The sequence below is a fragment of the Corallococcus terminator genome (genome assembly GCF_049194865.1).
Lineage (GTDB): Bacteria > Myxococcota > Myxococcia > Myxococcales > Myxococcaceae > Myxococcus > Myxococcus terminator_A.
Map to the genome: position 1 here is coordinate 111824 of NZ_JBLZWL010000022.1, position 57671 is coordinate 169494.

Annotated in this window: 52 protein-coding genes; 27 read left to right on the plus strand and 25 right to left on the minus strand. The window is 68.4% G+C overall.

Features of this window, described 5'->3' with window-relative positions; translation table 11 throughout:
* The first annotated feature begins 39 nt into the window (after positions 1–39).
* The 5 genes from ACN469_RS10060 to ACN469_RS10080 all read left to right on the plus strand — a co-directional run bounded on the left by ACN469_RS10060 (position 40) and on the right by ACN469_RS10080 (position 7504).
* Entirely contained in the window at positions 40–771 is a 732-nt protein-coding gene (locus ACN469_RS10060; RefSeq protein WP_498766530.1) for a HEAT repeat domain-containing protein, read from the plus strand.
* A 104-nt stretch (positions 772–875) separates the two neighbouring features.
* Entirely contained in the window at positions 876–2567 is a 1692-nt protein-coding gene (locus ACN469_RS10065) for an ATP-binding response regulator (protein ID WP_498766532.1), read from the plus strand.
* A 76-nt stretch (positions 2568–2643) separates the two neighbouring features.
* On the plus strand, positions 2644–4365 hold the full coding sequence (gene argS, locus ACN469_RS10070) for an arginine--tRNA ligase (RefSeq protein ID WP_498766533.1): 1722 nt from the start codon (positions 2644–2646) through the stop codon (positions 4363–4365).
* Positions 4366–4380: 15 nt separating this feature from the next.
* On the plus strand, positions 4381–6933 hold the full coding sequence (locus tag ACN469_RS10075) for a 1-acyl-sn-glycerol-3-phosphate acyltransferase (protein ID WP_498766535.1): 2553 nt from the start codon (positions 4381–4383) through the stop codon (positions 6931–6933).
* A 67-nt stretch (positions 6934–7000) separates the two neighbouring features.
* Complete coding sequence (locus ACN469_RS10080; protein WP_498766537.1) at positions 7001–7504, plus strand: DUF6265 family protein; 504 nt, start codon at positions 7001–7003, stop codon at positions 7502–7504.
* A gap of 18 nt (positions 7505–7522) precedes the next feature.
* Here ACN469_RS10080 and ACN469_RS10085 read toward each other — a convergent pair whose 3' ends face one another.
* Genes ACN469_RS10085 through ACN469_RS10095 form a run of 3 tightly spaced genes read right to left on the minus strand, consistent with a single transcriptional unit; the run spans position 7523 to position 10620 of the window.
* Complete coding sequence (locus ACN469_RS10085) at positions 7523–7987, minus strand: Ig-like domain-containing domain (protein ID WP_498766539.1); 465 nt, start codon at positions 7985–7987, stop codon at positions 7523–7525.
* Positions 7987–9174: a cytochrome c3 family protein gene (locus ACN469_RS10090; RefSeq protein ID WP_498766541.1), complete on the minus strand. Its 1188-nt coding sequence runs from the start codon at positions 9172–9174 to the stop codon at positions 7987–7989. Before ACN469_RS10090 ends, ACN469_RS10085 begins: the two co-directional genes overlap by 1 nt.
* The gene (locus tag ACN469_RS10095; protein WP_498766543.1) at positions 9175–10620 is read right to left on the minus strand and encodes a hypothetical protein; all 1446 of its coding nucleotides are present in this window, start codon (positions 10618–10620) and stop codon (positions 9175–9177) included.
* Positions 10621–10686: 66 nt separating this feature from the next.
* On the opposite strand from ACN469_RS10095, the gene ACN469_RS10100 reads away from it, so the two are divergent.
* Positions 10687–11883, plus strand: a complete 1197-nt coding sequence (locus ACN469_RS10100) for a CPBP family intramembrane glutamic endopeptidase (protein ID WP_498766545.1) — start codon at positions 10687–10689, stop codon at positions 11881–11883.
* A 30-nt stretch (positions 11884–11913) separates the two neighbouring features.
* Here the strand turns inward: ACN469_RS10100 and ACN469_RS10105 are convergent, their stop codons facing one another.
* From ACN469_RS10105 to sglT, 3 genes are all read right to left on the minus strand, one after another.
* Entirely contained in the window at positions 11914–12129 is a 216-nt protein-coding gene (locus ACN469_RS10105; protein ID WP_498766547.1) for a DUF5818 domain-containing protein, read from the minus strand.
* On the minus strand, positions 12126–13934 hold the full coding sequence (locus ACN469_RS10110) for a S8 family serine peptidase (protein ID WP_498766549.1): 1809 nt from the start codon (positions 13932–13934) through the stop codon (positions 12126–12128). Before ACN469_RS10110 ends, ACN469_RS10105 begins: the two co-directional genes overlap by 4 nt.
* A 161-nt stretch (positions 13935–14095) precedes the next feature.
* Positions 14096–14728: a type IV pili motility protein SglT gene (gene sglT, locus ACN469_RS10115; RefSeq protein WP_498766551.1), complete on the minus strand. Its 633-nt coding sequence runs from the start codon at positions 14726–14728 to the stop codon at positions 14096–14098.
* A gap of 184 nt (positions 14729–14912) precedes the next feature.
* On the opposite strand from sglT, the gene ACN469_RS10120 reads away from it, so the two are divergent.
* The 5 genes from ACN469_RS10120 (at position 14913) to ACN469_RS10140 (ending at position 19042) form a co-directional block, all read left to right on the plus strand.
* Positions 14913–15851, plus strand: a complete 939-nt coding sequence (locus ACN469_RS10120; protein ID WP_498766553.1) for a hypothetical protein — start codon at positions 14913–14915, stop codon at positions 15849–15851.
* A gap of 33 nt (positions 15852–15884) precedes the next feature.
* Complete coding sequence (locus ACN469_RS10125; RefSeq protein ID WP_498766555.1) at positions 15885–16316, plus strand: hypothetical protein; 432 nt, start codon at positions 15885–15887, stop codon at positions 16314–16316.
* Positions 16317–16402: 86 nt separating this feature from the next.
* Positions 16403–16825, plus strand: coding sequence for a hypothetical protein (locus ACN469_RS10130; RefSeq protein ID WP_498766722.1), 423 nt, complete (start codon positions 16403–16405; stop codon positions 16823–16825).
* A gap of 294 nt (positions 16826–17119) precedes the next feature.
* On the plus strand, positions 17120–18325 hold the full coding sequence (locus ACN469_RS10135; RefSeq protein WP_498766557.1) for a GmrSD restriction endonuclease domain-containing protein: 1206 nt from the start codon (positions 17120–17122) through the stop codon (positions 18323–18325).
* A gap of 24 nt (positions 18326–18349) precedes the next feature.
* Positions 18350–19042: an MAE_28990/MAE_18760 family HEPN-like nuclease gene (locus tag ACN469_RS10140; protein ID WP_498766559.1), complete on the plus strand. Its 693-nt coding sequence runs from the start codon at positions 18350–18352 to the stop codon at positions 19040–19042.
* A gap of 55 nt (positions 19043–19097) precedes the next feature.
* Here the strand turns inward: ACN469_RS10140 and ACN469_RS10145 are convergent, their stop codons facing one another.
* From ACN469_RS10145 to ACN469_RS10155, 3 genes are read right to left on the minus strand one after another with little or no spacing between them, the layout of a single operon-like run.
* Complete coding sequence (locus ACN469_RS10145) at positions 19098–20294, minus strand: class I SAM-dependent rRNA methyltransferase (RefSeq protein ID WP_498766561.1); 1197 nt, start codon at positions 20292–20294, stop codon at positions 19098–19100.
* A gap of 4 nt (positions 20295–20298) precedes the next feature.
* Entirely contained in the window at positions 20299–21120 is an 822-nt protein-coding gene (locus ACN469_RS10150) for an HAD-IIB family hydrolase (protein WP_498766563.1), read from the minus strand.
* On the minus strand, positions 21120–22289 hold the full coding sequence (locus ACN469_RS10155) for a hypothetical protein (RefSeq protein ID WP_498766565.1): 1170 nt from the start codon (positions 22287–22289) through the stop codon (positions 21120–21122). The genes ACN469_RS10150 and ACN469_RS10155 overlap by 1 nt, the downstream gene beginning before the upstream one ends.
* Before the next feature lie 80 nt (positions 22290–22369).
* Here ACN469_RS10155 and corA point away from each other — a divergent pair, with 80 nt between their 5' ends.
* Positions 22370–23311 (plus strand): magnesium/cobalt transporter CorA, encoded by a 942-nt coding sequence (corA, locus tag ACN469_RS10160; RefSeq protein WP_498766567.1) that lies wholly within the window; start codon positions 22370–22372, stop codon positions 23309–23311.
* An 18-nt stretch (positions 23312–23329) separates the two neighbouring features.
* Positions 23330–24115 carry an alpha/beta fold hydrolase gene (locus ACN469_RS10165; RefSeq protein WP_498766569.1) on the plus strand — a complete coding sequence of 262 codons (786 nt, stop codon included), beginning with the start codon at positions 23330–23332 and terminating at the stop codon, positions 24113–24115.
* A gap of 3 nt (positions 24116–24118) precedes the next feature.
* Here ACN469_RS10165 and ACN469_RS10170 read toward each other — a convergent pair whose 3' ends face one another.
* The 9 genes from ACN469_RS10170 to ACN469_RS10210 form a co-directional block, all read right to left on the minus strand.
* Positions 24119–25297, minus strand: coding sequence for an ARPP-2 domain-containing protein (locus ACN469_RS10170; RefSeq protein WP_498766571.1), 1179 nt, complete (start codon positions 25295–25297; stop codon positions 24119–24121).
* Entirely contained in the window at positions 25294–26796 is a 1503-nt protein-coding gene (locus tag ACN469_RS10175) for a hypothetical protein (RefSeq protein ID WP_498766572.1), read from the minus strand. The genes ACN469_RS10170 and ACN469_RS10175 overlap by 4 nt, the downstream gene beginning before the upstream one ends.
* 174 nt (positions 26797–26970) lie before the next feature.
* Positions 26971–27354 carry a hypothetical protein gene (locus ACN469_RS10180; RefSeq protein ID WP_498766574.1) on the minus strand — a complete coding sequence of 128 codons (384 nt, stop codon included), beginning with the start codon at positions 27352–27354 and terminating at the stop codon, positions 26971–26973.
* A gap of 37 nt (positions 27355–27391) precedes the next feature.
* A complete protein-coding gene (locus ACN469_RS10185) occupies positions 27392–28396 on the minus strand; it encodes a dipeptidase (protein WP_498766576.1) in 1005 nt (334 codons plus the stop codon).
* A 75-nt stretch (positions 28397–28471) separates the two neighbouring features.
* On the minus strand, positions 28472–29605 hold the full coding sequence (locus ACN469_RS10190) for a serine/threonine-protein kinase (RefSeq protein WP_498766578.1): 1134 nt from the start codon (positions 29603–29605) through the stop codon (positions 28472–28474).
* Between the two features lie 207 nt (positions 29606–29812).
* Positions 29813–30406, minus strand: coding sequence for an ATP synthase subunit B family protein (locus ACN469_RS10195; RefSeq protein WP_498766580.1), 594 nt, complete (start codon positions 30404–30406; stop codon positions 29813–29815).
* 241 nt (positions 30407–30647) lie between these two features.
* Positions 30648–31238, minus strand: a complete 591-nt coding sequence (locus ACN469_RS10200) for a hypothetical protein (protein ID WP_498766582.1) — start codon at positions 31236–31238, stop codon at positions 30648–30650.
* A 57-nt stretch (positions 31239–31295) separates the two neighbouring features.
* Positions 31296–31826 (minus strand): hypothetical protein, encoded by a 531-nt coding sequence (locus ACN469_RS10205; RefSeq protein WP_498766584.1) that lies wholly within the window; start codon positions 31824–31826, stop codon positions 31296–31298.
* Positions 31827–31837: 11 nt separating this feature from the next.
* Positions 31838–32227 (minus strand): hypothetical protein, encoded by a 390-nt coding sequence (locus tag ACN469_RS10210; RefSeq protein ID WP_498766586.1) that lies wholly within the window; start codon positions 32225–32227, stop codon positions 31838–31840.
* A 121-nt stretch (positions 32228–32348) separates the two neighbouring features.
* Here ACN469_RS10210 and thiS point away from each other — a divergent pair, with 121 nt between their 5' ends.
* Genes thiS through ACN469_RS10240 form a run of 6 tightly spaced genes read left to right on the plus strand, consistent with a single transcriptional unit; the run spans position 32349 to position 37176 of the window.
* Entirely contained in the window at positions 32349–32549 is a 201-nt protein-coding gene (gene thiS, locus ACN469_RS10215) for a sulfur carrier protein ThiS (protein ID WP_163870546.1), read from the plus strand.
* A 13-nt stretch (positions 32550–32562) separates the two neighbouring features.
* Positions 32563–33345, plus strand: a complete 783-nt coding sequence (locus tag ACN469_RS10220; protein WP_498766588.1) for a thiazole synthase — start codon at positions 32563–32565, stop codon at positions 33343–33345.
* A 4-nt stretch (positions 33346–33349) separates the two neighbouring features.
* A complete protein-coding gene (locus tag ACN469_RS10225; protein WP_498766590.1) occupies positions 33350–33997 on the plus strand; it encodes a thiamine phosphate synthase in 648 nt (215 codons plus the stop codon).
* Positions 33994–35022 (plus strand): hypothetical protein, encoded by a 1029-nt coding sequence (locus tag ACN469_RS10230; RefSeq protein WP_498766592.1) that lies wholly within the window; start codon positions 33994–33996, stop codon positions 35020–35022. Before ACN469_RS10225 ends, ACN469_RS10230 begins: the two co-directional genes overlap by 4 nt.
* 14 nt (positions 35023–35036) lie before the next feature.
* Positions 35037–35933 (plus strand): DUF4129 domain-containing protein, encoded by an 897-nt coding sequence (locus tag ACN469_RS10235; RefSeq protein ID WP_498766594.1) that lies wholly within the window; start codon positions 35037–35039, stop codon positions 35931–35933.
* A gap of 58 nt (positions 35934–35991) precedes the next feature.
* A complete protein-coding gene (locus ACN469_RS10240) occupies positions 35992–37176 on the plus strand; it encodes a DUF4350 domain-containing protein (protein WP_498766596.1) in 1185 nt (394 codons plus the stop codon).
* 64 nt (positions 37177–37240) lie between these two features.
* On the opposite strand, the gene exoP is transcribed toward ACN469_RS10240, so the two are convergent.
* The 5 genes from exoP to exoL form a co-directional block, all read right to left on the minus strand.
* On the minus strand, positions 37241–38443 hold the full coding sequence (exoP, locus tag ACN469_RS10245; protein ID WP_498766597.1) for a spore coat polysaccharide biosynthesis glycosyltransferase ExoP: 1203 nt from the start codon (positions 38441–38443) through the stop codon (positions 37241–37243).
* Between the two features lie 63 nt (positions 38444–38506).
* On the minus strand, positions 38507–39568 hold the full coding sequence (locus ACN469_RS10250) for a glycosyltransferase family 4 protein (RefSeq protein WP_498766599.1): 1062 nt from the start codon (positions 39566–39568) through the stop codon (positions 38507–38509).
* An 8-nt stretch (positions 39569–39576) separates the two neighbouring features.
* A complete protein-coding gene (locus tag ACN469_RS10255) occupies positions 39577–40095 on the minus strand; it encodes a serine O-acetyltransferase (protein WP_498766601.1) in 519 nt (172 codons plus the stop codon).
* A gap of 93 nt (positions 40096–40188) precedes the next feature.
* A complete protein-coding gene (gene exoM / locus ACN469_RS10260; RefSeq protein WP_498766603.1) occupies positions 40189–41709 on the minus strand; it encodes a spore coat polysaccharide flippase ExoM in 1521 nt (506 codons plus the stop codon).
* Complete coding sequence (exoL, locus tag ACN469_RS10265; RefSeq protein WP_498766724.1) at positions 41706–42806, minus strand: spore coat polysaccharide deacetylase ExoL; 1101 nt, start codon at positions 42804–42806, stop codon at positions 41706–41708. The genes exoM and exoL overlap by 4 nt, the downstream gene beginning before the upstream one ends.
* Before the next feature lie 403 nt (positions 42807–43209).
* On the opposite strand from exoL, the gene ccmA reads away from it, so the two are divergent.
* The 8 genes from ccmA (at position 43210) to ACN469_RS10305 (ending at position 49975) form a co-directional block, all read left to right on the plus strand.
* The gene (gene ccmA, locus ACN469_RS10270) at positions 43210–43866 is read left to right on the plus strand and encodes a heme ABC exporter ATP-binding protein CcmA (RefSeq protein ID WP_498766605.1); all 657 of its coding nucleotides are present in this window, start codon (positions 43210–43212) and stop codon (positions 43864–43866) included.
* Positions 43863–44564, plus strand: coding sequence for a heme exporter protein CcmB (locus ACN469_RS10275; RefSeq protein ID WP_498766607.1), 702 nt, complete (start codon positions 43863–43865; stop codon positions 44562–44564). The genes ccmA and ACN469_RS10275 overlap by 4 nt, the downstream gene beginning before the upstream one ends.
* Positions 44565–44567: 3 nt before the next feature.
* Positions 44568–45287: a cytochrome c biogenesis protein CcsA gene (ccsA, locus tag ACN469_RS10280; RefSeq protein ID WP_498766609.1), complete on the plus strand. Its 720-nt coding sequence runs from the start codon at positions 44568–44570 to the stop codon at positions 45285–45287.
* Between the two features lie 2 nt (positions 45288–45289).
* A complete protein-coding gene (locus ACN469_RS10285; protein WP_498766611.1) occupies positions 45290–45463 on the plus strand; it encodes a hypothetical protein in 174 nt (57 codons plus the stop codon).
* 7 nt (positions 45464–45470) lie between these two features.
* Positions 45471–45968, plus strand: coding sequence for a cytochrome c maturation protein CcmE (locus ACN469_RS10290; RefSeq protein WP_498766613.1), 498 nt, complete (start codon positions 45471–45473; stop codon positions 45966–45968).
* Positions 45965–47983 (plus strand): heme lyase CcmF/NrfE family subunit, encoded by a 2019-nt coding sequence (locus ACN469_RS10295; protein WP_498766615.1) that lies wholly within the window; start codon positions 45965–45967, stop codon positions 47981–47983. Before ACN469_RS10290 ends, ACN469_RS10295 begins: the two co-directional genes overlap by 4 nt.
* Positions 47983–48543, plus strand: a complete 561-nt coding sequence (locus tag ACN469_RS10300; protein WP_498766726.1) for a TlpA family protein disulfide reductase — start codon at positions 47983–47985, stop codon at positions 48541–48543. Before ACN469_RS10295 ends, ACN469_RS10300 begins: the two co-directional genes overlap by 1 nt.
* Positions 48544–48649: 106 nt before the next feature.
* Positions 48650–49975, plus strand: coding sequence for a zinc ribbon domain-containing protein (locus ACN469_RS10305; protein ID WP_498766617.1), 1326 nt, complete (start codon positions 48650–48652; stop codon positions 49973–49975).
* 24 nt (positions 49976–49999) lie between these two features.
* On the opposite strand, the gene ACN469_RS10310 is transcribed toward ACN469_RS10305, so the two are convergent.
* Both ACN469_RS10310 and ACN469_RS10315 read right to left on the minus strand, forming a co-directional pair.
* Positions 50000–56533 carry a beta-ketoacyl synthase N-terminal-like domain-containing protein gene (locus ACN469_RS10310; protein WP_498766619.1) on the minus strand — a complete coding sequence of 2178 codons (6534 nt, stop codon included), beginning with the start codon at positions 56531–56533 and terminating at the stop codon, positions 50000–50002.
* 40 nt (positions 56534–56573) lie between these two features.
* Positions 56574–57428 carry a thioesterase II family protein gene (locus ACN469_RS10315; protein WP_498766728.1) on the minus strand — a complete coding sequence of 285 codons (855 nt, stop codon included), beginning with the start codon at positions 57426–57428 and terminating at the stop codon, positions 56574–56576.
* Positions 57429–57671 lie beyond the last annotated feature (243 nt).

Below are 57671 nucleotides of genomic sequence, written 5' to 3' on the forward strand. Positions count from 1 at the left end.
TCTTCACACGTCGCCGCAGGAAACGGAGCACACGCGCACATGGGCCTCTTCGACATCTTCACGGGCGGTTCGGGGCCCGAGAAAGCCCTCAAGCTCAAGCCCAAGGTCACCCAGAAGTACGGTGACCCGGCGACACGGCAGAAGGCCATCCAGCAGCTGGGAGAGATGAAGTCTCCCGAGGCCGTCTCCGTGCTGCTCGCACGCTTCACCATCACCGTGGACCCGCTCACCACGGACGCGGACGAGAAGGAGCACACCTTCGAGCTGGTGAAGTCCTTCGGCAAGGACGCAGCCGTCCAGCCCATCGTCGAGTTCCTCAGCAAGACGGAGCAGGCCACGTCCTGGGCCCTGCGACTGCTGAATGAGCTGGTCAGCGAAGAGGAAGCCACTGGCGCCTGCGTCAACGCGCTCCAGCACCTCTCCGCCACGTACACGAAGAACCCGGAGAAGAAGGTCGTCCTCCTCCACCACGTCACCGGCCGAGAGGACCCGCGCGTGCCGCCCGCCGTCCTCCCCTTCCTCGAGGACATGTCAGACGATGTGAAGATCGCCGCCCTCAAGGCGCTCGCCTCCTTCAAGTACGAGCCGGCGCGCGAGCCCATGCTCAAGCTGCTGACGGCCGACGAGACGGCCCGCCGGGTGCAGACCTCCGTGATTGCCGCCCTGGCGGACGCGGGCTTCAACGTGACGAGCCACCGGGCCCAGGTGGAGCCGCTGCTGGTGGAGCCGTTCGTCGTGGACAAGGACGGCCGCATCCAGCGCAAGGCGTGAGCCGGGCTGTCCTGTCGGGCAGCCGACACGGACACTGTCCTCCGGATGGCCCTGCACACCAGGGCCGTTCCCAGGCGCTCGGAACTTGAAGCAGGATTCTCACCGTGCGCTCGAAGAAAAAAGGGGCCCTGGCAGAGGTCGTGCCGCTGCGCCCCAACACCTCGAAGAAGTCCACCCGTCGCGCCGTGAAGCCGCCTCCCCTGGCGGACTCCGACGCCACAGCGCGCGCCCTCCTGGAGATGGCGCGGCACCTCACCGACAACGCCGGCCCCACCGAGGCGCTGCGGTCCCATCTCCAGACGCTCCACGCACTGCTCAAACCCAAGGTCTGTTACGTGGCCCGCTACTTCCCCTCCCGGGAACAGCTCCACGTCGAGCACGTGCGCGGACGCTACGACAGCCGCGTCGTCGCCGCCGTCCCGGGCGAGGGCGTGGTGGGACGCGCCTTCTCCGAGAAGAAGCTGCTGCACGAGGCGGACACGCTCGCCGTGCCGCTCGAGAGCCCGCACGGCGTCACCGGCGTCCTCGTCGTCCTGGGCGCTCGCCGCACCGTCTCGGACACGGTGCTCCAGTCGCTGGCCGCGCAGCTCGCCGCCGCGTACGAGGTGGCCCGCCTCCGCGACGACAGCGCTCGCAGGAACAAGGACCTCCAGACGGCCATCGCCGGCCTCAAGAGCCTGGAGCAGAACCGCGAGGAGCTGCTCGGCAACGTCTCGCATGACCTGAAGAACCCGCTCACCACCATCAAGTCGTACCTGGCGATGATGGGGCGCGAGAAGCTGGGGTCCCTCACGGACTCCCAGCGCCGCGCGGTGCAGATCTGCGACCGGAACTCCGACCGCATGCTGCGCATGGTGAATGACCTGCTGCTCATGTCCCGCCTGCAGTCAGGGAAGATGCAGCTCAACCAGCGCCCCTTCGGACTCAAGGCCGTGGCGGAGGAAGTGGTCCGCTCGCTGGGCGTCCTCGCCGAGCACGGCAAGGTCAGCGTCACCATTCCCCCCTGCCCCGAGGTCTTCGTCCGCGGAGACCGCGAGCGCATCGCCGAGGCCATCCACAACCTCGTCGAGAACGGCATCCACCACAGCGAGGCCGACGACTCCGTCGAGGTCAGCGTCTCCACCGCGGATGGACTCGCCACACTCACCGTGAAGGACAGCGGCCCGGGCATGTCCTCCGAGGCCCTGGAGCACGTCTTCGATGCCTTCTACCGGGCACAGCCGGGCGTCCCTCGGCCTCCGGGCGCTGGGCTCGGCATCCCCCTGGTGGGGAAGATTGTCGCGCTGCACGGCGGCCGGGTGGAGGCCAAGAGCGTGCTGGGCGAGGGAAGCACCTTCGAGATGGTGCTGCCCATGTTCGCTGGAGCGGTGAACTCGCCTGACCTGAACCAGGCGGCCCCCAAGGCGGGCGGCATCCTGCTCGTGGAGGACGACGCGGACTGCCGCGAGGTGCTGCAGCAGGTGCTGGAGCAGGAGGGCTACCGGGTGATGGCCACCTCGGGAGCCTCCGAGGCGCGCTCCATCCTCTCTCACATCCGACCGGCCATGGTGCTGCTCGACCTGCGGCTGAGCGAAGAGGACGGCCAGTCGGTGCTCCGCTTCATCCGAGGCAACGAGTCGCTGGCGGACATCGTCGTGTACATCATCTCAGGTGCCAGCGAGGTGGCCTCCCTCACGTCGGGACAGGGTCTGGAGCGAATCGACGGCTTCTTCGAGAAGCCGCTCCAGTTGCCCAAGCTCCTGGACACGGTGGCGGCGGTGGTGCGGCCCAGCCGCCGGGCTCCGGCTGTCCCCTAGCGGGAAGGAATGGACCGCGGAACGAACAAGAGGTGGCCGTAAGCCACCTCTGCTTGGCTAGTATCCGCGCCGTCCCATGAGCTCTTCCGTCTACTCCCGCCACCGCGCCGCATTCGCCCAGGCCCTCGCCAGCGCCCTGGGCATGCCGGCTGCCGACATCGAACCCCAGGTCAAGCCCGCGGAAGCCGCGCACGGCGACCTGAGCTTCGCCACCTTCCCTCTCGCCAAGGCCCAGAAGAAGGCGCCTCCCGCCATCGCCGCCGGACTGGCCCAGACACTCAGCGTGCCGGGGCTCGAAATCAAGGCGGTGGGCCCCTATGTGAATGCCCGCTTCGCCCTCATGCCCTTCACCGCGGAGGTCCTCGACAGCGCGCGCTCGGCGGGCCTGAAGTACGGCGGCGACGCGGACGTGGGACGCGGCAAGACGGTGACCATCGACTACTCGTCGCCGAACATCGCCAAGCCCATCGCGTTCCACCACATCCGCACCACGTTCCTGGGCCACTGCATCGCCAACATCTACCGGGCGCTCGGCTGGCGGGTGGAGGGCATCAACTACCTGGGCGACTGGGGCAAGCAGTTCGGCCTCGTGGCCGTGGGCTTCCAGGAGTACGGAGACCCGGCTCGCATCGACGACATGGGCCACCTGGTGGAGGTCTACGTCAAGTCGAACACGCGCGCCGAAAAAGAGCCCGAGTTCGACGCGAAGGCTCGCGACTTCTTCCGCCGCATGGAGGCCGGTGACGCCGAGGCCCTCAAGCTGTGGAACCAGTTCCGCGAGACCAGCATCCGCGGCTTCAAGGCCGTCTACGCGCGGATGGGCATCGAGTTCGAGCACATCGAAGGCGAGAGCCGCTACCAGGGGAAGATGGACGCGGTCATCGAGCAGATCGCCAAGAAGCCCGGCGTGAAGGAGTCGCAGGGCGCGCTCATCGTCGACCTGCCCTACGCGGAGAACGAGCCGCCCATCCTCCTCAAGAAGAACGATGGCAGCACGCTCTACGCCACGCGAGACCTGGCCGCCGCCGAGGACCGCTACGAGCGGTTCCACTTCGACAAGTCGCTCTACGTCGTCGCGCAGGACCAGGCGCTGCACTTCCGCCAGGTGTTCCGCACGCTGACCGAGATGGGCCAGCCGTGGGCCGACCGCTGCGTGCACGTGGCCTTCGGCCGCATCCACGGCATGAGCACACGCAAGGGCCTGGTGGTGCAGCTCAACAACGTACTGGACGAGGCCAAGGAGCGCGCCTCCGTCAAGGTGAAGGAGAACCAGGAGGCCGGCCGGCTCCAGTCGAATGACCCGGACCAGCTCGCCGAGCAGATCGGCCTGGGCGCCATCGCCTTCGGAGACCTCAAGCACAAGCGCGCCAGCGACTACACCTTCGACTGGGACGAGGTGCTCAGCTTCGAGGGCCACACGGGCCCGTATCTCCAGTACGCCCACGCGCGCGTCGTCAACGTGCTGCGCAAGGGCGGCGGCGCTCCGGCCAGCTACGACGCGAGCCTGCTGACGCTCCCCGAGGAGCAGTCCCTGGTGCGCGAGATCATGCGGCTGCCCGAGGTCGTCAGGGACGCGGCCGAGCAGTACGAGCCCAGCCTCGTGGCGCGCCTGCTGCTCGACGTGGCCGCGGCCCTCAGCCGCTACTACACGCTGGGCAATCAGGAGCGGGACAAGCGCATCCTCGTCGAGAACGATGACGCGCTGCGTTCAGCACGACTCGCCCTCACGGACGCAGCCCGGGTTACTCTCGCGGCGGGTCTGACACTTCTGGGCATTCCGACGCCTGAGAACATGTAGCCCCGGGGGCTTGCCTTGGAAACCGCGCTGTCGCCGTCTGCGAATCAGGGAGAGTCCTTGCTGAAGGCCGAGTTCGGCCCGATGGGCCGGGCATTGGGTGCTCGCTACCTGGAGAGCGTCCACTTCCCGCCCGAGGCCGAGGATGAGCTGCGCAACCTGCACGCCAAGGGCTTCGTGGTGCACGTCATGCGCTCCACGGCCTGGGTGAACTTCCTCTATCTGACCTGGGCCATGGTGCGCAGGACGCTGCCGCCCATCCGCGCGGTGTCCAACCTGCGTCCGTGGTTCACCAAGCCCTGGCGCCAGACGAAGCAGTCCGGCGCATTCCAGGAGCGCTTCGAGTACGCCCAGCAGAACGGGGGCAGCGGCCTGGTCTTCCTTCGCCGCACCGCCCTCATGCACGCGTCAGGGAAGGAGACCCACGAGGACCCCTTCCCCGCCCTGGTGGAGCTGGCGCGCAAGTCGGACCGGCCCGTGTACCTGGTGCCGGAGCTGTTCGTCTGGGAGAAGCGCAGCGCCCGCCTCAAGCCCAACTGGGTGGACATGGTGTTCGGCAGCCCCGAGGCGCCGGGCTTCCTGCACTCGATGCTGGCGTTCTTCCGCAACTACAAGCGCGCCCAGTTCCGCGTGGGTGAGCCCATCGACCTGCGGGCCTTCGCGGAGCAGAACCCGAAGGACTCCGTGGAGGTCCTCGCGCGCAAGGTGCGCAGCACGCTGCATGTGCACCTGTCGCGGGAGACTCGCGCGGTGTTCGGCCCCCCGGCCAAGCCCCACGAGCGCGTCATCGACGAGACGCTGCGTGACAGACAGCTCCGCAAGGTGGTGGACGAGCAGGCCGCCGAGTCCAACCGCAAGCCGGAGAGCGTGCTGCGCGAGGCCCGCCGCAACCTGGAGGCCATCGCCGCGAAGCCCAGCCCCACGACGCTGGCCTTCGTCGCTCCCGTGCTGGAGTGGGTGTTCAACCGCATCTACGACGGCATGCACGTGGACGAGGCGGGCCTGCACCGCGCGCTCAAGGCCGCGACTCGCGCGCCCATCGTCCTGTGCCCCAGCCACAAGAGCCACGTGGACTACCTGGTGATGAGCTGGGTGCTCTGGAACCGTGGCTACGCGGTGCCCCTGGTCGCCGCGGGCGCCAACCTGTCCTTCTGGCCCCTGGGCAGCATCTTCCGCCGCTGCGGCGCCTTCTTCCTGCGCCGCTCGTTCAAGGGCGACAAGGTCTACGCAGCGTCCTTCAAGGCGTACGTGCGCAAGCTGGTGCACGACGGCATCCACCAGGAGTTCTTCCCCGAGGGTGGCCGCTCACGCACCGGCAAGCTGCTGGCGCCCAAGCTGGGCATGTTCACCTGGCAGGTGGAGTCCGTGCTCGAGGGCGCGCGCAACGACTTGCTCTTCGTGCCCGTGGCCATCGACTACGAGAAGGTCGTCGAGTCCGGCAGCTACTCGAAGGAGCTGGCGGGCGGAGAGAAGAAGCCCGAGGACCTCAAGGCCCTGTTGAGCACGCCCAAGGTGCTCGCGGCGCGCTATGGCCGCATCCACCTGGGCTTCGATGAGCCCATCTCCCTGATGGAGTTCATGAAGGAGCGCGGCCTCAACCCCGACGAGCCCGTGACGGACGAGCAGAAGAAGGGTCTGGTCCGCGCGCTCGGCAACCGCGTCATGTACGGCATCAGCAAGGTGTCCACCGTGACGCCGCATGCCCTGGTGAGCACGTCCCTGCTCGCGCACCGACGCCGGGGCCTGACGCAGCGGGAGCTGGCGGACCGCATCAGCATCCTGCGCCGCATCGCCCAGGAAGACGGCGCGCCCCAGTCTCGCGAGCTGGGCAATGCCCCCAGCAACCCGGAGACGATGGGCCCCATCCAGGACGCGATGCGCACCTTCATCGACGACGAGATGGTGCGCACGCAGGAAGCGAAGGGCGACGTCATCTACCAGGTGGAGGACAACCGCCGCCCGGAGATGTCCTTCTACAAGAACACGCTGATGAACCTCGTCTCGGCGCGAAGCCTCGTGGCCAACGCCATGCTAGCCGCCGGTTCGCCCGCGCCCTACGACGCGGTGAAGGCTCGCGCCCTGTTCCTGTCGCGTCTCTTCAAGGTCGAGTTCATCTACCGGGTGAACACCACGTTCGACACCATCTTCGCGGAGACGGTGGAGCGCCTGGTCCGCATGGGACTGGTCATCAACGAGGGCGAGTCCCTGCGCGTGGCCCCCGAGCCCCACGCCCAGCCGGAGCTGGAGTTCCTGGCCGACCTGCTGCGCGACTACCTGGAGGCGTACCTCCTGGCGGCGATGACACTCAACGACGTGGCCACCGGCGTCGCCGAGGACCGCAAGGCCTTCATCCGCCTGGCCCTGGAGACGGGCCGCGCGGAGTACCACGCCGGCCGCATCACCGCCGCCGAGTCCCTGGCCAAGGTGACGCTGGAGAACGCGGTGACGTACCTGCAGGACCAGAAGCTCCTCGTCGAAGAGGACAAGAAGCTCAAGCTGGGGCCGCAGGCCACGGACGCGGAGGCTCGCCGGCAGCTCGCCGACAGCATCCGCGAGTACCTCAAGCGCTGAAGCCCCACGGGCCGCACTGTCGCCATCGACGGTGCGGCCTGTCAGCGAGGCGTGTGAGGATGCCGGCATGCTCGTCCGCCCTTCCCTCCTCGCCCTCGCGCTCTGCGGCGCACCGATCCTCGGCCTCGGCTGCAAGTCGGCCCCACCCGAGCGCGAGACGCCCTCTCGCACCTGCGGGGACTCCATCCACGACCTCGCCTGGATGTCCGGAAACTGGCGTCAGGACAAGCCCGGCAGCGCGCTGGAGGAGCACTGGACGCACGCGGCCGGTGGCACCCTCTTCGGTGTGAGCCGCGCCATCGTCCGCAACAAGACGGTGTTCTTCGAGTACATGCGCATCGAAGCGCGCGCGGACGGGCTCTTCTACGTGGCCCAGCCCATGGGCCGCCCGGGCACGGACTTCAAGCTGGTGCGGTGCAACAGCAGCGGCGCGCTCTTCGAGAACCCCCAGAACGACCACCCCAAGCGCATCTTCTACCAGCGCCCCTCCGCGGACCGGCTCACCGCGCGAATCGAAGGCGAGGAGAACGGCAAGGCCGTGGCCCAGGACTTCGACTTCACGCGGATGTAGTAGCCAGGCCCTCTCGGCTCACGGCGCGGTGCGGAAGACCACCCGCACCTCGGTGGCCAGCGGGTTGCCCTCGAAGTCGGTGAGGACGTCGCGCAGCACCAGCGTGTACTGCGTGTTCGGAGACAGCGTGGAGCCCTCGGCGGCCGTGGCCTCCACGGTGTACTCGAAGTCGCCCCGCTCCACGTTCTGGTCCAGCTCCGGCACTTCCGGCGCGAGGACGGTGAGCGGGACTTCATCGCGCCCGGCGAACACGGCGATGCCCGGACGCAGGCTGCGCACGTCCATCGCCTCCGAGAAGGTGATTCGCAGCGTCCCGCCCGTCGCCAACACCCCGCCGCTCCCCGGGTCCGTGGAGATGACCCTGGGCGGCACCGTGTCGCGACGCTCGTAGATGGCGTCCCCCGGCTCCAGACACCCCGACAAGGACGTCACCGCCAGGGCCGCCAGCAGCGTGCCTCCGACGAAAGACTGGCGCGCGCGCATCACCGGCACCCCTTCTGCGACAGGCTCTCCGACGAGTGGCACTTGAGGCAGGCCCGGTCATTCGCGGACGCCAGCTTCTTGCACGACTGCGCGAAGCCCGCGGGGTGAGGGTTGATCTGCCGCCGCGATGACAGCTCGGAGTGGCAGCTCATGCAGGACTCCTCGCGGTGGCAGGAGATGCAGCTCGTCAAGTCACGCGACGCGGCGATGCCGTGGTGCTGCGGACCGGGCAGCTCCACCCAGTCCCTGTAGTCCGGATGCACCTTCTGGTTTCGCGAACGCAGCGACTTGTCCGCGTCCATGCCCACGCCCGCCCGCTCGTGACACGCGGCGCAGAACGACTGTGCGCGGTGGCAGCTCTCGCAGCGGGGCGAGCCGGCTCGCGCCTGCACCGGGTGCAGCGTGATGTAGTCGTTCGGGTGGATGGACAGCGGCTTCTGCATGCCGTCGTGGCACGTCTGGCAGGAGCTCTCGCTGTGGCACTGCATGCACGTCATCCGGTCCGCCGCCGCGCGGGCACCGTGGTTGAACTCGAAGCGCGGGCCGTGGTCCATGCCCAGCGGGTTGCCTTGCATGGGCCGCAGCAGGCCCGAGTCGAACACGAGCTTCAGTCGCCCCGTGGGCTCGGCCGGGTGACAGGTGGCGCAGGTGTTGGAGGCCACGTTGCCGTCATGGCACTTGAAGCACGTGGCCATCTTCGGGAGCTGGTTGCGCGTGGCGAGCTTCACGTCCGTCATCTCGCCGTGACACACCGAGCACTCCACCTTCTTGTCCACGTGCTGCTGGTGGCTGAAGTGGAGGTTCGCGGTGGGCATGGACAGCTTCGCGGGCTCCTTGCGCACCGTGGCGTCGAAGCCCGGGTGACAGGTGTTGCAGCTCGACTTCGGGTCCGTGGGCTTGCCCTTCCGCCCCGCCTCGATGTCGTGGCACGTCTCGCATTCCTCGTGCCCCGGGAGGTTGACGTCCTTGGGGGACTGGCTGGTGCGGGCCGCGTCGTGACACGTGGCGCACTCGGCGCCCGCCTCCAGGTGCTGGGCGTGGTCGAAGCGAAGGGGCACGTGCTGCGCGGGATACACGGCGAGGCTGCGCTCCCGGGCCGTGGCGGCCCAGGCGACGCCGGCGCCCACCATGGTGGCGAGCGCGGCCAGGGCGAGCAGCGCGTTTCGGTTCTGGCGGTGCGGCAGCATCTACAGGCTCGCCTTCAGGTCGAAGAGCAGGAAGCCCTTCGTGTCCGAGTCGGTGAACGGGTTGAAGTTCTGCTCCACCACCAGCGAGAGCCGCGTCGCGCGCGTCAGCGCTCGACTGGCCCACACCTGGGCGCCATAGAAGTTGCCGCCCAGGCGCGCGTTGAAGCTGTCGAAGATGCGAGCGAAGGACACTCGCGCGTCCAGGGTGAACCGGTCCCTGTCGAACGTGCAGCCGCCCGTGAGGTCCCCCCAGAGCTGGTCTCCACCGAAGCCCGTGCGGTACGTCACATCCAGCGCCGAACGGAAGTCTCCCGAGCGCCAGGCCGCGCCCGCGGAGCCACCGACGCTGGTGGACTCGGGAGCGCCCTCGGCGTCCACGTAGGCGGCGATGGCCATGACCGGGTTGACGTTCTCGTTGTACTTGCTGCCCAGGCCCTGCACGTAGAAGCGCAGCGCGCCGGGGGTGAACAGGTCCACCCGAAGCCGCGCCTCGTCCCGGGGCGCCCACGCGAAGTAGTACCAGATGGAGTCCGCGGACAGCACGGGCGACAGTCGCATCAGCTCGGCCGTCGCCGAGAAGCGCGTGTCATCCCAGCGCAGCTGCGTGCGCACCTGGGCCACCTTGCCCTGCAACACGTCGTAGTCCACGCCCGCCAGCGCGTTCAGCCCCAGCCCGCGGCCGTAGCGCGCCTCCACCGTGGCGCGCTCCAGGTTGGTCTTCCCGTCCGACAACGCCTTGCGGTAGCCCACCGCCGCGTTGAAGCCCTTCACGTCCTCCATCAACAGCTTCGCGCCGATGAGGGGCTCCATCCCATCCAGCGTCGAGTCCGCGCCCGTCACGCCCGCCTCCAGGCGCCGCGCGTCGCTCTCCCGCGTCCCCTCCAACTGGTACACGGACGAGCCCAGGAAGCTGGTGCCCTTCACCCACAGGCCGCCGTACACCTCCGCGCCCAACCCCAGGCGGGTCATGTAGCGCGCGCGCACGCCGTCGAACGCGAGGATGTCCGAGACGTCCGTGTAGAGCTGCCGGCCCAGGCGCCCTTCGAAGCCGCCCTTCGCGTAACGCACGTACGCATGCAACAGCTCTGCGTCTTCCGACTTCAGGCCGTCGACGCGCTCGGCTTCGCCCTTGGGCAATCCGAAGTCCGCCCAGATGCGCAGGTTGGACTCGAAGCCCAGGTCCTGCCCGGTGGCGAGCTCGAAGGCGTTCAGTCCCAGGTACTGGACGATGCGCCGTCGAGGAAGCAGCACCGGATCATCCGGTGTGCTGCCACGCCACGCACGAATCTGGTACGCCTGCGCCTCGGTTCGCGCTTCCACCAAGAACGCCGACGCGTGCGACGTCGCCGCTCCCAGCCCCACGCCCAGGGCGCACAGCACACCCAGGGGTTGTGAGAGCTTCCACCACGTCCGCTGCGCCGTTCGAGCCAGGATGAAGGACGTCAAGGTGCTCTCAGTATAGAGAAGTCGAAGTGCGGACAGTTCAGCTTTTCGCTCCAAGGAGACGTCAAATTGGAAGATTCCGCTCCCAGCGACGCCCGGCCTCAAGAGCCGACGGGTCCCTCCGAGCCGCCACCTCCGGAGCCCCCTGAGCCAGGGAGCCCACGCAGGCTCGCGCTGGCCGGGGCGGCTCTGGCGTTGGTGCTGTTCATCCTGGTGGGGGGCTCGGTCCAGTTCCTCAACGCGGCCTTCGGTATCTGGTTCACCGAGGTGTTCATCTTCATGGCCCTGGGCTGGCTGCTGCCGCGCGTGAGCGGGTGGAAGCCCGCGCTCTACACCGGGCTGACGCCCCTGCCCGCGCTGCCCACCCTCTTCGGCTTCCTGCTGGGCGTGGCCAACTTCTTCGCGCTGGTGGTGCCCATCCAGTTCGTCGCGCAAAAGCTCGCGCCCGATTGGCTGACGGAGATGTTCGACGGCTCGCGCCTGTTCGACCAGCAGACGCCGGTGGAGCTGGCCGTCATCCTCGCGGGCGTGACGGTGGCCGCGCCCTTCTGTGAGGAGCTGTTCTTCCGAGGCGTCTTCCAGCGGGGCATGACGCCGCGCCCTCCGGCGTCACCCGTGAAGGCCCTGGTGATTTCCGCCGTCGTGTTCAGCGCGTTCCACCTGGACCCGGTGGGCTTCGTCGCGCGCGTCGAGTTGGGCCTGCTGTTCGGCTGGCTCTACCTGCGCACCGGCTCGCTGTGGCCCGGCATCGGCGCGCACGCGGCCAACAACCTGGTGTCCTCCGTGCTGTTCCTCGCGGCCAAGGCCATGGACCAGGGCGCGACGGACACGGACACCTCTCCCCTCGCGGTGCTCTCACTCGCGGGGCTGGGCTGGGTGGGGCTGCTCGGGCTGATGACCTTCGCGCGCCACCATGCCTCGGTCTGGGGCGCGGGCGTGCCCCACAGCGACGAGCGCGCGCGGGAGACGCGACCCGTGCCGCCTCTGCCGAAGCTGCTGTTGCCCTGGGTGGCGGCGGCCACGGTGTCCCTGGTCCTGCTGGGGGTCGTGGACAGGCGGGGCATCTCCCTCAACCTCTTCGACGTGGCCAATCCCCTGACGCCCCTCAAGAAGGACGCGGAGCCCGGGCTGCAAGCGGAGCGGAAGGCCCTGGAGACGCTGCGAGTCGCTGCTCGCCGGGGCGACGCGCCCATGGAGGCGTACCACGAGGAGCGGCTGCGTCAGGCCCGCGTCCACAAGGCAGCGGGGGGCCCCAAGCAGCCCTGACGGGCGCGTGGGGCCACTCCCCTTCCAGCCTCAGACGAAGCGATACGAGCTGACGTTGAACACGGGGCCCACCATGGAGCTGGTGAGCACGTCGCGGTCCACGTCGCCCTCGGCCTCGATGCGCTGGCCGTCCTGCTTGATCTTCCGGTCGCCGCCAGCGAGCTGGTAGGTGGTGCCGTCATCACCCTCCAGCACCCAGACGCCCGTCTCGACGTCCCGGAAGACCACGCGCCCGGAGACCTTCAAGGCGCGTCCTCCTTCTTCAACATGGCCCGGGCGACGACGATGCAGAGGACGGTGTTGAAGCCCAGCCACGGCTTCGCCAGGAAGGCGAAGGGCATCCACGACAGCGCGGGCGCGCCGGCCCAGGCCGAGTACGCCAGGAAGCCCGCGAAGCCCAGCGCGAGTCCGCCCACCGCCGGACGCAGGCCCTTCCAGCCGATGGCCGGCAGCGACAGCAGCACGGGGATGAGCGCGCTGTAGAACAGCGGGCTCACCGTGCGGCCACGACCGAAGATGATGCGCTCCCAGTCGGGGATGGGCAGCGACGCCATCTCCACCACGCTCCCCGTCACGTCCGCGGAGCTCACGAACCACGTGCGCACGAAGTACACGCCCACGGTGGACAGGAGCAGCGGCACCAGGAACGCGGGACGCAGGAGCGAGTTGAGGTAGCCCGGGCGCTCACGGCCGCGCAGGGTCAACAGCACGAAGGCCAGCAGGCCCAGCGCCCAGTACAGCGGCGGCCAGCGAGACATCCCGCCACCCAGCGACGCGAGCGACGCCTCCGCGTTGAGCAGACCGTGGCCGTACTGCTCGGTCCACGCCTGGTCCGCGACCTTCGCCGCGCCGGCATACAGCGCCTTCTCCACCGCGTCCGGAGTCTTCGCGCCAGCCGCGTACAGCATCGCGGCCACCGCGGCCACGTGCGGCGTCGCCATGCTCGTCCCCTGGTACGAAGCGTAGACGGAGCGGGACGGGTCTCTCGGGTCGATGGTGTTCTGGAGGATGCCGCCCTCGTCGCCCTTGCGCTTGTCACCACCGGGCGCCGCGATATCCAGCTCCTTGCCATAGGACGAGTACGGCGCGAGCGCGCCATCCGGCCCCACCGCCGACACCGCCACCGCGCCGGGATACGCCGCGGGGAACTCCATGTGCGCGCGACCGCCGTTGCCGGCCGCCGCCACCACGGTGACGCCCTTCTTGCGCGCGTACTCCACCGCGTTGGCCATCACCTGCGAGTAGCCGCCACCGCCCAGCGACATGTTGATGACGTTGGCGCCCTTGTCCGCCGCGAAGCGGATGGCGTCAGCGATGTCCGCCGTGGTGCCGCCACCGAAGTGGTTGAGCACCTTCACCGGCATCAGCGTCGCCTCGAAGGCCACGCCCGCCACGCCCTCGCCGTTGTTGGTGGCCTGCGCGATGGTGCCCGCCACGTGCGTGCCGTGTCCGTGGTCGTCGTTGGCGTGCTCGTCGTCGTTCACGAAGTCGTAGCCCGGAACGAACTTCACGCCCTTCAGGTCCGGCACCTGCTTGAAGTCGTCGTGGTCCTCGTAGGCGATGCCGGTGTCGAGCACCGCCACCACCACGCCCTTGCCCCGGCTGCGCTCCCACGCCTTGGGCATGTCGATCATCTTCAGGTTCCACTGCCGCGTGTACTCCGGATCATTCGGAGTGTAGCTGGAGCGGACCTCCATCAGCGGCTCGGCGGCCTCGACGCTGGGATGCTGGCGGATGCGCTCCAGCACGCCCTGCACGTCGTCCACGCCCACCGCCAGGGTGAGGGCCTCGTCGGCGCTCTCCACGGAGTTGAGCTCCAGGTCCACGCCCCAGTCGGCCTCCCAGGAGTCGAACTCGGCCTGGGTGGTGCCATCCTTGAAGTCCACGACGATGGCGTGGGGAACCACGTCCACGTCGTCAGCCAGGTTGTCGAGCGAGGCGGGAGGCGCTGGCGGACGCTCGGCGTCGCTCTCCGCGGACTTGCACGCAGGGGCTACCGTCACGGCCAAGGCCAGCGCGGCGCCACCCAGGGTCCATCGCACCATCCGCATCGGGCTACTCCTTGAGGAACGAGGCACGCTTCCGGAAGACCCTACGAACGAACGGCGAAACGATTGGGTCTGCACAGACAGTCTGTACGTCCGCTCTCCCGGCGTGCAAGTGCGGGAGGCTGAAGAAATGTGAAGGAGTCCGCTGGGTTGCAGCGCATCGGTCATCCGCCGGAGAGCCGCTGGAGCCAGGTCGACACCGCCCGCCCCACCTGCGGCAGGTTGCGCTGGAACGTCGCTCCCGCGTCGTCGATGACCTCGAAGTCCCCCCCGGCCCGCGCCACCGCCGCCGCCACCGCCGCCCGGGGCATCCGCCCATCCTCTTCCCCTTGGACCACCAACAACGGGCACGTCACCCGCCCCAGCACCGAGGCGTCCACGTCCGCCGGCGCCACGAGGCACAGCCCGCCCACGGCCGGGAACCTCGCCTGGAGCGCCAGGGCCACCTGGGCTCCTCCGTGGAGCGCCGCCACCGCCAGGGCGCTCGTCCCCGCGGTCTCCAGCAGCACCCGCATGGCCGCCTCGGCGTCCTCGAGCAGCGCCAGGTCCTTGCCCCGCGGCCCCTGACTCGCGCCCACGCCCCGGTGGTTGAAGCGCAGCGTGGGGAAACCCTCTCTGGCCGCCGCCCAGGCCAGCTCGGCCGCGATGACGTGATCCATCCCCCCACCCTCGTCCGGCCTCGGCGGGAGGATCAGCAACGGCGGCGCGCGCTTGCCGCGATGCGCCGTGCCCTCCATCACCACCGGCCCCACCGGAATTAGCGTGGAGCGCTCCAGGAACTGACCTTTCTGGACCATGTCACCCACATTAAGAGGGCTCGCACCGAGCCGATACCTCCCCGGAGACGCTCAACGCGGTGCGTCGGAATTCAGCGTTTGAAGCGAATTACCGCGTTTGTGCGCAACTTCACGCGTCATCCTGGGACAATGGGGCAAGGATTCTTTTTCCATCCCCCACTTTGTTGTCCGCTGGAGCCTCCCCATGAGCACCATCGAGCGCGGTCGCACCCTCGTCGGAACCACCCCTCGGACGCCGGTTGCGCGCACGACTGAAGCGAACACGGTCGCGACGCCCGCGGTGCAGCCGACGGCGCAGCGCACGAACGCGGTGGTGGATGGCTTCGACAACAAGGCGGCGAACACCGCGTCCGTCGCGAAGGTGTTCACCGCGCCGGCGGGCTCGAAGGACAAGGTCTATGACGGCAAGCTGGTGGGCGCCAATGGCCAGACGTTCGAGCCCGGCACGCCGCTGAGCGACATCCCCGCCGTCACGCCGCGCAACAACCCGAACGCGACGGCCACGGTCATCTACACCAACGGCATCCGCACGGATAAGGACAAGCAGGGCGGGGAGCTGCAGGCGCTGGCGGACCGGACGGGCATGCGCGCCATCGGCATCCACAACGCCACCGAGGGCACCATCTCCGACATCCTTCAGTGCGTGAAGGACAAGATGGACAAGGGCAAGAACCCGGCCGTGGACACCCTCGCGGACACCATCTACGGCGAGCTGAAGGCGGGCCGGGACGTGCACCTGGTGGGCTACAGCCAGGGTGGCCTCATCACCTCGCGCGCGCTGTCGGACGTGGCGCGCCGGCTGCGCATCGAAGATGGGATGTCCCCGGCGCAGGTCCAGCAGACGATGAGCAAGCTGAACGTGGAGACGTTTGGCGCGGCGGCGGGCACCTACCCGGACGGCCCCAAGTACGTGCACTACGTCAACAACCGCGACGCGGTCCCCACCCTCTTCGGCCTGGGCAGCAAGGGGTGGACGCCCGGCGACCTGCTGCGCCACGCGGGCAAGGACGCGAAGGTGCACTACTTCTCCGAGGACACCGTCTTCTCCGGTGCCCACTCGCTGACCGACACGTACCTCAACCACCGCGTGCCCTTCGACCAGGCCCGGGCCGGCAACTTCTGAGAGCCTCCCGTCAGTCGTGGTAGATAGACAGCCATGACGCGTGACGAGGCGACTCAACTGGTGCAGTCGTACCTGACGGCTCAGGGCGCGCCCCTGAGCCCCGGTCTCAATCAGAAGGGGCTCGGCGGAGCCGTTGTCGGCGAGGCGCAGCTGTACTTCGAGCACTCGACCGACACGGGCGAGCTGAAGTGCAGCGCCCTCATCTACCGCTTCCGCGACGCGCCCCGCCCCGGCGTCCTCGACGGCTTCCGCGACGAGCAGAAGGCTGGCACGGACACGGGCGGCGGCACGGTGGACTTCGAGTCGGAGAGCAAGAGCCTCTTCCTCAGTCGCACGTACACGTCGCGCCCCATCGACCTGGTGTTCGCCTCCGAGCTGAGCAAGCTGATGGCGGCGAGCCTCGTCTGGGGTGACACCGTGTTCGAGCGCGTCGCCGCCAAGGTCATCCCGACTCCGTCCCGCTGACCATGGCCCTCGCGTTCTCCCGCCACCTCCAGTGGTTGCTGGCCACCATCGGACTGGCCAAGCCGCCTCCGCCTCCAGGCGGCCCCATGACTCGCGAGGCCGCGCGTGCGCTGGTCCGCTGGTACCTGCAGACGCAGGGCGCCGGGATGAGCGAGGGCCTCAACGAGAACGGCCTGGGCGGCGCCATGGTGGGCGGCGCGCAGCTCTACTTCGAGCACCACGCGGACACGCAGGTGCTGGAGTGCAGCGCGCTCGTCTACCGCTTCCGTGAAGACCCCAAGCCCGGTGTCATCGACGGCTTCCAGAAGGAGGCCCAGGAGGGCACCGACGCGGGCGGCGGCACGGTGGACTTCGAGACGGAGAACAAGAGCCTCTTCCTGAGCCGGAACTACGCCCAGATGCCCTCGGGCGCCGCGTTCACTCAGGAGATGGAGCGGCTGATGAAGGCCAGCCTCGACTGGGGAACCACGGTGTTGGACCGCGTGGCCTCGCGCGTATTTGGAACCTGACAGGCACGCCTACATCAGCAAGGCCGAACTGGCATCCTCGGAAAGGATCAAACTTATCCAAGGAGCGCCATTCTCTTTTCCGACGCCCACATCCCCCCACGGGGACATGGACACGCCTTTAGGTCTCGCCTCACAAGTGCTGCCCTGTACCACTCCACAATATCCTTCGGGCACACCCACAGACAGAATTCCTGCATTTACTAGGGAGCCAGCACCGTCGACTCAATCACAGAGACGCAACAAGCCATCAAAAGCCATCAATCACTCCCCCAATACCAAGCACCCCCCAAGAAAATGTCACCCAAGAACGAACTGAAGCTGGAAGTCGACCGGAAGAGACGTGAAATCTCATCCGACAACATCTCCATGTCCATCGGAGAGCTTCTAAATCTATACAAAGAAAACGAGCTAGACATTCACCCGGAATTCCAGCGCGTGTTCCGCTGGGACATCAAACAAAAATCCAGACTCATCGAGTCTATTCTACTGGGCATCCCACTTCCCTCAATTTACGTCGCAACAAACAAAACCGGCATCTGGGAGGTAATCGACGGCGTCCAACGACTGTCGACAATATTTGAGTTCATGGGCGACCTCCAAGGCCCCCCCGACGAAACAGACGAAACAGACGAAGTCGGCAACGACGACGAAATCACAGCCAAACCAGCACTCACCCTCAAGGCAACCAAGCACCTGACCGGCCTCCAGGGCGCCACCTACGAAAGCCTAGATCAAACACTGAAACTGGAATTCAAACGCTCACGCATGGACATCAAAATCCTTGCTCGAGAGAACGGCTCATCATCCGCCCCAGCCAAGTTTGACCTCTTTGAGCGCCTCAACACCTACGGCACCCCCCTAGCACCTCAAGAACTGCGCAACTGCATTCTAGTCAGCCTAAATCCGACATTCTATCGATGGCTAAAGCGACTCGCGAGCGACAAGCATTTCAGGGAATGCACTCAGCTTCCAGAACAACAGCTCGACGAGAGATACGATATGGACCTTGCCTTGCGGTTCATAACTCTCAAGAACATCGAACCCCAGAAGATTGGCGACGTCCACGACTTCCTCCGCGACAGAATGGAAGAGATAGCAACTTCTCGTTCGTTCGACCGAGCCCGAGAGGAGCATGTCTTTCGCTCCGTCTTCGAACTTCTCGACGAGTCTCTGGGGGGGAATGCTCTACGTCCATGGAACGACACTCTCAATACTTTCCGAGGTGCACTGTCGCTAGCGGCCTTCGAGGGTCTAGCGCTATCAATGGGCAACTATTGGGATAGAATCGAGCCACACAAAGACAAATTCTCCTGCACTTCAGTTGTCAAAAAACTCTGGAAGACCCCCGAATACAATAAAGGATTTTCTGGCTTGCGCGCGAGCGAGCGAATGGTGCGTGTCATGCCTGCCGGAAAACGGGTCGTACAGACGGAAATCAACAAAATCTCAATTCCGCCACCGAAAGCCCTCCCAGGCAAAACCCGAAAGAAGACCCCTTAACCCACTCAACTCAACTCCAAGACAATGAGCATCACTTCAATACCCGGCTTACAGGCCAAACTTGAGAAAGACGTCGCTTGGCGGAAAAAGGAGATCGTCGACATCAAGATGCTCGCAACCCAGGCGACACCGGACCTCCATCACATTTTCAGAGCTGGAACAGTCATGCTTTGCGCGCACTGGGAAGGCTATCTAAAGAACTCCGTTCAGCGCTACATTGACCATGTCCTAGCTCAACGACTCCCCATCAAAGATCTATCGCCTGTCTTTGTCGCCAACCTATATTTCAAGGACGTAAAACTCGCAGCACTGGCAGATCATCCGGCAAGCGAAAACCATCACATTCGACTCGCAAAGCGCATTCTGAAAGGTACCGATGCGATCTGCGAGCCTCCTGCCTGGGATCTAGCCAAAGATTCGAACCCTGGCACGAATATGGTAGACAAACTGTTGCGTTCTGCGGGCCTAGACTCCAACCTGGGCATGAATGCAGCAGACTGGTCAGCAACGAAAGTATTTATTGACGAGCACGTGCTCGCGGACCGCCACAAAATTGCTCACGGAGAACACTGCCGTGTGGACAAGTCAGTCTTTACAGAGAGAGCAGAACGCCTAGTCGGTCTCTTTGATCGGCTAACAGACTCAATTCTGAAATCGGCGATCAGACAGGACTACCGGAATGCTCCGCCTAGCCAAGCCCATGATGCCAATCCATAGGCTTAGCTAGTTTTCATCGGCGTTCGCCCTATCAGGACGCTGTGCTGGGCTTCAATTACACCGCCTGAAGCACGTAGAACTTGAGGTACTTGCCCTCGGGGAACTGCAACCGCACCGGGTGGTCCGGCGGCTGGTAGCGCTCCTCCACGAGTGCCAGGTCCACGCCGGCCTTGAAGCCCGCCTCGCGCACCGCGCCGATGAAGTCTTCGGGAGTCACGCGCGCCGAGCATGACGCCGTGGCCAGCAGGCCGCCCGGCCGCAGGAGGTTCAGCGCCTGCCGATTCAGGGACGCGTACCCGTCCAGGGCCGCCTGCACCGCGCGCTGGCTCTTCGCGAAGGCCGGCGGGTCCAGGATGATCATGTCGAAGGTGCGGCCCTCCTCCTTGAAGGACTGGATGACGGTGAACACGTCCGCCGCGAGGAAGTCATGCTTCTCCGCGGGCAGCCCGTTGCGCGTGAAGTTCTCGCGCGCCAGGGCGATGGCCTCCGGGTCGATGTCCACCGAGAACACCGTGTTCGCCCCACCCAGCGCCGCGTTGACGGAGAAGCCGCCGCTGAAGCTGAAGCAGTTGAGCACGTCCCGGCCCTTGGCCAGTCGGCGGATGAGGTGACGGTTCTCCCGCTGGTCCAGGAAGAAGCCCGTCTTCTGGCCGCGCCACACGTCCACCATGAAGGTGACGCCGCGCTCACGAATGGCGATCTGCTCCGGCGCGTCAGGCCCGTACAGCATGCGCCCCGAGCCGCGCCCCTCGTCCTCCTCCACGTCGTCGCGCGCCACTTCATCACGACCGACGATGCCCTTGAGGCCGGGGATGCCGGCCTTGAGCGCCTCCACGATGAGCGGGCGGTACGGCGTCAGGCCCGCCGAATACAGCTTCATCACCGCCCAGCCGGCATAGAGGTCCACCACCACGCCCGGCAGTCCGTCGCCTTCGCCATGAATCAGGCGGTAGCTGTCCGTGTCGGTCAGGTCGATGAGGGACTGGCGCTCGGCCAGTGAGCGCCGCACGCGACGGGTGATGAAGCCCGAGTCCACTGTGTCCCGCGAGTCACGCGTCAGCACCCGCACCGCGATGGCGGAGTGCGGGTCGTAATACCCCCGCGCGACGAACTTCCCGTTCTCCGTCAGGTCCACCACGCTGCCGGCGGGAATCCTCGGGATGTGCTCCAGCGCCTTGCGAAACACCCACGGGTGTCCCGCGCGCAGGTGGCGCCCCAGTCCCCGCGCCAGCTCCAGCTTCACGACATTCACGGTGTCACTCCTCACGAGCCCCACGGCCCCGCCGAGCGAGGAGGGCCCGAGCCAGCTCCTCGAAACCCTTCCCCTCGGCTGCCCGGGTAATGAAAGCCGGCGGCGCATCAATGCGGTCCAACACCGCGCGCACGTTGGCCACGCCCACGCCCAGTTCGAAAGCCTGGAACATCGGGGCGTCGTTGAAAGAATCCCCTACATACACGTAACGGCCGTCCCGAGGCTCCAGTCGCTCGCCCCACGCCACCCGCGCGAAGCGCCGCGTCGCCGTCAGCTTGTCGAAGCGACCGAGCCAGCAGTTGACGTGCACCGACGAGCGCACCGCCGTCACCCCGCGCGCATGCAGCAGCGCCTCGATGCGCGACGCCCCCGCTTCACCCAGGCGGGCTTCCTCGTTGTAGTCCACGGCCAGGTCCACTTCCGTGTACGCGCTGTCCACCGACAGCCGCGCCCCGGGGACCTGCTTCAGCACCCGCCCTACTTCCTTCTCGAGCCGACGCCGGTTCGCCATGCGCTCGGCTGGCGACTCCAGGTACACCTTGCGCAGCCCCCGCTTGCCTCGCAGGAAGAACAGGCCACCGTTCTCCACGATGACGCCGTCTACCGGGAGCTGCCGCGCCCACGCCTCACCCCACCCCGCCGGCCTGCCGCTCACCAGCACCACGCGCAGCCCGGCGGCGGACAACCGCTCCAGTGCTCGCACGGTGTCCGAGCGCAGCTTGTGGCCGGTGGTGAGCGTGCCATCCACGTCCGTGAAGACACCCTCGACACGGGACAGGTCCGCCTCGCGCAGCGGGCGCGGGTCCACCTGGCTGGATGCCGCCATCACATCACGTCCAACTGGGCCAACAGTCCCTGGAAGACCTCGATGGTGGCGCCCAGCTCCGGACCCGTGAGCTGGGCCAGGGGCTGCTTGCGCACCTTGCGAAGGAACGCGTCCAGGTCAGAGGCCCGCCCGTAGAGGGACTGGGCGCTCGCGGCGGCCTCCGCCAGAAGCCGGGCGGAGACGGGCGCGTCCGAGTCCACCAGCGACAGGGCCCGCTCCAGCTTCACGCCGCAGGAGGCCCACACCTCGCGGTCATGGATGATGAGCACCTGGCGCTGATTCACCGCGGACAGGCCCCGGACGAACGCGTCCAGTTCGCTCACCACCTTGATGAGCTCCTCACGGGAGGGGTTGGAGAGGATCGCCAGCCGCCCCACCTCCGCGCGCATCTCCACGATGTGGCGCTTGTCCTGCGCGCGCAGGTTCCGGTACGCGGCCGTGCGGCCGAAGGCATCCATCTCCGTCTGGAGCTGCTGCGCGTTCCACTGCACGTCCTCGGGCTCCGCCTCGCGGACCTTGTTGTGTCTCGCCGTGAGGATGCGCCCCAGGTCCGCGGTGATGGCGCGCACCGTCACCGCCGCCTTCACCTCCGCCTGGTGCCCGGGTACCACCTGAGCCCGCGTCACCTCGCCGAAGGTGCTCGCCGTCTCGAAAACGAGGTTGCTGACCTCCTCGCGGAAGCGCGCCCGGAAGCGCTGGATCTCCGCCAGCAGCGTCCACCGGTCGCTCACCACGGACGGGTTGCGCATCGCCTCGCCGAGCTGGGTGACGCCCTGGGCAAGCTGCGACATCGCCTCCCGGAGCAGCGTGGCCGGGTCCTTGGAGCGCGCGCCGTCCATCTCGCGCATCAGGTCCGCGAGCCCCTCGGAGGACTGGGCGGGGAACTGCTCGCGGATGACGTTCAAGAGGGCGTTGACGTCCATCACCGTGTCTCGGATGACGGGCGCCATCTCCTCCCAGAGCGACAGGTCCGGGCTGGAGTCCACCACCGGCGTCTCGTACTTCACCAGGTCCATGTCACTCAGCCGGCCTATGGCCTGGGCGGCGGCGGCGTACACCTTGCGCAGCCGGCCCGCGAAGGCGCGGTCGGGGTGGGCCTGAAGGATTTCCTCGAGCCTTGGGGTCAGGGAGGTCTGCGGGTTCTCGGCGTCTGCTGACACGGGAGGCACACTCTAGCGCTCGACTTCCGCGCGGGGGAGTTCTAGCACTCGGACTGGGGCCGCGCCGCAAGGCCCGGGAGCGCTACGGGATGATCCAGGTCTGTCTGCTGAAGGACGGAACCCTCTTCACCGGGGGTGAGGAACTGCTCGCCGAGGAGGGCCGGAAGTGGATTGACGTCCTCCACCCCGACGAGGCGGTGATGGGACGACTGGCCGAGCGCTTCGGCCTCCACAAGCTGGCCGTGGAGGACTGCCTCCACCTGGACCAGCGGCCAAAGCTGGAAGAGTACCCGAACCATGTCTTCATCGTCCTCCAGGGGTTCACCGCCGGGAAGGACGTGTGCGAGCTGACGCTGCATGAGCACCACTTCTTCCTCGCGAAGGAGTGGATCATCACCGTGCACGAGCTGCCCTTCGCCGGACTGGACGGCGTCCAGCAGCGCATCCGCGCGGACCCGAACACCACGCTGGGGCGCGGCACGGACTTCATCCTCTACCTGCTGGCGGATGGGCTGGTGGATGCGCAGTTCCCCATCCTCGACACCTTCGGTGACGAGTTGGAGGACCTGGAGGTCTCCATCTTCGAGCGGGCGGAGAAGTCCCAGCTGCAGCGCATCTTCGAGATGAAGCGGATGCTGGTGCAGCTGCGGCGGGTGCTCTCACCGCAGCGGGACGTGGTGGGGCTGATGGCACGGCGGGGCATCCCCCACGTCGACGAGCGCTCCACGCTCTACTTCCGCGACGTGTATGACCACCTGGTGCGCCTGTACGAGCAGATTGATGCCGGGCGCGACATCCTGGGCAACGTCATGGACGGCTACCTGTCCATGGTGGCCAACAAGACGAACGACATCACCAAGCAGCTCACCATCTTCGCCACCATCTTCCTGCCGCTGTCGTTCATCGTTGGATTCTTCGGGCAGAACTTCGAGGCGCTGTCGGGTCGAGGCTCGTACATCGCCATGTGGGTGATGATTATCGGCCTTCCCGTGGGCCTGTTCTTCTGGTTCAAGAACAAGCAGTGGCTCTGAGCCTCACTTGGAGGACGCATGCCGACCGTCACCGTGGATGGAATCCCCCTGCACTACCGCGACGTGGGCCAGGGCCTGGCCGTGCTGCTGCTACACGCCTTCCCCCTCAACGGGGACGCGTTCGACGCCCAGGTGAAGGCCCTGTCCGGGCGCTACCGCTTCATCGTCCCGGACATTCGCGGCTTCGGACAGAGCAAGCCAGGTGAAGGTCCCACCGAGATGTCTCGCATCGCGCTGGACGCGCTGGGGCTGCTGGATGCGCTGAACATCGACAGGGCCGTGGTGGGCGGCGTGTCCATGGGTGGCTACGCGGCCATGGCCCTGTTGCGCGAGGACGCGGGCCGGGTGGCGGGCCTCGTGCTGATGGACACGCAGTGCACCGCCGATGACGACGCGGGCAAGGCCAGGCGGGAGGCGTCCGCGAAGGAGGCCCTGGAGAAGGGCCAGGACGCCGTCATCCAGGCCCTGATGCCCAAGCTCATCTCCTCGCCTCCGGACTCGCCCGTGGGGCGCGTGGTGGAGGCGCAGATTCGCACCGCCTCGCGCGAGGGCATCGCCGCCGCCCAGCGAGGCATGGCGCTGCGCCCGGACAGCAAGGACATCCTGGCGCGTTATGCCGGGCCCGCGCTGGTGGTGGTGGGCGAGCACGACGCCATCACCCCGCTGGAGAAGGCGAAGCAGCTGGTCGACCTCATCCCCGGAGCGAAGCTGGAGGTCATCCCCGGAGCCGCGCACCTGTCCAACCAGGAGCAGCCGGAGAAGGTCAACGCGGCGCTCGACGCATTCCTCGCGGCGCTGCGCTGAGCCTCAGGAGCCTCGCGCTTTCGAGCGCCGGGCTTCCTCCAGGACGTGGTCCTTGAGCAGGTAGCCGAAGCCCGCGTTCTGGAGCCGGAGGAGCAGCTCCTGTCGGGTGGAGCCCAGCTCCTCCGCGGTGTCCTCCAGGTTCCACGAGGAGGCCGCGAGCTGTTGCAGCAGATACGCCCTGCGCGTCTGCGCGGCCGAGAGCCGGTAGGTCTTGAGGTACTCCAGGGTTCCGTCGGGGCCGACGATGACCTCACCCAGGTGGTTCTCCTCCGAGGGAACCAGGCTGGTGTGGAAGTGCTGGAGCAGGAAGGGCCCGGCCTCGTAGACCTTCCGGGACGTCACCTCCACGCCGAACAGCCCGCCGGCCATGAAGCCGTGGAAGGCCCCCCAGTCCGCGCGCATCCGCGCCACCTCCGTGCGCAGGTCCTCCACGCTGGACACGCGCTTCGCGTCCAAGGACAGGCCCAGCTCCGGAGCCTCCAGCAGATATCCGTACTGGAGCAGCAGGTCTCCGTAGAAGTCCTCGAGCAGCGTGCGGTGCAGCAGGCGGTAGTCGTCCGGGTGCGCGACGACGAACGCGGAGAGCAGCTCGTCCGCGTTGAACAGCAGCATGCCCACCTGCTGCTCGTGGACCTCGAAGGTGCGCAGCGCGCCATCCAGCGCGGAGCTGGCCCACCCGGGCACCACGCCTTCGACTCGCGGACTCAGCCCGTGGGACAGGGCCTCCCGCGAGTACTCCGCCCAGGCGATATCCGGCCCGCCGAAGTGCAGCGCCAGGAAGCCCTCCATGGCCAGGTGCAGCGGCAGCATGCGCAGCTGGTTGCGGTCCTCGCGGTGCACCATGCGGTGCAGCAGCCGCACGGAGAACGGGCCCACCTTCACCTTCTTGCCCTCGGGCGCTTGCAGGCGCGTACCGTAGACGGCCTCCGCTTGCCGGTTGCCCCAGCTCACCACCATGCCGTGGGGAATGTAGGAGACGTACTTGAGCCCTCGGGCCGTCGGCGCGCCCTCCAGGGCGACTACCGACAGCGGCGCGTCCGAGTAGTCCCTCCGCGCGAAGCGCAGGTCCCCCTTCACTTCGTCCCGCAGCACCGGCACCAGGCGGATGCGGCCGAAGACCTGCGACGGCGCGAGCCTCAGGCCCTTCGGCTCCAGGCGTTGAATGAGTCGCGTGTCCGTCATGCCTCGCCCTCCTCCGCACTCACTGCCGCCCCTGGTGCCACACTGGCCTCCGGACTCGCGTTCCTGCGCGCATCCCGCTCCAGCCAGGAAGCCACCCGCGCGGAGAGGTAGCGCTCCAGCTCCGCCAGCGACGCGGTGCCCTCCGCGAAGCGCGCGAAGCCCAGCACCGTGGGCACGTCCTCCGCGTCCCTCACGCCCACCGTGGCCACCGCGCCACCAAACGAGCGCGGCGAGTACTCCTCCGCGTCGAAGACGGGATTGACGTGCACCAGCGCCGTGCGACGCCCTGGGTCCAACCGCTCGCGGAACACCCGCGTCAGCTCCGCCACGGCCTTGGGTGGATCATTGTCGTAACCGTCGGAGACGATGACCACCAGCTCCGCGCCCCAGGCCAGCGCATCCAGCAGCGGCGTGGCGAGGTCCGTCTGTCCTCGCGCGGTGACGAGCAACGGCTCCTCCACGGGACACGTCCAGAAGGCGCGGTACTCGCGCGCGGAGGCGGCCAGCAGGTAGTGAGCCGCCAGGGCCACGCCCAGCGGACGTCGGCGCTTCTGCAATGAGCCCGACGAGGAGTAGCTGTTGTCCAACACCGCCGCCACCCGCCCCAGCGTGGCCGGTGCCCGCGCCAGCACCCTCGCCGACGCGCGCTCCAGCGCGGTGTGCAGCTCGTCCCGACGCGCCTTGCGGACCTCGGCCTTCATCGACAGGACATAGAGCGCCAGCTTCGTCAGCGGTGCGCGCGACAGGTCCACCTGAGGCTCCACGGCGCCCTCGCGCGCGGCGGACTCCTGGAGGCGCAGCCGCTCCGCCTGCGTGAGCCGGGGTTCGATTCGCTGGAGGAACACGTCCCGGGGGACGCCGTGCTTCTGGGCCAGCCCCTCCGCCACCGTGTAGGGCAGCTCGTAGAGCGCCTCCTGGGCGAAGTGGGCCTTGCGGAAGGTCTCCAGCAACGGCTGCGTGTAGACGCGCTTCTTCCAGCCACGGAAGAGGAAAGGCCCCAGCTCGCCGCCCAGCTTCACGTGGCCATGCACCACGGCCGCGCGCAGCTTGGAGCGGTACTTCACCGCGTCGAAGGGGAGATTCGAGCGCCCCGCCAGGTACTCGCGGACGATGGCCCGGGCGCGGCGGTTGTTGATGTGCCGCGAGCGCAAGGACTCCAGCACCCGGAAGGCCCGCTGGGACGGCAGCCCCCGCAGCGCGGCGGCGATGAGCGCGCCTTCCTCCTGGCGCTCGGCCGCATCCGCCGGACTGCCGACGGCGAGCAGGTTGAGGATGATCTGCGCCTGGTTGAAGTGGTTGATGCCCGCGGCGAGCGTGCGCCGGTAGAGGCGCCGGTAGTTGCCGAGGATGTACTGGTGCAGGAACTCGATGGAGACTGACTGCCCGCGCGCGTCACCGTAGAACTCCCGCTGACCCGTGCAGGAGAAACACGCGTTGACGAACATCACCAGGTCCTCGCGGGCGACCTGTTCGATGCGGACTTCGGCGGCCACGGCCATCGCGCGCACTACCTCCGGACAGGAGAGAGGAGCGCCGCTCGGGGAGAAGTGAAACGACCAGCGTGTCAGGCTCCAAAGGCTTGAATCGGAAGTCGCATCGGAGTCCCGCGAGCGGCGGCTCCGACGCTACCACACGTCCCGTCCTGAAGAGTCCTGACGCCCGCCTTCAGCGGCTCACGGCTGGCACGTCACCTCGGAGTTGTCGACCTCACAGGAGGCACACGTCGCTGTCTCCACCAGCGTCCCCTGGCGGCACTCCAGCACGGCCTTGCCGTCCTGGCGGCACAGCCCGCGGCCCTCGGAGCTGGAAGAGCAGGCATCCCCCGCGGCGTTGCCAGAGGTGTCGCACCGCACCGACTCGTCGGACTCGCGGCAACCGAGCGGCCCGCGACAGGGGACCTCCCGCCACGTCCCGGAGCGGCACTCCAGCGCGAGGACATTCTCCTGACAGACAAAGGTGCCCGCCTCATCACAATCGTCTCCCGCGCTGGCGCCACCGCAGCCGGAAAGGAGGAGGGAGCCAACGACGGACACAAGGACGAAGAGAGAGCGGTTCATGAGCTTGCGGCCAATATTTCGAGCGGACCGCCGCCGGTCAACCACCCAGTGTCGACTGGAAGAAACGCCGGAAATTTCCTCCCATGACTCGTTCCACCCAGGACTCTGGATGTCGGCGCAGCAGTGCCGTGGTGAGCAGGTGCAAGTCGGTGACGTCCTTCATCCCCCGTGGCAGGGGCACCATTCCGTCGTAATCCGAACCCAGGCCCACGCCCTCCTCGCCCATGACGTCCACCGCGTGTTCGATGTGGCGGACCACGTCATCCACCGCGTCCCCCCCCAGATAGACGGGGGCGAAGATGATGCCCACCACCCCGCCCCGGTCCGCGATGAAGCGCAGCGAGGCGTCGCTCAGGTTGCGCCACCCTCCTCCCGCGGCCCGCACTCCCGTGTGCGAACAGAAGAACCGGACCGTGGGGTGGGTGAAGAGGTTCTCCAGCGTGCGCTCGGAGGCATGCGCCACGTCCACGCTCAGCCCCAGCCGGGCCATCTCCTCCATCACCTCATGCCCCAGGGACGTGAGGCCCCGGTTGCCCATCATCGGGAAGGAGGAGCCCCCCAGGTCATTGTTCGACAGGTGCGTGAGCCCCATGAAGCGAACGCCCCGGCGGTGCAGCTCCGCCAGCCGCTCCACTTGACCTTCAATCGCATGTCCGCCCTCCACGCCCAGCACCGCGGACAGCCGCCCCCGGGCGAGGTTGTCCTCCAGGAGGGCCGCCGTCGTGGTGATGCGCGCCGCGTCCTCGGAGCGACGGCAGAACTCCTCCATGCGCTCAATCTGCCAGAGGGCGCGAGTCCACTCGCTCGCGCGCGCTTCCCGGGGCCAGCCGCGCCACGCGGCGAACACCGGGAAGCCACCGATGAAGGGAAAGCCCCGGGTGACGATGGTGAAGCATTGAAGCTTCACCCCCGCCTCCCGCAGCCGGGGAAAGTCCACGTGCCCCTCGTCCGAGCGCGCGCACAAGTCCCGGTTCCACATGAGGGAGTCCGCGTGTCCGTCCGCGATGCACCAGCGCTGGTGAAGTTCGTTCACGTCGCCCATAGGCGCATCAGTCTGCCTGTCCGCGAGCGCCAGACAAGCACCCTTCCCACGCCGCGCCCCTCACGAACACCCCGCTCACGTCCCGGCCATGGACGCGCCACCCAGCCCCGACGCCGAGGGAAGCCCCTCCTCCGAGGACAACACGTCAGCCGAGCGCCTCCGGGAGCGGGCGTCCTGACGTACCTGATTCGCCTCGCGAGCGGCCTCCGAGGGCCCGTAGGAGTAGCCCCGTCCGCCCAGCACCGCGCGCAGCGAGTCCCGCAGCTCCAGCGCCGTCTGGAAGCGCTCCTCCGGCTCGCGGCGCAAGAGCCGCGCGAGGATGGCCCGCAGGGGTGAGGACAAGGAGCGGGTGGCGTGGTCCACGTGCTCCGGTGAGAAGCACGCCATGCGCGCCGCCATCAAGGGCGCGGACAGCCAGCTCGGGTTCTCCGCTTGGAGCAGCTCCGCGTCGGGAACCGGGCCCGCCGCCAGCGCCGCGCGCTCCACCGCCTCCAGGTCCAGCAGGTGCAGCCCGGTGAGCAGCTCCAGCAGCACCACGCCCAGAGAGAACAGGTCCGAGCGTCCATCCAACGGCCGGCGCAGCAAAGCCTCCGGCGAGGCATACGCCAGGTCTCCCCGGACGACGTGGGCCTCGGTGGCCACGCGCCCCGGCAGCCGGGCCCAGGCCAGGGCGAAGTCCGCCAGCTTCACGTGGCCTCTCACATCCAGGCGCAGCGTGCGGGGACTGACGTCGCGGTGGACGAGTCCCAAGGGCCGACCGCGATCATCCTCCAGCGTGTGCGCGTGGTGGAGCGCGTCCGCCACCTCCGCGCCCACGTAGGCGGCGAACGCTTCCGACAGCGGCCGGCTCCGCAGCGCCGCGAAGCTGACCAGCGTCTCCAGGCTCTGCCCCTCCACGTACTCCATGACGAGGTGGGGCAGCCCATCATGCACCCGCACCAGGAACACCTGGGCGATGGCCGGATGGGACAGCCGCATCAACAGTTTGACCTCCTCGCGAAGTCGCGCCCGCCCCAGCTCGTCGCCCGCGTCTTGCAAGCGCTTGATGAGGACCAGGTCTCCGGGCGTATCCAGGTAGTGCCTGCGCGCGATGAGCAGCTCTCCCGAGCCGCGCGCGCCCAGGTACCGGATGAGTTCGTACGCCGTGGCTCCGGTGGTGAAGAGGATGAAGGGCCTGGCAGGGGGTTGTGCAGGGTGGTGGGTGCCCATTTCGAATGACTGCTCCCGGGTATGAAGGTCCTCCCCAGGGTTGGGAAGGCGTGAGGAAACCCCACGCGTCTCTCCTACCACCCAGGTCCGACACACCCTTCCAACCCCTCGGAATGGATTCAGGGAAAAAAGGGAACGGCCCCCACCGAAGTGGGAGCCGCTCCAAGGGCCATCCGCTAGGAGAGACGGACCGCCCGACAGCCACAGCTACTGGTTGGTGGGCGTCACGACCTTGGTGACGCTCAGCTCGCGGACCACCATGTCCTTGCCGTCCAGCACGTACGAGGCGCGGACCTGGTCACCCTCCTTGATGTCCTTCACCTTCACGGCGCGGTTGTCCTGGAGGATGCGGCTCTGGTCGTTCGTCTTCAGCTTGAGCTGACGGTTGTTGGTGGTGTCCACCAGCGTCAGCGAGTCACCGCTCGTGGAGAGCACGCGGCCCTGGACGCTGGTGGCGGCCATGGTGGCCCCCGCCGCACCGGAGCCGCCCGTGGCTAGGTCCTCGTTCAGGTCACGCTGCGCCTCGACCAGGTCGCCCTGCTCGTCACGGACGTCCTTCTGGGCGCTGGCGATCTCCTCGTTCGCCTCGCGATGCGTCTCCGCGATTTCTTCCTGCGCGTTGCGCTGCGTGTCCGCGATGTCACGCTGCTCTTCCTGACGGGCCTCCGCCGTCTCCTGGCGCGCCTCCGCCTGCGCCTCCGCGACGTCCTCTCGCTGTTCCGCGACGTTGTCCCGCTTGCTGCAACCGGAAACCATCGCCAGAGCCGCGACCGCACCAACCGCCATCATGAGCTTGCGCATTTGTTCCCGCCCCTTTCGGTAGGCTTTGGGGAGAGCATGTCTCCCGGTGTTGGGGAGAAAGTGAGCGCTCCTCTCGCACTTGCACAGGGCTTGCGCGACGCGTTTGGAAGACACAGGGGCATCGAACCGCGCACGAAGGCCCCGGTCGCCCGGCCGCTCTCCGTGGGAACAATCCCCGGTACTACCCCGCGCGAGGAACGAAGGTGCCCAAGCAGGCACGCTTCGTCCTCACCTCAGGCGATCACGGCCCGGCGTCGGCTCCGCCATCCCCGCGGCCACCGTCGGCGGTGCCTCCATCCGGCGTTTCGCTGCCCGCGTCACCGCAGAAGGGCGCTCCACCCTCCACCCACCGCGCGATGATGGCGCGCTGGGCGGCGGTGGGCTGCGGGACGACGCTGACCTCGGGCGGCATGTCCTGCAACACGGACGTGCGCGCGCGAATTCGCGCGGCCTTCGCGAAAGCGCCCGGCAGACCCCCACCGTCCGCGCCACCATCCGCGGGGGCGTAGTAGTCCAGCCGGAACGAGGTCTGCGCACTGTCGCTGGTGTCGGCGCCGTGGCACTTGCTCACGCAGCTGGCGGCGAGGATGGGCCGCACGTCGTCGCAGTACGTGGGCACGGGCCCCGCGTCGACATCTCCCGCGTCGGGAATACCGGGCAACCCCAGCACCTCGCACGTGCGGCCCTGACCCTGTCGCACCGCGACGCAGACGTGCGTGTCGGGACAGTCGCCGGCCGTCTCGCACGTCTTGCCGGTGAAGTCCGCCACGTCGATGGTGCAAGCCACGGTGAACGCAATCACGCCGGCCGCGCTCGCGAGGAGTTTCTTCATGATGGGGCTCGTCCTGGAACCTGGAACCTGAATGCGAGGGGGGTACGGCGAGGGACTTCAGGGCCCGGCGTCGGCCGGAGCGTCGCAGAGCGGAGCACCCCCGGTGACCCAGCGCGCGATCAGCGCGCGCTCCTCCGCGGTGGGGGCCGGACTACCAGCGGGAGGCATGTCCTTCAGGTCCGACGCGCGCACCCGGATGCGCAGCGCCTTGGCTCGCGCCCCGGGGAGGCCGTTGCCCGTCGGCTCGTAGTAGTCCAGGCGGAACGAGGGCTGATTGCTCCCGCTGGTGTCCTCGCCATGGCAGGAGCTCACGCAGGTGGCGGCGAGGATGGGCTGGATGTCCTTGCAGTACGTGGGCACCGGCCCCGCGTCACCACCACCACCGTCGGCCTGCGTGTACTGCGGCGGGTAGATGACCTCGCACGTGCGCTGGCCGTCGGCGCCCAGGGCCGTGCAGGCATAGGCGGCCGGACACTCGGAGTTGTCCGCGCAGGCCTTGCCGGCGAGGTCATCCACGTTGAGGGAGCAGGCCACGACAGCGAGTACGGCGCCGCAGGCCAGGAGGGGGACAGGAGAGCGGAGGGCCACGGGGGGCTCGTTCAGAAGTGGTAGGTGAGGCTCGCCTTGTCGGCGGCCTCGTCGGGCAGCAGCTCCAGCACCAGACCGTACAGCACCGCGGCGCCCGCGGCGGCGTACATCAAGTTCGCCGCGGCGGAAGCCGAGCGGGCCCGGTCCAACGTCTCGCTGGCATCCCGCGCCGACGACAGGCTCTGCGCGCGCTTGGCCTCGCCCTGCGCGAAGAAGCCCAGGCCCAGTCCGCCGAGCGCGAGCACCCCGCCGGCGACGAAGGCATACCGATGGCCGTGGAGCATGGGCGTGGGCGCGCGGACGGGAGCGTCCAGCGTGGCGACCGGTTCGTCCGCCAGCGCGGTGAGGGGCAGCCCGAGCGCGACGACGAGCGCGATGGAGACAAGCCTGCTGGGAGCCATGAGCATGGCGTCGAGTATACCGGTGACGATGGCGAACGTACTGCCGGAGTGTGCGTTGACAGCACGGTAGGGCCCCCTGTAGTGCGTCCCCCAAGTCCCCATCGCAAGGAGCCGTGACGCCGTGCAGGTCTGGGTCAACGGAGAAACGCGCGAGGTGCCGGAGGCCATCACCCTCTCGGCGCTGCTGGAATCGCTGCGAGTCGGCGGTCCGGGCGTGGCAGTGGAGGTGAACGCCGAGGTGGTGCGCCGCGCCCGCCACCCCGAGCATCACCTCCAGCCCGGGGACCGCGTGGAGATCGTCACCTTCGTCGGCGGCGGGTAGCGAGGAGATGGCCATGAGCATCCAGGACAAGCCCTTCACCATCGCGGGGGTGACCTTCACCTCCCGCCTCATCCTCGGCACGGGGAAGTACCCCAGCCACGAAGTCATGAAGCGCTGTCACGAGTCCTCCGGCACGGAGATGGTCACCGTGGCCGTGCGCCGACTCGATTTGAAGGCCACGGGCGAGGCCTCGCTCATGCGCTGGATAGACCGCGAGCGCCTGCGCCTCTTGCCCAACACGGCCCTCTGCTACACGGCCGACGACGCGGTGCGCACCTGCCGGCTCGCCGAGGAGCTGGGCATGAGCAAGTGGGTCAAGCTGGAGGTCCTCGGCGACGAGAAGACGCTCTACCCGGACGTCGAGGAGACGGTGAAGGCGGCCCGCATCCTGGTGAAGGAGGGCTTCACCGTGCTCCCCTACACCAGCGACGACCCCATCACCGCGCGCAAGCTGGAGGACGCGGGCTGCGCGGCGGTGATGCCGCTGGGCGCCCCCATCGGCAGCGGCCTGGGCATCCGCAATCCGCACAACCTCCGCCTCATCCTGGAGACGGTGAAGGTGCCCGTCATCGTCGACGCGGGCGTGGGCACCGCGTCCGACGCGGCCATCGCCATGGAGCTGGGCGTGGACGCCGTGCTGATGAACACCGCCATCGCCGGCGCCCAGGACCCCGTGCGCATGGCCGTCGCCATGAAGAAGGCCGTGGAGGCGGGCCGGGACGCGTACCTCGCTGGCCGCATCCCCCGGAAGGCCTACGGCTCCGCGTCCAGCCCGCTCGAAGGCATCGTCGAGTAGCCCCATGCCGCTTCCGGTGGCGCCCGTTCTCCCCCGGCTCGTCGTCATCACCGACTGGCGTCTTCCCCGCGAGCGGCTCCTCGGCGCGCTCTCCCGCGCGCTCAAGGCGGGGCCCGACGTCGCCGTCCAGCACCGCCATCCGGAGGCCAGCGCTCGCCGCTTCCTCGACGACGCGCGGGCCCTCGCCGCGCTCTGCCAGGCCCGAGGCAATCCGCTGTTCGTCAATGGCCGGCTGGACGTCGCGCTCCTCGTGGGCGCGCACCTGCACCTGCCCTCCGACGGGCCCACGGCCGAGGACGTCCGCCCTCACCTGCCCTCCGGACGGCTCGTCAGTGTGGCGGTCCATGACGCACGCGAGGCCCAGGCGGCGCGCGGCGCGGACCTGGCCCTGGTGAGCCCCGTGTTCGCTCCCGGCTCCAAGCCCGGGGACAACCGGACGACGCTCGGCCCGGAGGGCTTTCTCGCGCTCGCCGCCCACCTGCCCTGTCCCGCGCTCGCGCTTGGAGGAATCACCGCGGAGAGGGCGACCAGGCTCACCGGCGCGGCGGGCTTCGCCGTCATCTCCTCCGTGCTGGAGGCGGAGGACCCGGCCCAGGCCGCGCGAGCACTGCTGGCCGCATGCGCGCCCCGGGCTATGCTGCGCGTCCCGTGACTCCGACTTCCTCTGTTCCCGAGCTGCGCCCCCTCGCCCTGGGGGAACTGATTGACCGTTCCGTCACCTTCTGGCGCGGCCACCTCAAGCCCCTCTTCGTGTTGAGCCTCGGCTACGCCCTGGTCAACTACATCGCGACCAAGGCGACGCTCCATTTGACGCGCTGGCTGACGCCCATGCTCTACGTGACGGACAAGGACGCCGTCACCAAGGAGGCGCCGCTGGAGATGCTGGGACAGGCGGGCCTGTCGCTGCTGCTCTGGTCCGGGCTGTTCATGTTCCTCATCTGGACCTACTGGCTGGCCATGGTGGCGAGCGCCCGCTACGTGTTGTCCGTGCAGCTCGGCACGCCCGTGAGCCCGGCGGACAGCCTGCGCCGAGCCCTGTCCAAGGTGGGGCCCGTAACGGGGGCCTTCCTGCTGTCGATCGGCTGGTCGACCCTGGTGACGCTGGTGGCGAGCATCCCCGGCACCGTGCTGATGATCATCGGAGCCGTCGTCTCGGGCATGGGCTCACAGGTGCTGGGCATCGTGGTGATGGTCGCGGGCGGACTGCTGCTCGCCCTGGGGCTCCTCGGGGCCATCCTCTGGTACTTCCTGCGCTTCCTGCTGCTGCCTCCCGCGCTAGCCATGGAGGACCTGGGAGCGTGGGGCGCCTTCCAGCGCTCGGGCGCGATGCTGTCGGGGCGCGTGGAGCCGGGCTTCCTGGGCCGGGTGATGGTGCGCGGGATGCTTCTCTTCACCGTCGTGAGCCTCATCCTCTTCTCGGTGCACCTGCTCTTCGGCATCCCCTCGTGGCTGGTGATGCTGCCCTATGGCAACCCCTTCTCCGCGGAGACCATGACGCGCACGCCGCAGCTGCTGCTGGTGCCCGTGGAGATCCTCCAGGTGGCCGCGCAGTCCTTCTTCTCTCCCGTCAACTTCGTCGTCTGCTCGTTCTTCTACCTGGACCTGCGCGTGCGCCGGGAGGCCCTGGACCTGGAGCAGCGGCTGGGCACTGAACCGTCGTCGCCCCTCGCCGCCTGACGTCGAGCCTCTTCGTGCCAAGCCTGCCCCTGCTGCTGCTGCTGGCCTCCCTGCCCTGCGACGACCGCGAGGCCACCACGCGCGCCCTGGAAGAGACCGCCCAGGCCCGCCCCGCGGAGCTGGACCCGGCCGTGGCGGAGCTGGGACGGCGCATGGGCGGCATGCCGCTGCCCGCCCCGTGGCCGGACACCACTCCGCCCGAGCGGGCCCGACAGGTGGCGGACTTCCTGGAGCACGCCTGCGCGCTGGAGCAGCACGAGGCCACGTCGAAGGAAGCCATCCAAGACTTGTCCGGGGAGGAGCGAGGGCGCCTCAAGGACGTGCTCGACCGGCCCGAGTTCGCCCGCGCCCGACAGCGTCACGGCGACGTCGTGAAGCAACTGCTGCGCAAGCTGGAGGCCTGGCTGGAGGGCCTGTTCGAGTCGCGCGAGGCCCAGGGCTTCGCGGTGGCGACGCGCGCGGTGATGCTGGGGTGCGCGATTGCGCTGGTGCTGTGGGGCGCGCTGAAGCTGCGCTCCCTGCGCCTGCGGCGAAGCGTCGTGGCCGCGGGTGTCTCCGAGCCCGGCGCGGCGCTGGTGCTGGACGCTCCGCCGGAGCACCTGAAGCGCGCACGGACGGCGCTGGCGTCGGATGCGCGCGAGGCGATTCGTGAAGCCCTGCTGGGCCTGCTGTCCTCGCTGGAGGAGCGACGGCTGGCGCGTCCAGACCGGGTGAAGACCAACCGCGAGCTGGCGGCGGAGCTGCCCTCGCGCGGTGCCCCCGCCTCCATCACCCGGGAAGTCGAACGACTGGTGTCCTGGTACGACCACGCCTTCTACTCGCTGACCCCCGTGCCGGAGGCCGAGGCCACTCGGTTCGTCGAGGCGGTGGAGCGACTCCACGGGACGCTGGGCACGGAGGTCGCGGCATGAGGCGCGCGCTACCTCGCGGTGTCACGGGCGGCTCCTTCGGGGCGCGGGAGCACACCTCATGAAGAACGCGCGAACCGTCGCCGTCTTCGGTCTGCTCATCGCGCTCTCGCTGGCGATGGGCCTGTCCACGAGCCGGGAGGCCCCCGACTCGCCCGTTCCTTCCGTGGACAACCCGGGCCCCCAGGGCGCACGCGCGCTCTACTTGTTTCTTCGCGAGGGCGGTCGCGCCGTGAGCACACAGCTCACCTCGCTGGAGTCGCTCGCCTCCGGGACTCGCACGCTGGTGCTCGCGGCGCCCACGGGCCGGCCCGTGTCGAAGGAAGAAGTGCTCGCCGTGGAGCGCTTCGTCCAGGAAGGCGGCACCCTGGTGTACCTGTCGACGCGCGAGCTGGGCATGCACCAGGCCGCGCTGGAGACGTGGCTGGGGCTTGAGGAGGGGCCGATGCTGCCCGCGAGTGAGCGCGGACTGGCCACGGACCTCGCGGACGCGGGCGGCACCACGCTGGATATCTGGCTTGGCGCGGGCCCCTTCCGCGGACTGACCGCCCTGCGCGCGTCGCAGGACCGGGGACTGCTCGTGGAGCACCCCGAGGCGGTTCCCCTCGCCGGACTTGGCGGCGCGGTGGCCGTGTGGCGACGCACGATGGGCAAGGGAGAGGTCTATGTCCTCGCGGGCGCGGACCTGCTGGAGAATCGTCGTCTGGAGTTGCTGGACAACGCGCGCCTGTGGAACGCCCTCGCGGCGCGCGGTCCGCTCGTCATCGACGAGTATCACCACCAGCTCGCGCCCCCTCCGCCCCTGTCACGAGGCATCTGGGTCTTCGTCGCGCAGGTGCTCGCGGTGGGAGGTGTGTATGTCCTTTCCCGTGGCACGCGCTTTGGCGAGCCCAGGCCTGTGCTGATGGAGAGACACCGGTCCGCCCTGGAGTACGTGCGCAGCATGGGTTGGCTCATGCGCCGCTCGAAGGTGGAGAAGGACCTACTTCCGGAGCTGGACCGGGCACTTCGTCAACGGTTGCAGGAGCGCCTGGGAGTCTCCCCGGCCCTGGACGACGCGGAAGCGGCACGTCAGCTCGAGGAGACCGGCGGAATCCCCGCCTCACACTACCTGGAGGCGAAGGCGGAGCTGACGCGACTGCTCGCGCAGCCCACCATCCGACCCGCGGACTACGCGCGCGTGGCCCGTCTCTACGCGCACCTGGAGCGCGCGGTGACAGGTCGGGAGTCAGTCCTCCGCGCGTGAACGCACGCGCGGCGATGACGGGCCCGATGAGCCCCTCACCGCCGCGTGCTTCGTCTCCGTCGACCTAGAGCGTCTTGCCCGCGGCCAGCATCGCCGAACCCACGTGGTGGCGAATCTCCTCCACCCGCGCATCCCAGCTCTCGTTGAAGACCTTCTCGGCGCGCTCGCGATCGGGCCCGGGGCCTTCCGCGAGGCACTCGTCGACCTTCTTCACGAAGTCCTCCGTCGAGGTGGCGATCTTGCACAGCCCCACCTTCCGCACTTCCGGCAGGTCCGTGGACACCACCGGGAGCCCGGAGGCCAGGTACTCGCGCACCTTGAGCGGGTTGGCGTTCAGCGTGAGCTCGCTGATCTTGAACGGCATCAACGCCACGTCGAAGGCCCGGCTGTAGCCCGGCAGGTCCGCGTACGACTTGCGGCCCAGCATGTGGATGTTGGGCTCGGCCCGCAGCTTCGAGTCATCACAGTCCGGCGTCGTCTTGCCGATGATGACCACCGAGCCCTCGGGGTGCGCTCGCGCGGTGGCGATGATGGCTTCCTGGTCCACCCAGTCCGCCACCAGACCGAAGAAGCCGATGACGGGCTTGGGCAGGTTCGCGATGTCGTCGGGGATGCGCGTCGTCGCGTCGCACGCCTTCACGAAGTGACGGAAGTCCGTGCCGTGACGCACCAGCACCGTGCGCGGGTTGACGCGGGACTTGTTCTCCCGCAGGCGCTCCGCGGAGGTGATGCAGATGTCCGCGCGACGCAGCAGCCGGTCCTCCAGCTCCGCGATGTGACGGCCGTTCGTGTCGGCGAAGGCGGAGAACTCGTCCACGCAGTGGTAGACGACGAACTCCTCGCCCAGCGTGCCCGACACGGGCGCGGACGCGGGCAGGAAGCTCCAGGAGATGGGGCGCTGGAAGTTCAGCTGCTTCATCGCCCGGCGCACCTGGAGTCGCAGCAGCTCGCGGTTGGCGCCCCGCACCAGCTCATTGCCATAGAACGGAATCGCCAGCGGCGACAGGACGTGGAGGTTGGGCTCCACCTCGCGCAGGCCCTTCGTGAAGCGCTCCAGCTTGTCGAAGATGCGCTTCACGTCGTGCGCGTTCGCCTTCGGCGCACGGTTGCCGATGCTGTTCACCCAGAGGACGCGGTTGTCCCGGGAGAGGATCCGCATGATGTGGACCTTCGACAGCGGGTCCCCATCCCAGTCGTTGGAGAACACCACCAGGTCGCGCCCCCGGAGGGCCCGGCGCGTCAAATCCAAGTCTTCACTGCGCCGCATCTCTCATCTCTCCTGTGTCGAACATCCTCGCGGTGTCCCCGCGAGCAAGGTTTGGAACAAAGCTCACGCCGCCGGCACCGGCTGCGCTGGCGAAGACCCACGGGACGACAGCGCCTCGTAGAGCTCCAGCAGCACGGGCCCCACGTCGGGAGAGGCCACGCGCGCGGGCCCCGCCTCCACCGCCTCGCGAATGCCCGCGGCGAGCGACGCCGCGTCCCCCGCGCGGAACAACCGGGTCCCCTCCGGCCGCTCACACACGTCGCTGGCCACGCAGGGCACGCCCAGGGCCAGCGCCTCGCGCACGGAGATGGAGTCTCCGTCATGCGTGGTGGGACGAAGGAAGACGTCGCTCCGGGCGATGAGCCCCAACGCCGCCGGATGCTCCAGCTCGCCCAGCGGCTCCAGCGAACCCGCCACGCCCAGCTCGCGCGCGTCGCGGATGAAGTCCTCGGAGTCCGTGCCCGGACCGAACAGCGCTAGACCCACGCCGGGCTGGGACTCCGTCAACAGCCGCAGCGCCCGGAACGCGAGCTTGCGCCCGTACACCGGTGAAGGATGGTGCGCCATCACCACCAATGGACGACGGCGCGCGCGCGCGGCCTCGACTTGCTCTGGCACCGCGCCCGCCTGCACCTGCGAGGCGCAGAAGGCCGGGTGGACGAGGATCTTCTCCTCGGAGACGCCGCACGACACGAGCGCGTCGCGCACCGCCGGAGACACCGCGATGATGCGCGAGTAGCCCGCCAGCGCCACCCGCGCGAAGGCACGCCGTGAAGGCGCCGCCGCGAGGTAGTCCGGCAACAGCCCCGAATGCAGGGTGATGAAGCGGGGGGCACGCGCCCCCGGCAGACTGCCCACCGCCGCCGCGAGCAGCCAGGCCTTGGGGTTGTTCCCGCTGGTGTGGACATGCACCGTCCACCCCGAGACGAGAAACCCGGTCAGCCTGAGGCCGAAGTGCGCGGGGCTTCGCATCGGAAGTACGTCCGGAACCGGCCGGCCGCCCTTCCCGATGTCCAGCACCTTCGCTTCGACCCCACGGCTGCGCAGGAAGCGGTGAAGTTGTTGAACGTGAATCGCCACGCCACCGAAAGGCGGCGGATGGTCGCCAACCAGGAGCACGCGCATGAGGAGCCCTATCGCGGCACGGACGCCGAGGGAGGCACCGCCGCCAGGGGTGAGCGCCGGGGCAACAGCCCCATCTCCCGCTGATACGTGGTGAGCGGATCAGGATCCTGCCGGATGACCCGCGCCGGAATGCCCGCCACCACGGTGCCCGGCGCCACGTCCTTCAGCACCACGGCGTTGGCCCCGATGACGGCGAAGTCGCCGATCTGGATGTTGCCGAGAATCTTGGCGCCCGCGCCGACCCGCACGTAGTCACCAATCATGGGAGCACCCTCGAGTCCCGAGCGCCCGCCAATCGTCACCTGCTGGGAGATGAGGCAGTGCCGGCCAATCTTCGCCGCCTTGTGGATGACGACGCCGATACCGCCGTAACCCAGCTGCGTCCCCTCGCCGATGTCGGCCTCGTCCGGAACGTAGGAACTGTGAAGGTAGTAGATGGCCTTGCGCAGCAAGGCAGGGAGCAAGGGAACTCCCTTCAACCGCAGGCCGCGAGCCACCCGGTACAACGTCATCGCATCGACACCCATCCACGCCTCCCTGACCCAACCGCGCGACGGGGAGGAACCTAGGTACCGCCTCCCCAAGTGGGAAGTAGGCCCTCGGGTGCCCCCCTGATTTCTTCAGACCGTCCTGCGAGGCCGCAGCCCCGCGAGCACCGTGAGCGGCCGGACGCCCGCGGCGTACAGCACCCCCACGTAGCCCACGACGAACAGCACCCCGGCCACCGCCAACGGCAACACCCGCCAGAAGAAGCCCGTGGGCAGCTGCATCCAGGCGCCCTGCGCGCCCGCCCTCAGCAGGAACACCGCCAGGCCCGCCGCCACCGCCGCGACCGAGGAACGCCCCAGCGCCTGCCACGGGATGATGTCCACCAGTCGGAGCTGACGTCGCGGAGTGGACAGCGCCGCGGGCACGCGGACGAGCAACATCGCCTTGCCCACCACCTCCGCCACCGCCCAGGAGCCGATGCCTCCCATCAACCCCAGGTGCTTCACCCCAAGGATGACCAGCGGCACCGTCACCGCCGCCTTCACCGCATAGGAGACGAAGATGGCCCGAGTCAGCCCGCGAGCCCGCAGCGTCCCATCCATGGGGAGGATGGAGAGCACCACGCCCAGCACGCTGACGCGGAAGACCGGCACCGCGGGCAGGAACTTCTCGCCGAACATGGCTCCGATGAACTCCGGCGCCGCCGCGAAGAGGAACGCCGCGAAGGGAAGAAAGACATACGACAGCTTCCCGGCCGCCTCACGGAACGCCTCCACGCCCTCTTCCAGCCGGCCCTCGCGCTCCAGCTCACCCAGGCGCACCATCAGCACCTCGCTGGTGGGCGTGTAGAGCAGGTCCACCACCGGAAGCTGGAAACACCCCACCCGGTACAACGCATACAGCGCCGGCGCCACCGCGCCCGCAACCGCATACAGGTGAGCGTTCTGTTGAGGAATGGCCAGCAGCATGGCCGCGCCAAACGGCGCCGCGTACGCGAGCTGCGCGCGAAACAGCGGCCCGCTCGCCAGCGGCCCCGTGACACCGCGCAGCGAGACGACCCAGGTCGCCACGAACCGCAGCGCCGCGAAGACAGCCACCGCCACCATCATCCCATGCAGCGAGGCGCCCAGCAGCGGAGGCACCACCATCACCGCCGCGCGCACCGCGTCTGAAATCAGATACACGCCCGCCGACGCGCGCGTGCGCCCCTGCGCCGTGAGCGACACCTCCAACGGGAAGCTGCCCAGCAGGAACGCGGTGTACGCCGCGAGCGACACCCGGTACTCGAGCAGCGCCGGATTGGAGAACCACGCCGCCACCGGGCCCAGCAGGACATACACAAGCAACGCGCCGACCAGGCCCGCTCCGGACATGAACAACAGCGTCTGTCCCAGGTACGGCCGCTTCTCGCCGGTGCGCGGCAGGAAGTAATACAGGCTCTGCACCACGCCAAACGGCAGCACGTAATACAGCGTCGTGGCGATGAGGAAGAGCTGGTAATAAGTACCGTACTCGTCCAGGTGCAGCACCCGAGCGAGCACGAGTGGAATGGACAGCGTCAGCCCGGCGGTGAACAGCCGGGCCAACACCAGGGGGCCGGCGCGTCCGAGGAATGAACTCCCGGACGCAGCCGACGAGGCACCTCCGCTCACGGAGCCTCCTTCAAGGGCGCCCCCGTTGGCGTGACCAACACGTTGCCCAACAAGCCCTCACGAAAAGAGTGCGGCCTCCTGCCCGGCACCGGGTGGCTCATGCCGAGCAACCCGAAGCAATCATCCAACTGGCACCCGGTGAGCGGCGACGAGTAGTCCCCCAACATGCCCAGGCTGAAGTTCTCCCACAGCACCTTGCGCTTGAGGGTGAACGGGTCGCCACCAATCCGGTTGGGCATGTCCTCCGTCGTGACGCCCGAGCGGAAGCCGTGCGCCGCCAGCACGCGGATGACCTCGTCGGAGTACCACCCGTTGCAGTACGCGAAGTCGCGCACCTGGATGCCCACCTCCGCTTCGATGGTCCGCTTGGACTCGAGAATCTCCTGCTCCACCACTTCCTGCGGCTCCAGCGTCAGCACCGTGTGCCCCAGCGTGTGCGCGCCGAACTCGAAGCCGTCGCGCGCCATGCGGCGCACCTCGTCCCAGTTCATGACGTCGCCCTGCTCCGGCACCAGGTCCTGCCCGCCCCCCAGCTGCTGCTCCAGCGCATCGATGATGGACGTCAGCACCCGCGTGGGGTGCTCGCCGATGAAGTCATCGAGCGCGGCCGACACCGTCTTCTGTCCGGAGAGGATGGGGCCGAGCAGCTCCATCGACGCCTCCGGCAGCGCCGCGTACACCGGATGGTAGTGCCGCTCCTGCGCTCGGCGCAGCAGGTGGAACAGGCGGTCATGATTGAACCGCCGCTTCGTGCCGATGAACGCCGTCGGCAGGTAGGTGATGGCCGGAATGCCCATCTGCTTCAGGATGGGATACGCGTACCGGTAGACGTCCCGGTAGCCATCGTCGAAGGTGATGACGCACAAATCCTTCTTCGCCACCCTCCGCCCCGACATCACATCCACCGCGTCGCCAATCGACGCCAGCTCGAAGCCGGCCGCCGAGGCCTCCTCGAGATGTCGTCGGAACGTCTCCTGGCTGATGAGCAACCCGGGGATGGAGCGCTGGAGCTCCCCCGTGAAGTCGCTCACCACGCGGTGATAACTCACGATGAGGATGCGCCGGCCGCCCGACTGCACCCTCCGATAAGCCGCCATCGCCCTGCGCATTCCACTGTAGTGCAGCACGCCAGCGGCCGCCGCCTTGACCGCCCTCCGCAAGACCCTCGCCGTCGCCATCACGCCCCTCCGCGGAAAAGCTTCCCCTGGCCCACGTTCCCCAACGGGAACTCCCAAACTCGCGCGAGGGGGTATTGCAGGCGGGATGCCACACCCGAATCCTGGCCGAAACCATCTCTCCAGAGGGGGATCCCGGCGGTACGGGGCACGTGGCCACCGGTGGACACGACACATGGTGCAAAATCGACGGCCCCCACGGGCACACGATGCCCCACCCATTGGAAAAACTTTCCTGTCTTCAGGCCCGCTCCGTCCCTGCCCGGCCAGCCACCCGGGTTTCACTGGATGACAGTCGGGATTCCGGCTACGAACCGGCTTCCCGATGCCTTCCCTCTCCGCTCCGGCGCTCGCGTTGCACGACGTCAGCAAGCGTTATGGGCGCCGCTGGGCGCTGGCGCGCCTGACGTACACGCTCCCCCCAGGGCGCTCGCTGCTGCTCACCGGCCACAACGGCTCCGGCAAGACGACGCTGCTGCGCCTCCTGGCCACCGCGCTGAGCCCCACCGCCGGACGGGTGGAGGTGCTGGGACGCGACGCCGTGGTGGACCGGGACTCGGTGCGGCGCGACGTGGCGCTCCTGTCCCACGCGAGCTTCCTCTATGAGGACCTCACCGCGCACCAGAACCTCACCGTGTTGGCGCGCCTGTTGGGCCACCCCTCGCCCAAGGACGGCGCCAGCGCGCTGCTTTCGCGCGTGGGCCTGGAGAAGCGCTCCGACAACCCCGTGCGTGGCTTCAGCGCGGGCATGCGCAAGCGCCTGGCCATCGCCCGGCTCTTGCTCAAGGCCCCGAACATCGCGCTCCTCGACGAGCCCTTCGGTGAGTTGGATCCGGCCGGCATCCGCGACATGGAGGGCTTCATCTCGGAGCTGAAGGCGGGCGGCGTCACGGTGGTGCTGGCCACACACCTGGTGGAACAGGGCATGACGCTGTGCGAGGAGCGCCTGCACCTGCAGGATGGCCGGGCGGTGGCCGCGTGAGCGCTCCCCGTCCACGGCCCATCGGCCTCATCGGCGCCACGCTGGCGCTGCTCCGCAAGGACCTGCTCATCGAGTGGCGCACCCGCGCGCGCCTCAACGCCATCATCTTCTTCGCGCTCGCCACGCTCTTGATGTTCTCCTTCGCGCTGGGTCCGGACACGCGCCAGTTGGAGAAGAACGCGGGCGGCTACTTCTGGCTCGCCATCCTCTTCGCCAGCGTGCTGGCCATGGGCGAGTCCTTCCGCGTCGAGTCCGAGAACGCCTGCCTGGACGGCATCCGACTGGCCCCCGCGGACCCGCGCGCCATCTACCTGTCCAAGGCCCTGGGCAACGCGCTGTTGCTGATCGCCCTGGGAGTCGTGCTGCTCCCCGTCATGGTCGCCCTCTACGGGGTCAAGGTCGTCACCGGCTTCGTGGACCTGGGAACAGTTCTGCTACTTGGCAGCCTGGCCCTCAGCGCACCGGGGACGGTGTACGCCGCGATTTCCAGCAACGCCCGGGCGCGGGATGTCCTCCTCCCTCTGCTATTGTTCCCGCTGGTCATCCCTGCCCTGCTGTCCCTGGCCAAGGCGACCTCGCTCGTTCTGCAGGGCGACCCCATGAATCAGTTGGACTCATGGCTGGGGCTTTTGCTGGGCTTCAATCTGATTTACTGGGGCGTAGGCTTCGTGCTGTTCCCGCGCATCATCGAGGACTGACGGATGAACAAGCTCATCAAGTGGGGCCTGCCCGTGGTGGGTCTGGGCGTGCTCGCCGCCGGATGGTGGCTGGGACTGGCGTGGGCACCCCCGGACCGGGAGATGGGTGACGTACAGCGCATCATGTACGTGCACGTGCCACTCCAGTGGATGGCGATGCTGGCCATGTTCCTGAACTTCGTGGCGGCGGTGACGTACCTGGTGCGCTCCACGGCGAGCTGGAAGCTGGACTCGACGGCGGAGGCGGCGGCCGAGGTCGGCCTCGTCCTCGGCGCGCTGGGCATGGTGACGGGGGCCATCTGGGGCCGTCCCACCTGGGGCGTCTACTGGTCCTGGGATCCGCGCCTGACGTCGGAGGCCATCATGCTGGTGACGTACACCGGCTACCTGGTGCTGCGGCGCTTCGTGGAGGACCCGGACAAGCGCGCGACGTGGAGCGCGGTGGTCGCGATTCTCGGCGCCATCAACCTGCCCATCGTCTGGTTCTCGGTGCGCTGGTGGCGCAGCCTGCATCAGGTGCAGTCGAGCCCCAAGACGGTGGATCCGCAGATGGTGCTGTGCCTGCGAGTGTCGGCCATCGGCCTGTTGCTGCTGACCATCGCCATGCTGATGCACCGCTATCGCATCGCCCTGGCCGAGCGCCGGGCGGAAGTGGCCCTCCCTGAAGCGCTGCCCGGCCCTGGCGGCTCGGCTTCTGTCCGCGACACCCCGAAGGTGGCCTGAACATGACGACTTTGACGACGCTGGGAGTCCTCGCCCAGGCCGCGGGCCAGGTGGGCAGTGGCCGCATCCAGGGCGGCTGGGGCTATGTCTGGGCCTGCTACGGCATCACCGTGGCGGCGCTCGTGCTTTACTCGCTGTCTCTCTGGCTGCGCCGGCCCCAGGCCGCGAAGGAGTGAGCCTGTCATGACGCCTGTCGCTCGCAATCGATTGTTCGCCCTGGGAGCCCTGCTTGTCGCGGGCACGGGCCTGGGGTTCGTGGCCTTCGGCAACATCGGAGAGAACCTCGTCTATTACTGGAGCCCCTCGGAGATGCTGGCCCAGGGGGAGAAGGCGTACTCGGCCACCATCCGCCTGGGTGGCGTGGTGCAGCCGGGCAGCATCCAGTGGAACGCGGAGCACACCACCCTGCACTTCCGGGTGGCCAACGACGCCAACGAGGGCACCGCCAGCGTGCTGGTGCGCTCCACGGAGACGCCGCCGCAGATGTTCCGCGACAAGATTGGCGTCGTGGTGGAGGGCACCTACGACGCGTCCGGCGTGTTCAGCTCCAACCGGCTGATGGTGAACCACTCGAACGAGTACCGCGCGCCCAAGGAGGGCGAGGACCCGAACAAGTGGCGTGAGACGCTCTCCGAGGGCACGACGACGGCCAGCACGGGGACGGGCGCGGAGGCGCGGTGAACGGGTCGATTGGATACGGGCTGGTGCTCGGAGGGCTCGCGTTCGCGACCTTCGGCGCGCTGGTGGGCTTGGTCACCGGGCTGCGCCGCAACGAAGCGGGCTTCCCCTGGGTGATGCGCGCGGTGTGGGGCTTCGCCGGCTGCATGGTGGCCGCCAACCTCGTCATGGTCTACGCGCTCATCTCGCATGACTTCAGCGTGAAGTACGTGGCGCAGGTGGGCAGCCGGGACACGCCGCTGCTCTACACGGTGGTGTCGCTGTGGAGCGCGCTGGAGGGGTCCATCCTCTTCTGGGGCCTCATCATGGGCGTGTACATCGCGGCCTTCGCGTGGGTGCACCGCCGCGAGCACGCGCGCTACATGCAGCTGGCGCTGGGCACCATGCTGGCGGTGGGCGTGTTCTTCGCGTTCCTCATCGCCGGTCCCGCCAACCCCTGGGGCGCCGTGTCGCCCATTCCGGCGGACGGCCCCGGCCCCAATCCCCTGCTCCAGAACCACATCCTGATGGTCATCCACCCGCCCTTCCTCTACCTGGGCTACGTGGGGATGACGGTGCCGTTCGGCGTCGCGGTGGCGGGCCTGTTGCGCGGCGAGATTGGCGAGGCGTGGATGGCGCCCCTGCGTCGCTGGACGATGGTGGCGTGGCTGTTCCTGTCGATTGGCATCATCCTCGGCGCGTGGTGGGCATATGCCGTCCTCGGCTGGGGCGGCTACTGGGCGTGGGATCCGGTGGAGAACGCCAGCTTCCTGCCGTGGCTGACGGCGACGGCGTTCATGCACTCGACGATGGTGCAGGAGCGCAAGCGGATGCTGAAGCTGTGGACGCTGTCGCTCGCGCTCGCGTCCTTCGTGCTGACGATTCTGGGCACGTTCATGACGCGCTCGGGCATCTTCAACTCGGTCCACTCCTTCACCCAGTCGGACATCGGCCCCACGTTCCTGGTGTTCCTGGGCGTGCTGCTGGTGGTGTGCATCGGCCTGTTGGCGGTGCGCGGGCCGCTGCTGGTGCCCGAGGGGCGGCTGAGCTCGCTGGCCTCTCGTGAGGCGAGCATCCTGGTGAACAACCTGGTGTTCGTGGCCATTACCTTCACGGTGCTGCTGGGCACGCTGTACCCGCTGGTGTCCGAGGCGGTGCGCGGCGTGCGCGTCAGCGTGGGTGAGCCGTACTTCAACAAGATGGCGGTGCCGGGTGGCATCGCGGTGCTCTTCCTGATGGGCGTGGGCCCGGTGCTGCCGTGGGGCACGCCGGACAAGGACACGCTCAGGCGACAGTTCCTCATCCCCGCGGCGGTGGGCCTGCTCGTCACGGCCATCTGCTTCGCGGTGGGCCTGCGCGGCGTGTACCCGCTGCTGACCTTCGGGCTGGCGGGCTTCGTCACCGTCGTCACGCTGCGCGAGCTGGTGTCGCCCATCCGGGTCCGCATGACGGAGCGCAAGGAGGGCCTTCTCACCGCGGTGTTCACGAGCGCGACCAAGGCGCAGCGCCGCTTCGGCGGCTACGTGGTCCACCTGGGCATCGTGGTGCTCATCGTCGCGGTGTCGGCGTCGTCCTCGTACGTGAAGCACACGTCCGGCACGTTGAAGAAGGGCCAGACGATGATGCTGGATGGCTACCAGCTCAAGTACCAGGGGCTGATGAGCGGCGAGGAGCCGCACCGCACCTTCGTCGCGGCGCGCGTGGAGGTGACGACGCCGGGCGGCAAGGTGGAGGAGATGAAGCCCCGCCTGAACTACTACGAGCGGAGCACGGACCCCATCGGCACGCCCGCGGTGCGCGAGACGGCCGGTGAGGACCTGTACATCTCCTTGATGGCCTTCTCCGAGCAGGCGGGCAACGCGAGCTTCAACGTCTGGGTCTTCCCGCTGGTGGGGTGGATCTGGTGGAGCATCCCGCTGATGGTGCTGGGCACGCTCATCTCGCTGTGGCCTCGGCGGCGGGCGGCGGTGGCGACGGCCAGCTCGGAAGTGGGCGCTTCGCCCTTGCCGGGTGGTGACGCGGAGCGGGGGGCCGCGTGATGCGTCGGTACCGCTACACCATCGGCTTCGTCATCCTCTGCGTGGGCCTGTTGGTGGTGCTGGCCAAGGGCTTCGGGCGCAATCCGCACGAGGTGCCCTTCATGATGGCGGGCAAGCCGGCGCCGGACTTCGTGCTGCGCTCGCTGGACACCGGTGAGAAGGTGAGCCTGGCGGACCTGAAGGGCCGCCCGGTGGTCATCAACTTCTGGGCGTCGTGGTGTGGGCCCTGTCAGTACGAGCACCCGGTGCTGGAGTGGGGGCAGCGGGAGTTCGGCTCGCAGGCGGTGTTCCTGGGCGTGGTGTTCGAGGACTCCGAGGACAACGCCCGCGCGTTCCTGCGCCGCCAGGGGTACAGCTTCCCGCAGCTGGTGGATCCTCGCTCGCGCATGGCGGTGAGCTATGGCGTGGCAGGTGTGCCGGAGACCTACTTCATCAACCCGGCCGGCACCATCCTGGGCAAGCACGTGGGGCCCATCGACCCGGAGACGCTGACCAGGCGCATCCGCGAGATGACAACCACCGCGGAGGCTCCGTCTCCCGCCGAGGCGGCCCGGCCGTAGCGCTTCACCGGAGGACTCTCGCTTCCGGTGAAATCGGCGTGTTATTCCACGACTTGCGCTGGACCGAGAGGGCCTCCCCCCGCCCTCCGCACAGCAAGGTGGACCCATGCGGTGCCCGGAGTGCGGCGAAGCCTCGAACAGTCGGCTGAGGTACTGCGAGAACTGCGGCGCGAAGATGCCCGAGGCCCCCCAGGGCCTGACGGGCTCGCGGCCCGCGCTCAGGGGAACTCGTCCCAAGCGCTCGATGGAGGAGCCGTCCTACGCGGCGGATATCATCGACGAGGCGGAGGCCCACAGTCAGGGCGTCGACTATGTGCCGCCAGCGACGGCGGCGAAGTCGAAGGTGAAGGCGATAGCGGCGGCGGTGGACACATCCGAGGACACGGACCCGGGACAGACGGGCCCCAAGTACGACGGCCCCCGGTGGCTGGCGAGCGTGCCGGCGCACTCGCAGAGCGTGGTGGGGCTGGCGGTGCTGGCCTTCGCGCTGGCGCTCTCCATCCTCCCCTCCTTCGACGGCGTGGGCGTGGTGGGCACGGTGCTGGCCCTGGTGGGCGGAGTGCTGCTGGTGGCGAGCGAGCTGCGCCTGGCGGGCGAGGCCACGGGCGTCACGAAGCTCGTGCCCTCGGTGCTCTATCGCCCCGAGGTGGCGGCGGCGTACGCGGCGCTGCTGACGGCGCTGGCGGTGCGGATGCTGGGGCTGGGCTTCACGCCCGTGCTGTGGCTGCTGGGCGCGGGGCTCGTCGTCCATGACCAGTACCGCAAGGTGATTGCAGGCCCCGAGGGCATGCTGGCGCGCTACTTCGACCTGAAGCAGTTGCTGGTCGTTCCGGAGGTGGTGGCGCTGGGGGGCGTGGCGCTGTGCGTGCTGACGCTCTTCGCGCCGTGGGCGACGGTGAGCACGCTGCCCGTGGTGGCGGGTGCGCCAGTGCCCGCGGGCCCTCCGGAGCTGCACGTCATCGCCGCGCCGCAGGCCGCGGACGACGTGCTCTACACTGCGGGTTCTGGCATCACCACGCTGTCCGGGTGGGACTTGTCCGGGTCCGTGGTGATGGAGCTGCTTTTGTTGTCGCTGCTGGGGTTGCTCGCGCTGCGGCCTGAAGTGTCGCGGCCCGCGTGGACGCGCTTTGCTCCGGCCGGCGTCGTGGGGCTGGGCCTGGTCTGGGCGCTGGTGCACATCCGGCTGTCGCCGGGGCCCATCATCTTCGTCATCGGGCTGGGCGCGGTGGGTGTGCAGGCGTTCCGGCAGCTGCGCGAGGCGCAGGTACAGGCGGCACCCGTGGCCGCGTATGACGACGGTCTGGATGAGACGGAGCGCATGGACGATGAGCCGGACCCGGACAACATGGGTCCAGACGATGAGCCGGAGCCTGACCCGGACAACATGGGTCCAGACGACGAGGAAGAGGACGTGAAGCCTCGCAGGCGGTGACCTCGCGGTTCGAGGCGGAGCCCGTCACGCGCGGCGCTCAACCTCGCCCTCACGTGCACGGTCGACCGAGTCATGCGTCGGGGCCTGTCCCAGGACGATGGAAGCAACGTCATCCAGGGTGGCCCCGCGAATCAACGTCACGATGGGAATCCGCACGCCCATTTCCCTCAGGACCCTGTTTCGCACCTCGGTGGCCATGAGCGAGTCGAGCCCCTGCTTGCTGAGCGGCTTGCGTCGGGACAGTCGCTGAACGGGCAGATGCATGACGTCAGCGACCAGGTTCGCCACCCGTGTCTCGGCGGGAAGAGCGTCCGGGGCCGCCGGAGATATGGCTGCCTCGGCCAGCAACTGGGCCGGCTCGGCGGTGGGCTCCGGCTCCGTGCGGGCCACAGCAGCCTTGGACACAGGAGGTGAAGCGGGGGCCGCGACAAGCTCCCGCATCACCCCCAGGGCCGCGGCGCTGGGGTAGGCCTCGGCCCAGAGGGTCCAGTCCGCCGGCATGACCATGATCTGTCCTCGAGCCCGGGCCCCGAGGAACAAGCCCAGAAGGTTGGCGCCCTGCACGGGAGAGAACCCTCGCAGGCCCGTGGGCCTCCGGACACGGCCTTCGGCCACCTCTCGGCGAGCCGCCATGCCTACCTCTTGCCAGAAGCCCCATTGGATGCTGAGCGCGGGCAGCCCTTCAGCGTTTCGGTGGGCCGCCAGCGCATCCAGGCTGGCATTGGCGGCTGCGTATCCTCCCACCATGGGGGAACACAGCGCGGAAGCCCCCGACGAATAGAGCACGAAGAAATCAAGCGGCTCTTGTCCGATGGTGCGATGCAGTGCCCATCCACCGCGCAGCTTGGCATGCAGGAGCGCGTCGAGCTCGCCCGGGTCAAGCTCTGCCAACCATTGCTGACTGGCGACCCCCGCCGTGTGAATGACCCCACGAATCCTCGGATGCCCGCCGTCAGTCCACTCACGGAACAGCGCGGACAGCCCCGACTCGTCCGCGACGTCCACGCTCCGGTAGCGGACCTGGATCGATTCCCGGCGCCACCTGAGCAGGTCAGCGATGGCTGGAGCGAGGGGATGCGCATCGCCGAGCAAGGCCCATTCGCTCTCTGGCGGCAAGGCCGTGCGTCCCACCAGCAGCAGGTGCCGGGCGCCTTGTTGGATGAGCCAGTCCGCCGCGACGCGTCCGAGCGCCCCCAGTCCCCCCGTGATGACATACCCCGCGTCGGAGCGGACCACGGGCGAGGCGGCTTTCGGTGCGAAAAGGGAGCGCGCTTGTGTTGGAGCCGTGCGCGTCAGCGGAGCAACCGCGTGGTCCTCCCGGGCCTCGTCCGGACGCACGGAACCCGCGGCGACAGGCAAAGGGAGGTAGGTCCCCAGACGGATCAACTCCAGGACTTCGCGCAGGACTTGCCCCATGAGCGTGGGCTGCTCATCCAGCGCCACGGAAACACAGGCCGTGTGAAACGACAGGTCGCTGGGACCAGGCGGGGCGTTGCTGCTCCAGACTCCTCTCGCGGTGGCGGGGACTCCGCCAGTGACATGACGTCCCCCCTCACGAAGCAACCCAGCGCCCGCCGCCGCATGGCGCGCGTCAGGTGAATCGACGACGACATCGAAACCTCCCGCGCTGGAGAGGCGGGCCAACTCATCCATCAGACCGGGTGAGCCGGGCGGAGCCACGCCGGCCGCACCCGCCAGACGGAACATCGCGCGCGCATCCTCATGGTGAGACGTCGCCAGGACCACGGCGCCGCGCCCATGGGCCACCTTGAGCAGGGCCAAGGTGAGAAGCGTGCTGGAGCAGTTGACGAGGACGTGCTCACCCGGCCGAAGCCCCGCCCGGTTGACGAGGGCGAGGTGGGCGAACACATAGGGCACGAGCGAGCCCACCAGCGTCGCGGCCTCCCACCCGAGGGGACGTGGAACGACCAGGGCCGCGTGGGTGACGACCCGCCTGCCACGCGGAGCACGGGTCAGCGCAACGACTTCCTGTCCCAGCCGGAGTGTCCTGACACCAGGCCCCAGCGCGGCGATTCTCCCCATGCAAGCCCAGGCCATCGCGGGTCGCGTTCCGGGCGCGAGGTTGGAAGAGTCGGCGTCCACGGAGGGAGCTTCCACCACGTCGATCAGCACCTCGGTGGTCCCCAATCCCAGCGGCGCATCAAGGGAAGTTGCTTCATCCCCGTGGGGCGCCGAGTTGCTCCGTATCCCCTCCGCAGGGTTGTCGGTCCGAGACACCTCGGCTTCGTTCAGGCGCGGGACGCCAACGGGGACGAGGCGCGCCACCCAGCGCTGGCCCGCGCGCAACGCCACCTGACTTTCCCCTGGCGTGGCACTCAGCTCACGAGCCAGGTCCTCCCAATCACGCGCGGTCGGCTGGCTCGGCAGGTCGATCAGCGTCGGCGTGAACTCAGCGGCCTCCAGGAGGGCCACACGCCCCATGCCCCACAGGGAGCCCATGGTCGGCTGTCCTACTCTCTCCCCGGGCGCGGCCTGCTGAGCGCCCTGCGTCACCATCCACAGGCGCACGTCACCTGTCGACGGCCGCTGACTCAACAGGCGAATCAGTTGGGCGAGGTGGTGACACGCTTCCTCGGCCGAGGCGATTCGTCGCGCATCGTTCCCCCGCGCGGCAGACAGGAACACGATGCCTAGCGACTCTCCCTGAGCGCGGGAGTGCTCCGCGTCCAGCAACGCCGCCCGGCAGCATTCCGCATCCCCGCGCGACGGGGGCAGTCGGGCGACAGTGAGGGGGCCCTTCAACCGCTGAGGGAGCTCCGCGCCGATGTCCACCTGGTGACTCAGCACGAGCCAGCGGCTCGGCGCTGTCCTGGCCGGCGTCGCGCTCTCCACCTCGCGCCAGGTCAGCTCAATCAACCAGTCACGGGAGTCCTCGGATGGCCAGGTGCGTGTCCGGGGGGCGGGTTCGGCCCCCAGGAAGGTGATGCTCATCCCGAGCACGTCCGCGACGGGCTCTCCTGTCACCGTGGAGATGTGGATGTCTCCCTTGAAGCTGGCTCCCTCGGACAGGCGCAGGCGAGCGTGACTGATGAGCTGTTGCGTTGGAGGCCGGTGGAAGCGCACGGACTCGAAGGCCTTCCCCAGGAAGGCGCTCCTCCGGCCCCGGGCGCTTGATGGGGACTCCCCCAAGGCGGTGAGGATATGGCAGCACGCATCCAGCGTCGCCGGGTGGAAGTAGAAGCGGTCCCAGTGAGCAGACGCGGACGGTGGGACTTCGGTACGTGCGACCAACTCCCCCTCTCCTTGTCCTGCGTCGACGACTCCCGCGAAGGCACCCAGCCACTCGTTTCCCGCCTTCTGTGCCCTGGCGTAGAAGTCCTTCACATCCAGGGGCGCGCCACATCGGGCAGCGGCTGCGAGGGCCTCCCCCGACGCCGCTGGTACGACACGCGCGGCGGTGAGGACACGCCCGGTGGCATGGGTGATCCACTCGCGAGCGTGTTCGGCCACCCGGCTGCGAACGGTGAACGTCCAGTCTCCGTCCGGGCCTTGCAGGTCGACCTGAAGCCAGGGGCTGGGACCCGCGCCCAGGAACAGGGCCGCCGGGAAGTGTACGTCCCTCAACTCGACGGTGGGTCCACTTCCTCGAGCGGCGCGCACGGCGGCGTGGACAAGCTCCACATAGCCTGTCGCGGGGAAGACGGGAGTGCCTTGGACGCGATGGTCCACGAGATAGGCATTCGCCTGGAGGTCCAGCTCGCCCTCCCAGCGCAGGACGCCCTCCCCTGGGCTCACCCGAGCGCCCAGCAGCGGATGACGTGGACCGCGGAGCTCGAACACTGGCGAAGCGCGCGCGCCCTGCTGTCGCCCGGCGTGAGCGTGGTGCGGGCTCAAGGTCTTCGCGGCGGCGGCGGGGCTCGTCGTCCAGAAATGCTCGTGCTGCCAGGGATAGCCCGGGAGGTCCCGGTGACGTGGCCACTCGGGATAGAGCGCGGCCCAGTCGACCTCGGCACCCAGGACATACAGCTCGCCCAGTGAGTCGAGCAGGCAGGCCATCTCCGACTGCTCACGCAGCAGGCTGTGAAGGACGGCATGCGCGTCCGTGGTACCGGCGACACCTTCCTTCAAGGCCCCCACGAGCACGGGATGTGGGCTGACTTCCAGGAAGTGGACGCCCGGCTCTTCGGACAGCTCCTTCACCGCCTCCGCGAGCAGGACGGGTTGACGCAGGTTCTCCGCCCAATAGGCGGCATCCAGCCGAGTGCCCTCCACTTCCTTGCCTCGGACCGTGGAGTGAAAGCGCACGGTGCCCGCGCGAGGCGTGAGGTCCTCGAGTTCGCCGAGCAGCGCTTCACACAGCGGGTCCATCAACGGGCAGTGGGACGCGAAATCGACCCGGACCCGCCTGCCAGGGATGTTCTGTCCTTCCAGCTCGGCGAGATAGGCATCGATGGCCTCGACCTCTCCGGTGACGACGCAGCTTCGGGGACTGTTGTGCGCGGCGACCCAGAGCCGCCCCGCGTAGTCGGAGTTCAGTCGCGCCTCGGCGTCCGCGGCGGGCAGCTCCACGACAGCCATCGCGCCGCGGCCACCCTCCTTGCGAGCCAGCCGGCTTCGGCGGCAGATCACCTTCGCCGCATCGGACAGGTCCAGGATGCCCGCGACATGCGCGGCGGCGACCTCGCCCATGCTGTGTCCGAGCACCACGCTCGGGATGATTCCCCAGGAGCGCCAGAGCCGCGCCAGCGACACCTGCAGGGCCCAGAGCACGGGCTGGACGACATCCACCCGCGACATCCAGCCGGCCTCTTCCGACTGGAGCACCGCGAGCAAGGACCAATCCGTCTCCTGGGAGATCGCCACGTCACACTGTTCGAGCGCCTCCCGGAAGACAGTGGAGGAGCGCAGCAGCTCTCGCCCCATGCCGACCCACTGGGAGCCCTGCCCCGGAAAGACGAAGACCACCTCGGGGACACCCCTGGCGTCTGGCTCGGAGGTCTCATCGGCGGGCAGCTCCGCGACGGCGCGCAGGGCGCGCGCCAGCGCCGAGCCATCCGTCCCGAGCACCGCGAGGCGATGAGCGTAGTGGTCCCGCCTGCGCGCGCTCACGGCGCAGAGCTCTTGGACGAGCCGTGGGTCCGCGTGCTCGAATCGGTCCGCGTAGGACGCGGCGAGCTTCCTGGCGGCATGCCCGTCCACTCCGGACACGGGAAGCAGCAGCAGCGCGGGCGGCTCCCCTTCCTTCGCCGGGGGTAACGCCTCCGCCGAACGATCCGCCTGCCGCAAGATGACGTGGGCGTTCGTCCCGTTGATGCCGAACGAGCTCACGCCCGCGACCGGAGGGCCGTCGTCACGACGAGGCCACTCCATGGTTTGGGTGGGAACCTTCAGCGGCACGTCGTTCCAGTCGATGGCCGGGTTGGGCTCCGTCAGGTGAAGGCTCGCGGGGATGCGCTCGTGATAGAGGCTGAGCGCCGTCTTGATGAGACCGGCGATCCCCGCGGCCCCTTCCGTATGGCCGATGTTGCTCTTGACCGAGCCCACCCAGGTCGGTTGCTCCAACGGACGGTGCCCCCGGAGGACCTCGGCCAGCGCGCGAAGTTCCACCGCGTCACCCACCCGGGTGCCCGTGCCATGCGCTTCGATGTAGTCGAGGTCCCTCGGCCGCACGTTCCCCATGAGGAGCGCGTCTCGAATCAGGGCGACCTGCCCGGCTTCGGAAGGTGTGAGCAGATAACCACTGCCCTGTCCGTCATTGTTGGTCGTGCTCCCGAGGATGACCGCATACACCCGGTCGCCCTCCGCTCGAGCCCGTGACAGCGGCTTGAGGACGATGACGCCGACTCCGTCGCTGCGCACGAACCCATCCCCCGCGGCATCCGCGAACTTGCAACGCCCGTGGGTCGAGAGCATCCGGGCCGAGGAGTAGACGATGGACTCATCGGGGAGGATGATCGCGTTGACTCCACAAGCCAGCGCCAGCTCGCTCTCCCCCAGGCGCAAGCTCTGGCAGGCGAGGTGAACCGCGACCAGCGATGAGGCGCACGCGGCGTCAACCGAGACGCTGGGGCCTCGAAGATCCAGGGCGAAGGACAGGCGTCCTGGCAGGACGGAGCGAGCTGAGCCCGTCACGTCGTAGATGTTGAGACTGGCGCGGTCCTGGAGCTCCCAGTAGTTCGTCGCGATCAGCCCGACGAACGTGCCTGTGCGCGTTCCCCGCAGCGTCAGTGGCGCGATGCCCGCGTCGCTCAGCGCATCCCAGCCGACCTCCAACAGCAATCGCTGCTGTGGATCCATGGCCTTCGCCTCGCGCGGCGAAATGCCGAAGAACCGCGCGTCGAAGCCCGCCAATTCCTCCAGAAATCCTCCCCAGCGGGAGTGCGTCCGGCCGGGGACATCTGGGTCCGGGTTGTAGAAGGCCTCGAGGTCGAAGCGGTCCGGGGGCACTTCCCGGATGGCATCCCGCTGGTCGAGCAGCATGCGCCAGAAGGCGTCCGGGCCCGTGGCGCCAGGAAGCCGACAGCCGATTCCCACGATGGCGATCGGTTCGTCTGGAGCGATGCGTCCTGCATCCGAAGCACGTGGGTTCAGGCTCATGAAGGAGTCCTTCCTGCTGCGTGTGAACAGGCAAGACGCTTCAGGCGCGCATCCATCTCCAGGCAGCGCGAGCGGGCGTCACCCTGGGCGAGAGCGGGCGCAGGCCGTCCTCTGGCAACAAGCGAAGTACGTCGCGGACCGACTCCAGCTCCGCGCGCAGCATCCGCAGGAATGTTTCTTGATGATCGCGGATGAAGAAATGACCGCCTGGGAGGACGTGCGCGCGGATGGGGGCGGCGGCGAGCTCGGACCACGCCAGGGCTTCGGCGGGAGTCGCCGCGGAGTCGTCCCGGCCACTGAAGACGGTGACGGGACAGCGCAGGAGGTCCGACTGGGAATGGCGATACGTTTCAATCAATGCGGCATCTGCTCGCATGGACGGAAGGACGGCCGCGAGCAGGTCCGTGTCCTGGCGGAGTCTCGCGGGAATGCCTCCCAGGGCAGCGACGAAGTCGACGAACTCCGCGTCGGAGAGCACGTGGGTTTCACGCACGAGGCCACGCCGATGAGGGGCCCTGTGCGCGCCCACCAGCAATGCACAGGGAGGGCTGCCCTGCCGTCGCTGGAGGTGGATGGCGAGCTCATAGGCAATCAGGGCCCCCATGCTGTAGCCAAACAAGGCGAGCGGTCTGCTCGCGAACGGCGCCAGGGCGAAGGCCACGGACCCCACCAGTCTCCGCATGGAGGTCTGAGGGGGTTCCTCAGCTCGCTCCTGTCGGCCAGGGAGCCGCATGGGAATGACTTGCACCCAGTCCGGCAGAATCGATGACCAGTCGCGATAGATCGACGAGGTCCCGCCCGCATAGGGAAAACACAACAGATGCAGTTCGACATCGCTCCGCGGAGGACACGGAAACCAGGGCGACAGCGCGACGCCTGACTTTCCTTCCGACATCACCACCCCTGTCCAGACGAAGACGGCGCGCGCCCGACAAAGCAAGACGGCCAGACAATCGCTATCGCCAAAACAAGATACGCCACGCCCTCCGGGCGTCAAGCGGCAAATGCCATTGAATGAGTCCAAAGCAGGTGCATCTGGATTTGCATCGAAGCTGCGCGGCTTTGATTGAGTCTTCACCTCTCCATGGGACTGACCCGCAGCGCGACATCGCTCATCAGGCTGTGCGGGCGACGCGCG

Excerpts from the sequence above, each read along its gene's own strand:
- ACN469_RS10125 (WP_498766555.1), top strand. The coding sequence starts at position 15,885 with ATGACGCGTGACGAGGCGACTCAACTGGTGCAGTCGTACCTGACGGCT.
- ACN469_RS10285 (WP_498766611.1), top strand. The coding sequence starts at position 45,290 with ATGACGACTTTGACGACGCTGGGAGTCCTCGCCCAGGCCGCGGGCCAG.
- ACN469_RS10130 (WP_498766722.1), top strand. The coding sequence starts at position 16,403 with ATGACTCGCGAGGCCGCGCGTGCGCTGGTCCGCTGGTACCTGCAGACG.
- ACN469_RS10170 (WP_498766571.1), bottom strand. The coding sequence starts at position 25,297 with ATGACGGACACGCGACTCATTCAACGCCTGGAGCCGAAGGGCCTGAGG.
- sglT (WP_498766551.1), bottom strand. The coding sequence starts at position 14,728 with ATGGTCCAGAAAGGTCAGTTCCTGGAGCGCTCCACGCTAATTCCGGTG.
- ACN469_RS10300 (WP_498766726.1), top strand. The coding sequence starts at position 47,983 with ATGCGTCGGTACCGCTACACCATCGGCTTCGTCATCCTCTGCGTGGGC.
- ACN469_RS10175 (WP_498766572.1), bottom strand. The coding sequence starts at position 26,796 with ATGGCCGTGGCCGCCGAAGTCCGCATCGAACAGGTCGCCCGCGAGGAC.
- argS (WP_498766533.1), top strand. The coding sequence starts at position 2,644 with ATGAGCTCTTCCGTCTACTCCCGCCACCGCGCCGCATTCGCCCAGGCC.
- ACN469_RS10120 (WP_498766553.1), top strand. The coding sequence starts at position 14,913 with ATGAGCACCATCGAGCGCGGTCGCACCCTCGTCGGAACCACCCCTCGG.
- ACN469_RS10080 (WP_498766537.1), top strand. The coding sequence starts at position 7,001 with ATGCTCGTCCGCCCTTCCCTCCTCGCCCTCGCGCTCTGCGGCGCACCG.
- ACN469_RS10240 (WP_498766596.1), top strand. The coding sequence starts at position 35,992 with ATGAAGAACGCGCGAACCGTCGCCGTCTTCGGTCTGCTCATCGCGCTC.
- ACN469_RS10200 (WP_498766582.1), bottom strand. The coding sequence starts at position 31,238 with ATGAAGAAACTCCTCGCGAGCGCGGCCGGCGTGATTGCGTTCACCGTG.
- ACN469_RS10110 (WP_498766549.1), bottom strand. The coding sequence starts at position 13,934 with ATGCGGATGGTGCGATGGACCCTGGGTGGCGCCGCGCTGGCCTTGGCC.
- ACN469_RS10210 (WP_498766586.1), bottom strand. The coding sequence starts at position 32,227 with ATGGCTCCCAGCAGGCTTGTCTCCATCGCGCTCGTCGTCGCGCTCGGG.
- ACN469_RS10180 (WP_498766574.1), bottom strand. The coding sequence starts at position 27,354 with ATGAACCGCTCTCTCTTCGTCCTTGTGTCCGTCGTTGGCTCCCTCCTC.
- ACN469_RS10220 (WP_498766588.1), top strand. The coding sequence starts at position 32,563 with ATGAGCATCCAGGACAAGCCCTTCACCATCGCGGGGGTGACCTTCACC.
- ACN469_RS10090 (WP_498766541.1), bottom strand. The coding sequence starts at position 9,174 with ATGCTGCCGCACCGCCAGAACCGAAACGCGCTGCTCGCCCTGGCCGCG.
- ACN469_RS10305 (WP_498766617.1), top strand. The coding sequence starts at position 48,650 with ATGCGGTGCCCGGAGTGCGGCGAAGCCTCGAACAGTCGGCTGAGGTAC.
- ACN469_RS10165 (WP_498766569.1), top strand. The coding sequence starts at position 23,330 with ATGCCGACCGTCACCGTGGATGGAATCCCCCTGCACTACCGCGACGTG.
- ccmA (WP_498766605.1), top strand. The coding sequence starts at position 43,210 with ATGCCTTCCCTCTCCGCTCCGGCGCTCGCGTTGCACGACGTCAGCAAG.
- ACN469_RS10190 (WP_498766578.1), bottom strand. The coding sequence starts at position 29,605 with ATGGGCACCCACCACCCTGCACAACCCCCTGCCAGGCCCTTCATCCTC.
- ACN469_RS10290 (WP_498766613.1), top strand. The coding sequence starts at position 45,471 with ATGACGCCTGTCGCTCGCAATCGATTGTTCGCCCTGGGAGCCCTGCTT.
- ACN469_RS10195 (WP_498766580.1), bottom strand. The coding sequence starts at position 30,406 with ATGCGCAAGCTCATGATGGCGGTTGGTGCGGTCGCGGCTCTGGCGATG.
- ccsA (WP_498766609.1), top strand. The coding sequence starts at position 44,568 with ATGAACAAGCTCATCAAGTGGGGCCTGCCCGTGGTGGGTCTGGGCGTG.
- ACN469_RS10310 (WP_498766619.1), bottom strand. The coding sequence starts at position 56,533 with ATGAGCCTGAACCCACGTGCTTCGGATGCAGGACGCATCGCTCCAGAC.
- ACN469_RS10315 (WP_498766728.1), bottom strand. The coding sequence starts at position 57,428 with ATGTCGGAAGGAAAGTCAGGCGTCGCGCTGTCGCCCTGGTTTCCGTGT.
- ACN469_RS10060 (WP_498766530.1), top strand. The coding sequence starts at position 40 with ATGGGCCTCTTCGACATCTTCACGGGCGGTTCGGGGCCCGAGAAAGCC.
- ACN469_RS10255 (WP_498766601.1), bottom strand. The coding sequence starts at position 40,095 with ATGGGTGTCGATGCGATGACGTTGTACCGGGTGGCTCGCGGCCTGCGG.
- ACN469_RS10250 (WP_498766599.1), bottom strand. The coding sequence starts at position 39,568 with ATGCGCGTGCTCCTGGTTGGCGACCATCCGCCGCCTTTCGGTGGCGTG.
- corA (WP_498766567.1), top strand. The coding sequence starts at position 22,370 with ATGATCCAGGTCTGTCTGCTGAAGGACGGAACCCTCTTCACCGGGGGT.
- ACN469_RS10140 (WP_498766559.1), top strand. The coding sequence starts at position 18,350 with ATGAGCATCACTTCAATACCCGGCTTACAGGCCAAACTTGAGAAAGAC.
- ACN469_RS10150 (WP_498766563.1), bottom strand. The coding sequence starts at position 21,120 with ATGGCGGCATCCAGCCAGGTGGACCCGCGCCCGCTGCGCGAGGCGGAC.
- ACN469_RS10225 (WP_498766590.1), top strand. The coding sequence starts at position 33,350 with ATGCCGCTTCCGGTGGCGCCCGTTCTCCCCCGGCTCGTCGTCATCACC.
- ACN469_RS10185 (WP_498766576.1), bottom strand. The coding sequence starts at position 28,396 with ATGGGCGACGTGAACGAACTTCACCAGCGCTGGTGCATCGCGGACGGA.
- exoL (WP_498766724.1), bottom strand. The coding sequence starts at position 42,806 with ATGGCGGCTTATCGGAGGGTGCAGTCGGGCGGCCGGCGCATCCTCATC.
- ACN469_RS10085 (WP_498766539.1), bottom strand. The coding sequence starts at position 7,987 with ATGCGCGCGCGCCAGTCTTTCGTCGGAGGCACGCTGCTGGCGGCCCTG.
- ACN469_RS10135 (WP_498766557.1), top strand. The coding sequence starts at position 17,120 with ATGTCACCCAAGAACGAACTGAAGCTGGAAGTCGACCGGAAGAGACGT.
- exoP (WP_498766597.1), bottom strand. The coding sequence starts at position 38,443 with ATGCGGCGCAGTGAAGACTTGGATTTGACGCGCCGGGCCCTCCGGGGG.